This is a genomic window from Brevibacillus sp. FSL K6-2834 (assembly GCF_038592925.1).
Classification (GTDB): Bacteria; Bacillota; Bacilli; order Brevibacillales; family Brevibacillaceae; genus Brevibacillus; species Brevibacillus borstelensis.
In genome coordinates, this window is the sequence record NZ_CP151945.1 from 2,905,277 (window position 1) to 2,960,074 (window position 54,798).

Sequence of the window (54,798 nt, forward strand, 5' to 3'; positions counted from 1 at the left end):
AAACCAGCGTCATTCCCAGCACGCAGCCGGTCAGGTTTACATCCATCACCTTGTTCCAGTTTTCCATCGTAAATTGCTCAATCGTAGCATCTGTACTGATACCCGCATTGTTTACCAGGACGTGAATGTTGCCAAATGCCTCCAGACCTTGTGCGATGACGTTTTTCCATTCGTCCTCGGAAACGACGTTGTGTTTGACCCCGATGGCTTCCCCGCCGTCCGCCTTGATTTCATTCACCACTTCTTGCAGCTTGTCTTCGGACATGTCCGTCGCGATTACTTTCGCGCCTTCCTGGGCAAACAGACGAGCTGTTTGTGCCCCCATACCGCTTGCCGCACCTGTAATGATGGCGACTTTTCCTGTTAGACGACCCATAGTCGTATCCTCCCGCTTTTTCATTTCTGAAAAAGAAATTCAAAAAAATTTTAAACAACTAGTTGTTTTATCGACACTGTGTCGTAAATAATTATATCAATGCCCTTCTTATATGGGCAAACAACACAAAACGCCGAAGTGACGATAAATCAACAGAAGATCAACGTTGTGTGGATCACATAGAAAAAGTTCAACAAGGATGGGAAGAATGTCGATGAAACCGAAGAAGATTGATCCGCGGGTCAGGAGGACACGCCAGCTCATTCAGGACGCGTTTACCTCGCTCATACAGGAAAAAGGGTATGAGGCCATCACCGTACAGGACATTACCGAGCGTGCCACTTTGAATAGGGCCACCTTTTACCTCCACTATCGAGACAAACAGGATTTGATGTGGCAAAGCACAGAAGAAGTCCTCTCGGAGCTGGTGGACAGTCTGCGCGAAACGACCAAACATGCGAAAAAAGCAGACTTGCACGTAGATCAACCGCACCCCGTGTTCGTCTGCCTGTTTGAACAGATTGCACGCCATGCGACCTTTTACAAGGTAATGCTGTCCCATCACCAGGCACCACTCGCTGCTCGCCTGATCGAAGTCATCACCGATTACATCTCCCAAGGCCTGGACGAATTCCAGCCCGATGACACCAAGCTCACGGCACAGCGAGAGATTATTGTCCGCTATACCGCCTCTGCCTTTTTAGGAGTCATCATGTGGTGGCTGGAGGGCGGCATGAGCTATTCTCCCCGCTTCATGGCGCTGCAATTGATGAGGCTTGCGATCAAGGGGCCGTATGAGCTGTCTCCGTTTGCGTGAGCCCTTTCGGGGCGGGAAATAGCAAAAAGCCGGAACGGTACCACTCCGGCTTTTCACATTCAAGAGGTACTCGTCAAAGCGTTCTCTTCGCTTCGACGCTCTTAGCTCTCTGTGGAACAGCAGTCACACTTCTGCTCCTCTAGCAAAGGTACCTCTTTTTCATGCATTGTCTGTTTGGTCGGGTATGCCCCCACCTGCTGCAACTCTACACTGACATCTTTGTCATTGTTTTGTTGTTGGTCCATGGGAAGCCTCCTCACTGAGTGCGACCTGTGCCTAGTATACGCACCCGGGATGTGAAGCTATTCGTTCTTCAGGGATTCGTTCAGCCTTTTGCCCGGTTTGCCTGAAGGATGTGCTCCAGGTCTTTCAGGGCTGCAGCTGCGGCTGCCACCGGGTCGGATTTTCCTCCCACCACCAACAGCTCCCCCATTGTGTCCGTTTCCAGACGAATCGCTTTGGTCGTCCCGCGGACTTGGGCGAACGGGTGAGTCTCGGACAATAGCTGCACGTCCACAGCGGCCTGGAGAGTGTCGTCGACTTTGCGCAGACTGCCTACCAGCTTGGGGACAAGACCGTCTGCTTTCCACTTCTGCACTAGCTCCGGTGTGATGCCTTGGATGCCCTTCCGTGCCACATCCGACAGGCGAATGCCTGCATGAAAAGCTGCATTGGCCATAATTGTCAGCTTGCAGGCCGTGTCCCAGCCTTCGAGATCAAAGCGCGGATCAGGCTCGGCAATCCCCATCTGCTGGGCGCGGATAATCGCCTCCTCCATGGAGATGCCTTCTTCCATCATTGCACTCAGCACAAAATTGGCTGTTCCGGTAAATATTCCTTCGATCAGCGCCACTTCACAACCGGCCAAATTGTACTGGAGCAAATCAACCGTCGGCAAAGCTGCAGCCGTTGCTCCGCTTACTTTGAGCATGGCCCCATGTCGTCTGGCCGCCTCATGGAGCCCCTGGTAATCTGCTATCAGCGCCCCTTTGGAGATCGCGATGACATGCTTGCCGCGGGACAGGGCGGTTCTCATGTAGGAGAGGGCCATGCCGCCAGTGACAATATCAGAAGGACCCGCTTCGATCAGGATGTCAAATGGACATGCTGCCAGGAAGTCGGCTCCCGTTTTCTTTTTATCTCCCATACTTTTCTCTGCGGAAAACGCCTGGACTTGTTCGAGTGCCAGTCCTTCATCCGCGTAGCAGCCAGCGGTCGAACGCATGACGCCGACAAGCCTGACATCGGCATCGTAGACCATCCGGTATCTTTCCTTGCGCTCGTGAAGCAATCTTGCGACTTGTCTGCCTACCGAGCCAAATCCGGAGACGACCACGTCGTATCGTTTCATTGCGAGTTCCTCCTTGCTGTGTACCGTACTAGATTCGCTGTCTGCGGCCGAATCAACGCGGCAAACGACGCCGATGAGCGAGGATGGGATTGGCGTCTGCCGGCTTCAGCTTTTTGCCTTTCCGGTCATCGTACAGCTCATTTACATAGTCGATATAGAGGATGCCATGCAAATGGTCGATTTCATGCTGCACGCACCGGGCCAAAAATCCTTCTGCCTCCAGTACGACCTCTTCTCCCGCACGCGTTAGCGTCTTTACTTTTACATATTGGGCCCGCTTGACTATGCCAACGACACCGGGAATGGACAGGCAGGCTTCGGTTCCTTTTTGCTCACCCCGGCTGTCCACGATTACCGGATTGATCAGTTCGATCAGGCCGGTTCCGCAATCCATGACGACCAGCTGCTTGGGTATCCCGATCTGAATCGCAGAAAGACCTGCTCTTCCCTCGGTCGCGTAGATGGTGTCCGCCATGTCATCCAGAATGTTGCACACATTTTGCGTAATCGGGCTCACCGGCCTGGATCGTTCCCTTAGAATCGGATCCCCCAGCTGCACGATCATCCGTTCAGCCATCTCGCTTCTCCTCCCCGACAACGAGTCAATTTGTATCCAACGTAACAAAGCGGTCCCCTTTCGTCAAACGCTTTGCTGAACGCCTGTTTTTTCATCGACAAATACGCTTATATACGCTATCTTAAATGGTAAACATGAAGTTGATGGAAACGAAGAGGGAGGAAACCATGCATCCACTTGCATCTCAGCTCAACGAGACAATTCAACGTGAAAATCCGCACTTTTTCGACATGCTCTCTGAATTGGGCCGACTGATTTACTTCCCGAAGGAAGGCATCCTCAGTCAATCTGCCGAAGCGAAATCAAAGGCCAAAAAGTACAACGCCACGATCGGGATTGCATTGGAAAACGGCCAGCCGATGCATTTGAAATCGATCCAGGACACGTTGTCCGCTTATGCACCAAAAGACCTTTACGAGTACGCTCCCCCTGCCGGCAAGCCGGAGCTGCGCGCCGCCTGGAGGAAAAAAATGCTGGAGGAGCATCCTTCTCTGGAAAATAAAACCTTCAGCAATCCGATCGTGACGAATGCATTGACCCACGGTCTGAGTGTCGTGGCGGACTTGTACGCTGGACCGGGAGACAGCGTCATTATCCCCGACAAAAACTGGGAGAACTACGAATTGACATTCTCCATTCGCCGCGGTGCTGAAATGGTTTACTATCCGCTTTATAACGATGAAATGACTTTCAACGCTGAAGGTCTCAAGGATGCGATCCTGGCACAAAAAGAGAAGGGCAAAGCGATCGTCGTCCTCAACTTCCCGAACAACCCGACCGGATATACGCCTGGGCAAAAGGAAGCCGAAGAAATTCTCAAAGCGCTGAAGGCTGGTGCCGAGGCGGGAATCAACATCGTCGCAGTAACCGATGACGCCTACTTCAGTCTGTTCTTTGAAGATTCCTTGCAGGAGTCTCTGTTCGGCGCGCTCTGCGACCTGCATCCGCGAATTCTGCCGATCAAGGTGGACGGCGCGACCAAGGAAGAATACGTCTGGGGTTTCCGTGTAGGCTTTATCACCTACGGCGGAAAAAGCGATGCCCTGCTGGCTGCCCTGGAGCAGAAAACGCTCGGAATGATCCGCGCGACGATTTCCAGCGGACCGCACCCGTCCCAAACCTTTATCCTGCACGCATTGAATTCACCGACTTTCAACCAAGAAAAGCAAGAAAAGTTCGAGATCATGAAACGTCGCGCCAACCGGGTCAAGCAGTTGCTTGACAGCGGCAAATTTGATGACGTGTGGACGTACTATCCTTTCAACTCGGGATACTTTATGTGTCTCAAGCTCAAGAATGTAGATGCGGAAACATTGCGTACCCATTTGCTTGAGAAATATGGTGTCGGTACGATCGCTTTGGGCAAGACCGACTTGCGCATTGCCTTCTCTTGTATTGAAGAAGAAGACATCGACGAACTGTTCTCCCTGATTTACCAAGGAGTTCTCGATTTGCAAGGGTAATGGAAACAGAAAAAAGCGTTTTGGATGCTCATCCAAGACGCTTTTTTTCGTGTCGCTCCAGATATGCAGGTTCGAACAGAAATCAAGCTCTTCTGCCATCCTCCAACTGCGAAATAAATCGAGAGTTCTTGCCAAATCACGTCGACTCTCCTGTTACGATACTCTTTCAGCCATTTGCGCGGGCTGCTCAAGCTGATCCATGTCGACAGCAGGCAACAGCCTGCGCTCCCAACGTCGGACTTGGACTGTCCAAAAGCGAAGAGATGCCTGCATCACAGGGCCGACCAGAAATACTGACAAGAATGTGCCGAACGATATCGGTCCACCCGCGATCCAGCCCAAAAAGAGCGCCGTCCCTTCCAAGCAGGTACGGACCAGGCGGACAGATCGGCCGGTGATACGGACGAGCGACAGCGTGATTCCATCCCGCGGACCGGCTCCCAAGCGGGACGCGACATACATCCCCGACCCGATACCCATCAGAACAATCCCGACAACCAATTCGACAAACCGCGCCCACTGCGCTGTCACAACCGGAATGATGCTGCTCGCAAGGAAGATGTTGACAAAAAAGCCGATCAACAAAATGTTGGCGACGCTCCCGATCTGCGGCAAACGCCGATCCAGAATACATGCGATTCCGACCATCAGAATACCAACGATCTGTACCCATAAACCGACTGACAAGCCGGTCAAACCCGACAGGCCGATATGCAGGACATCCCAAGAAGATGCGCCTAATGCCGCTTTCATCATACTGACGGCGCCCATCGACAAAACGACCAAACCGAGTAAAAACAGAACCAGCTTGGCCGCAAACAACGGAAGTTTCCCCTTTGCTGTTTTCTCTCTTTTCAACAGTATATGCTCCTCTCCTGTTAGCAAAAATGTTCTCTATTTATAACGTATTTTACAAATTAATTACCTAGCTAATTATATTTGTGGAGCCTTATTTTGTCAAGGCCGGTGAAACATCGCCCCCAAAAAAGCCTGCGATGCGAAATCGCAGACTTTCCGTAAAAAATTATTTGCAGTGGGTTCTGGACGATTTTGTTTGGAATCTTTCGAAAGCTCTGGTGAGCCTTGCTGGTTGCCTTCTCTGCGCCTCGACTCGACCTTCACAACTCCATCTCCAGGCCGCTGGCGCTACCTTTCCACCCTCACTTTCTGATCCTCGACGCTTCTGGTGCCAGCCACAACTGCCCCGAGTACAAACAGCATGCCCATTCCGTGAGCCCACGTGAACTGTTCACCCAAAAAGAGAACGGACACGAGCGCAGCGCTGACCGGCATAAAGCCGGTGAACAAGCCGGCTGTAGAAGCAGCCACCTTCGCTACGCCTCTGTACCAGAGGACGAAAGAAAGGACGCTTGCGGTGACGGCATAGTAGATCATCAGCAGCCAGATCTGGAACGGTACAGCAGTCAAATCCGTCTTGATCAGATCGGCAATCGCAAATGGGAGGAACAAAATCAGACTGATCACATTGATCGCCGCCGTCATCTGAAAGGGGGTCACACTCTCCGACAGCCTTTTGGCAAAGATCGTAAAGAGGGCCTCCGAGATGACGGCCAAAAATACGAGGAGATTTCCAAACATGGCGCCCCAGCCCACGCTTGCCGCTCCGCCCGTAAAGGTAATGAAGCCGATGCCCACAACCGAAAATAAAATGGAGACCAGTTGATGTGAGCGTATTTTTTCCTTGAGGAGCAGAAAAGAAAACAAAGCGATGCAAGCCGGTACGGTGCTCGTAATGATGCCTGCCGAAGTGGCTGTAGTCCACTGCACCCCGTAAAGCATGCAAATGCTAAATAAAAACACCCCAAAGAAAGACTGCCAGAACAGCGTCTTCCCCTCTTCTTTCCGCCACGAGCTTTTCCACTCTCCACGCATGGACAGCAAAGGAAGGAGAATAATCACGGCAAGGATAAAGCGAAATTCCAAAAACAAGAAAACAGGTACGTGCTCGACGATGGCTTTTCCCACCGAAATATTAATGCCGACAAATGCCATCGATAATGCCAACTGCACATAGGAAGCGATCATCCTGTACGCTCCACCCCTTTATCTATCTTGACATAACATATACCATTTTTGCCCGTTTAACTCCTGCTTTGATTACGAAAATTCGGAACATTTCCGCACAAAAAAAGCTCCCCTTTGATAATCAAGGGAAGCCGTGTTTTTTGCAATTGAAAGCCTTCATATCGCTTGTTTATACTCCTTCGGTGTCGATGGAGCCGAGCTGTTTTTCTTCTTCTCGGCAGCTCCCACAAGCAAAGCGCCAAAAGGCAATTTAGCCAAGCCGTAAGACAACCCGAAGGAAAACGCAGAACAGAGAACAAACGCGATCAGACTGCCCCCGATCCCGCTTGCCGTCCACTCCCAGTGATTGAGCAATTTCATCACATACGTCAGGACGAGCCCGTGGATGAGATAAGCGCCATATGAATAATGCCCAAGCATCGTCAGCCATTTTTTCCATTGCGAACCCGACTTGCCCACCCACACGGCTACGAGGTAGACGACGAGGAGCTGGGCTACGGTATAGAGAAACATCGAAGGCTTCAGCGAGGTTGCCACATTCAAATTGACAATCGGGCCGGCCGAATGTTTGACCAGCTCATACCCGATATAGGCGTAGGTGACACCAAAAGCGGCGAACAGCCACAGCCACCTTTTCTGCAAAAAGACGCGAAACTGCGGCAATGCCAGTGCAGCCAGACCGCCCATGAAAAAATAAAAAGAGTAATACAGAAAGTTGCGATCCCGGTATTTGATCAAGTAAGCATCGAGCCAGGCCAGATCAAACCGAAACGAATGAGCCGGGATATAGCGGACGGAGAACCACATCAGAGCGGCGTAGGCAAGAGCAGCAGCTCCAACGGCAAACGTCCTGCCCGCTCTTCCCCGTACAGCATGTCTTGTCCACTTGAACAGCTTTAGCAGGATCGGGTATAAGAGATAAAACTGGAAAATCATCACGACAAACCACAGATGATAGGAAGCGGTTCCTGTCATCCATTTTTTCAGCACCAGCCACAGCGTCTCCGGATTGAATCCAGTCAGGTCGTGATGCATCGCCATATAGACGATCGACCAGACCGCGTAAGGCACCACGATCTCCGTAAACCTCTTTTGGATAAACCGCGGATACTGCAAGCGGTCGTAATAGTTGTAAAACAGCACGAGTCCCGTGACGAATACGAATGCAGGAACCGCAAATTTCAACAGATGAAACAACATCCCAAAAAGAAACGCCGTCTCTTCCCCAACTCCCGGCTTGCGAATGTATACGCCGATGACATGCTGATACACGACAGCCAAAAAAGCAAATGATCGGACATAATCCAATTCGACGATTCGTTCTTTTCGGGCCATTTTTTAAACGTCATACCTTTCCGCCATAGACATGGAAAACAACACTCACCATCTTACCTGTCAGCTTGGCAAGAGGCAATAGGAATGTTTACGCTAGCGCGATTGCAACCATTTGCACAAGGCCCAATAGCCGGTCGTTAGAATGGAGACGGCAATGATCGCCATCAAAGTATCTGGTCTCATACATTTCCTCCAAAGTCCTTGTCTTCTCACTTTTTTAACTGCTGAACAGACCCGTAAGTCAGGCTTCGCCATACCCATTCCAGCGGTCCGTAACGATAACGCGATAGCCACCATTTGCTCCACGCCACCTGAATCGGGAAAATCAGCAGACACAGCATGAAGCCAACCCAGAGCGGGGTTGAACCGTATAAGTGAAAAAGCTTGACGGTACTTATGCAAAGCACAGTTTGGGCGATGTAATTGGTCAGCGCCATTCGCCCCACAGGTGCCAGGAAGGCAAGCCTTTCGCTGCCTTGTTCTTTTCTCATCATCAGCAAAATCGATGTGAGGTAAAAAACGCACAGAGCCAATCCGCTCCACTGAATCAGCACAAGACGAGTCATTTCCAGCGAACCCGGAATCGGGACGATCCCAAAGTGAACCAAGGGAATCAGCACTGCCAGCGGAAATCCGGTCAAAAGCGAAATCACCCAGTATCGTCTGATTGCCGATTCGTATTGGCCGAGCTGGTGAAACACCCCTTTTTTGGCGACATACAGTCCAAATAAAAAGAGCGGCAATACGGTCAGAATCATCAGCCATTCATTTTGAAAGAGCACCGGGAATTCATAGTTCCAGCGAAAGGAGAGCCACTCCCCCAAGCTCCCGTTTTGATAGGCGTCGACCGCTTGTCTGGCCAGATGCTCCTCTTGGGCGCCTGTTGCGTGTCCGTCATCGGGGATGAGCAGCGCCAGTCCCATCGGTATCTGTAAAAGAGCGAGCAACGCGATCGCCCATCTTTTGATGACAACCTCCCGCCTTTTGTAGAACAAATAGAGCAGGATGCCAGCCAACGCATACGTGTGCAAAATATCCCCGAACCAGAACAACAAGTGTACGATGCCAAACAAAAACAACACGGTCAACCGCCTGAAATACTTGCTGCCAACCGGCACCCCTTTTTGCTCCAGGCGGCTCATGAAGAGGTAGAACCCTGCGCCGAACAAAAAAGAGAAGATCGTGTAAAACTTGGTCTGAACAAGCATGTCCAGCATCATCCGCAGCCACAAATCAACGGCGCCTGCGTGTTCGGGAATGCGCTGCATGCTGAGAAAAAGCTCCGGCTGCATGTATCCCGGCATATTCACCAAAAAAATCCCGAAGAGCGCAAATCCCCTGATGACATCCAGTTCATTGATTCTCTCGGTCAATGGGGTAGGTGTTGTTTGCATGCATCTCAACCTTTCTCTCGTGCACTTCCATAATCCCCCATTGTTTAATACGACTGATCCAAGTAAAAAGTAACGAACTATTTTCTTCCACAATCTCCGTATCTTCTCGTACCGCCTATGCAAGCAAGCAAAAACCCCGCCTCCTCATAAAGGAAACGGGATTATTCAACAAACGGGGCTTATTCAACTAACAATTGCCGATATCTCGGTTCGGTTCCTTGCATCCTCATGTTCCAACCACACCCGTCGTGCCATTATGGCTGTTCATCGATCACTTTCAGATCACAGCATTTTTTGGCATCGTACTTCACTTTGACAAACAGCGTATCCGTATCATTTCCCCGGATAAAGGTCGTTTTCAGCGTCCTTTTCGTATTGCCGCGACTTTCCTCGAAAATATAGGATACAGAGACATCCTTGTACCCCTTTACAGAATAGTATATATACCCTTCCATGTCATACATCTGCACCGCATCGGATGAGCGATCCAAACGCTTCAGCCATTCATTTACTTCTATCCGATGCTGCGGCTCAACCGATTCTTGCCCGACCGAAACTGTAAAAGGCGGCTTCTCCTCGCAGCCGGTGAGAAAAAGCAAAAGCGCTGCAGGGAGGATTGCCTTTTTCCTGTACATCCAATCACTTCCAAATTGAGTCAATATTTTCTCCATCTTAACAAGGAAGGATTGGGAGCACAAGTCATTTTCAATAAGCCCGCTTGCGCAGCAGATCTACTCCGAAACCGAGAATGCTGCCGACAAATGCAGGCACCACCCAACCGGCTCCCTCCGAATACAGGGGAAGGCTGGCCAGCAAGAAGTCCATACTGCGCGGCAAAAGCATCGTATTGACCAGATCGAGAAGCCCGTAGACTACAACGAGTCCGACTGCCGTTACATACAGATGAGATCGCGGAGAAAGCAGCGGCTCGGCAAGCGCGAAGAGGATCAACACGATCGCGACCGGATAGATGGCGCCCAGAATCGGCACTGAAATCTTCAGGATCAGCGTCAACCCCATGTTCGCGATCAGCATGCTCACGATACAGAGCAGGCCAACCCACCCGCGATAGGAAATGCGCGGAAACAGCCCGGAAAAGTACTGGCTGCACGAGGTCACGAGTCCAATGGAAACGCAGAGACAAGCGACCGTAAAGATGACCCCAAGCAGGAGAATGCCGGAGGAGCCGAATAAATGCCCCATCACATTGGTCAGAAGCTGTGCGCCGTTCTCTGCCTTGCCCAAAAATGCGTGAGTAGAGCCGATAGCACCCAGCATCAAATAGATGACGGCCAGCAAAATTCCCGCCCCCGTGCCTGCGGCCATCATGTAACCGGACAGCCGGCCAGGCTCTGTGACTCCCTTGGACCGAAGCGTATTGGATACGACAATGCCGAAGGCAAGCGCCGCCAGTGCGTCCATCGTCAAATATCCGTCGAGAAAGCCTTGCATCACAGGGTGAGCAGCGTACGCCCCTTCCGCTTGCACAAGCCCCCCTTTTGGACCAAAGAGACTTTTTACGAAGATCAACGAGAGCAGAATCAAGAGCGCTGGTGTCATCAGCTTGCCAAACCGGTCAACCAGTTTGGACGGAGACAGACTAAACCAAAAGACCAGCCCGAAAAATACAAGGGTATACAGGGCAAGTCCCACGGGCTGTGTCGCTGCGGTTTGCGGCAAAAAAGGCAGCATGCCCATCTCATAAGCCAGACTTCCCGCCCGCGGAATGGCCAGTCCCGGTCCAATCGAGACGTAAATAAGCAGTGGAAACAAGCTTGCAAAAGCAGGGTGAACCCGTTTGGCCAACTCGTAAAAGCTCCCCGCCTTGGCGATGGCTGCCACGCCCAGAATCGGCAGTCCGACTGCTGACAAAATAAAGCCGGCAAGAGAAAGCCCTACCTGATCACCGGCAGACTGACCCAGAAATGGCGGAAAGATGAGGTTGCCCGCACCAAAAAACATGGAAAACAACATGAGACTTATGAGGACGATTTCTTTTTTGGACAGCGCATTCATCTTTTCGGTTGTTCCCTCCTAGCTGTAATGGAGGGATTGTATCAGCTTTTTCAAAGCGAATCTAGTGACAGGGAGGTATTCGTAATGTTAAATAAAGTATGCTGTTTCACTATATTTTGAACTTTCATAAAGGAAAGGTACCAGGAGCAGATCGCATCTCCATACTCGTCCCTTCCCGTCCAAAGAGGAATCACCAGCTTCCAATTGTATCCAGTTCTGTTATCCTTATAGAAAGCCTTTCGATTGCAGCCCAACATGACGTATCCGGGGTGATATGCTGGAATGTGGCCTATTATCGGATTTTTCTTGCTTGCATGTATTGCGGTGGTCGTTTACATCGTGGTAGAGAGCAGCATTGAGCGTCATGTTGAAAGCATCCTCACTGCCACAATCCTGAAGCTGCTCGTGCTGTTTCTGATCGGCATGGCTATTTACAAGACATTGCCGAATTTGGGGGACACGTTCGCTCCTTAGGCTTTACCCAAAAGACAGTCAGCCTGAGGACTTTGCTTTTGGAGATTTTGAAACAGGGTGGATGTATGGGGAATTGGCGGACCTATTCGTTGTTGCTTTGCGGTATTGGTGTATCTTATTTGGGCAATTGGATTTATTTGGTTGCCTTGAATATTTTCATCTTGGACATGACGGGTTCAGCTGCAGCGGTAGCAGGTATATATATCGTTGGACCGGTGGCAAGGCTGCTGACTCAATTCTGGGCGGGCTCTCTGATTGATCGGGTCAATAGACGGAAGCTCATGATCTATTCGGATGTGGCTCGGGGCGCTCTCGTTCTTTTGATTCCATTGCTGTCCTCTGTTTGGGTTGTTTACGCCATTCTGTTCATTGCGAATGTGGCGGGCTCCTTCTTTGGCCCAAGCTCGACGTATTACGTGACAAAGCTGGTTACACCCGAAGAGCGCAGGCGTTTTAACTCAATCATGAGCATGCTGAATGCCGGCGCCTTCCTCATCGGGCCCGCCATTGCCGGAGTCCTGATTGCTACCACAGGAACGAGTTTGTGCATTTTCATAAACGGCATTACGTTCTTTTTTTGTGCGGCTTTGATTGCCCTTCTGCCTGATGTTTCCGACGAGGCTTTGCAACGACGCCAGCCTCTTTCATGGAACATGATCGTAAATGACTGGCGTATCGTTCAAGCGTTTGTTTTGCATGATCGTTATTTCTTGCGGATTTATCTGCTTTTCCAGATGGCCATGATGATTGCGTTTGCCCTTGATTCTCAGGAGGTCACCTTTCTGAAGCAGCAATTGTCCTTAACCGACAAGCTGTATGGTGTGATCGTGAGCATCGCTGGCGTTGGTTCGATTGCAGGAGCGATAACAGCCACAGCTACAACGAAAAAATTTTCGCTGCAAGCGTACTTAGCCGTCGGCATGCTGCTCACCACGATCGGCTACACCATGTTTTACGGGTCCTTCAGCTTTTTGACTGCCGCGATCAGCTTTTTGATTTTAGGTTTTTTTATGTCTTTTGCAAATGCAGGCTATCAAACGTTTTACCAAAACAACGTTCCGGCAGACATGATGGGACGATTCGGCAGCTTGGCAGGGATGTTTCAAAGCATTGTCCAGATTGTATGCACATTTCTTTTAGGCATCGCCTCCGAAACGTTCGACCTGCAATCGGTGTCCCTGCTCTTTTCTTTTATATCCGTCGTTCTTTCCGTTGTTTTGCTGCTGAATGTGTTCAAGAAATCCAAACAAGCCTATTACGCGGAAAGCAAAACGGAAGAAAGACATTTGCAGGAAGGCTGCTAAGTCTCGAGGCCCATTGCCATGACCGCGATGCCCGATTCTTCCAGAGTCGCACGGATGCGCTTTGCAAATTCCACGGCATGCTGGCCGTCCCCATGTATACAGACGGTTTCCGCAACGATTTCTTTGTCCACGGCTTGTCTCGTGGCTACCTTCCCTTCTTTGATCATCCGGATCACCTGGGAAACCGCCTTTTCTTCATCTGTGATGAGCGCATCCGGCTGCGACCGGGGAGTGAGGGTTCCATCGTGCTGGTACGTCCGGTCGGCAAACACTTCATTTTTTACGCGCAATCCCGCTTGGAGACCTTTTTCGATGAGATGGCTTCCCGCCAGTCCGACCAAAAACAGCTCGGGATTGACCCGGTAGACTGCTTCCGCGATCGCCTCTGCCAGCTCCGGATCGACGGCAGCCATATTGTACAGTGCGCCGTGCGGCTTTACATGCTGCATGCTACCGCCTTCTGCACGGATAAATGCCTCCAGGGCGCCGACTTGATAGACAACGTACTCATAAGCTTCTGCAGGAGTAATGGACATATTCCTTCTGCCAAAGCCGATCAGATCCGGCAAACCGGGATGGGCCCCTACCGCCACCTTTTTGTCCAGCGCTGCTATCACGGTTTTTCGCATGGTTGCCGGATCGCCGGCATGAAAGCCGCAAGCGATATTGGCCGAAGTGATGTAGGGCAAGATCTGCTCATCGTTCCCGATGCTATACGCGCCGAAGCCCTCTCCCATGTCACAGTTCAAGTCAATGCGAAACGTCATTTCCTCCAGCCTCCTACTCATATTTCAGTTGCATGCCCAGCCGCGCCTGGCGGATTAGCTGTTCCCGCTCAATCAAAAGACGCTCGGCCTCCTGATGGTCAACCTCCCGGAAACGGATCGCATCCCCGGGCTTTGTTTGAACGATCAACGGCAGATCGACACTGATAATCTGGGCAATCTTGGGGTAGCCCCCGGTCGTTTGCCTGTCTGCCAACAGAACGATCGGATTGCCTTCAGCCGGAACCTGCACAGTACCGAACGTAACTGCTTCGGAAACGAGCTCTCTGCTCTTGTCAATCCGCTCCAGAAGGGGACCATCCAGGCGATAGCCCATGCGATCCGATTGGGGACTTACGCGATAAGCTTGCTGGAAAAACGCTTCCCGGCTCTCCCTGGTAAACCAGTCGAATTGATTCCCTTTCACGACGCGGACGATAGGCTGCTCGTGGTAGCGGGGCATGAGTTCCGAGGCAATCCCCCAATCCGGCGCATAAAAGGAAGCCACCCGGGCTTGTTTTCGCAAAAAATCGTACAGCTTCTTGGCTTGCGGTCCGGGCTTATCTGCTTTCAGTTCGTCTCCCTTTTGCAATGCCCGCCCTTCATAACCGCCTATTCCTGCTCTGACATACGTAGACCGGCTGTTCATTACGAGCGGGATTTGAAAGCCTCCTGCTATCGCTACATATGTTCTGGCCCCGTGCTGGCTGACGCCAAACTGTATGACCGTCCCAGCCTTGACCCATACAGGCTTCCATCGCGGCAGCGGTTGGCCGTCAGCAATCGCTTTCATGTCTGCTCCGCAAATCGCGAGCAGCGTATCTTCTGTCACTTCCCACGTATCGCCCTTCATCGTCATCTCCAAGGTGGCCTCTGACCCTTCATTGCCAACCAGCAAATTTGCCATCCTGTGTGCAAACGTGTCCATTACGCCCCCGACGATCACGCCATGCTTCTGAAAGCCGACTCTCCCTCCATCCTGCACCGTGGTAAGCAGTCCGGGACGAATCACTCTGAGACTCATGCCTCCCCCTCCTTATACGCTTCGTACTCTTCTGCCGTGATCGGAACAAAGCGCACGCGATCTCCTGCCTTCAAATAACTCGGGGGATTGTGCTCCGGACGGAACAAGCTTATCGGTGTCCGCCCGATTATCTGCCAGCCTCCCGGCGTTTCCAGCGAGTAAACTCCCGTTTGTTCGCCTGCGATGCCGACCGAGCCTTTCGGGATTTTTAGCCGCGGGCTCGTCTTGCGCGGGGTAGCGATTTTTTCCGACAACCCGCCGATATAAGGGAAGCCCGGAGCAAACCCGATCATGAATACATGATAGTCTCCCTCCGAATGAATCCGGATCACTTCTTCCTCGCTCATCTGGTGATAAGCGGCTACCTCGGAAAGATCGGGACCCATTTCACCTCCGTAGAGAACAGGTATCTCCACGGTATTTCCGGCGGCAGGCGGCTGATCCGATAATTGCTTCAAGGCGGCTTCGAGGAACAAACGCAGCTTTTCATACGGTGAAATGATCGGTTCGTTCGCGGAGAAATCCGTTTTTCGCTGTTCGTAAAGCGATACCGGATCGTAAAAGATTGTCACGGTCGTAAAAGCAGGGATGTATTCGACCATTCCCGGAACAGGATGCTGGTCCAGCCATGCGGCAAATTGTCTCACCTTTTCGTGAGTTGTCCGGTCAATCACTGTGCCAAAGCGAATGATGAGGGCTTGATCTCCCATCGGTTCCATTTGAATGTCTTTCATTGCATGGCTCCCCTCCCGCACCTTCTGTCATTCCAGCCCAGCTTCCTTGATATGGCTTGTGCGGCTTCGATTACTTTTTGGGCCAACAGCTGTATCTGTCCTTCCTTGTACCGGCTGGTCGGCCCGACAATACTGATCCCTGCGATCACACTGCCGCTATGGTCGTAAATCGGTGCGGCTACCGCTGACGTATCGTTGTACAGTTCGGAGTGGCTGACAGTATAACCGTTTTGCCTTGACTCAGACAGCACACGGCGAAGCACGTCGATGTCGGTAATCGTACAATCCGCGACCGGCTGCAGCTTTACACGCGACAAGTATTTTTCCTGCTCTTCGTCGGGCAAAAAAGCGAGCAGAACTCGGGGACAGGCCCCTGCGTACAGCGGAGCCCGCCGTCCGATCGCTGTGTATACCCGGATCGGCTCTTTGGTGTCTACCTTTTCCACATAAGTTGCTTCTTCGCCGTCCCGGATAATCAGGTTGACGGCTTCGCCAATTTCTTCGTTTAACCGTACCATGACAGGCAGGGCTTCCCGGCGGATATCCATCCGTTCTGAAACAGCTTGTCCGTATTGCAGAAACCCAAGTCCCAATTCATACGCTCCCACATCCGTCCGCTTCAGCAGGCCTCCCTCTTCCAGAGACATCAGCATCCGGTATACAGAGGTTTTGGGCTGTCCGGACAGATGGACTGCCTCCTGCAGCGTCAACTGTGGGTGATCAAGAAACAATTGAAGCAGCTCTAGTGCTTTCAGAACCGTTTTATTGGTTTCGGACAAAGCGATCTCTCCGTTCCGAATATCGGAATTGCATTCCGTTTTTGTATGTACTCCTCATTATAACCAAGACCTCTTTAAAATGACAATCTTGAATGTTCTGTTTATTTCTTAAATAAAGAGGCCGACCACTTGTCCGTGGCAGTGACAAGTGGTCGGCTTCTACCTGCTGAACTTGACGATTCGTCGATAGGCCCGGAGGTCTGGAAGCTTTCGGAACAGCGACAGCGACGGTCGAAAGTTCGCTTCGATGATCCACGGTTTCCCAGTTGTATCAATCCCCAAGTCGAGCCCAACTTTCCTGAGAGTGGGGTATTTTTTTCCCAAGCATTCGCCAGTCATCTGGGCCACGTATTTGATCTCCTCTAACAAATCCGGGGACACATCGACATTTGATTGGGCGAGAGCGACCGTCAGCGGCAAAACTTTGCCTCTGCTTCGGGCGATGTTTGTGACGATAAATCCCGGGCCTGCCAGCTTGGCGAGAAACCCGGTCACGACCCAGGGCCTTCCTTTGGTTCGTTGGATCATCACCCTTATATCAAAGGGACGTCCGTTGATCCTCCCCAGGCGAAGATACGGCTGGATCAAGTATGGCTTCGGCCTGAACAAGGAACGTACATACTTGACCGTTGCCTCCTCCCCTTTGACAACCCTGCGCCCGTTTCCGGCATGAACCTGGTAACGAGAATCGCCCAGAGATGTAACCTTGATTATCCCAGCTCCACCGCCGCCACCTGAAGGCTTTAATATGACAGATCGATATTTTTCCAAATGCCTCCAAAGGGCCTCCGGTTCAAACAGGACCGTATCTGGGAGGAATTCCCACAGACGCTCATCCTGTCTCATCACCAGGTGTTTGCTCCATTTTCCAACATTCGGCGCTTTTATGTGGCATTCTCTCCATTCGTAATAAGATGATGTTCCTCGATCCTGGTAATGCGATTTTCCGAATCGACAAACACGACACGAGGAATTAGCTGGCTGGCTTCTTCTTCCGTATACATGCCCATGCTCAGTATGATGACAATGTCCCCCGGCTGAAATAAATGGGCAGGCGGACCGTTCAGGCATATTTTCCCGGAGCCTTCAGGTGCAGGGAGTGCGTAGGTTTTCCAGCGGGTAGCGTTGCGTAGGCTCGTGATTTGCACGATCTCGTAAGGCAGGATGTTTGCTTCCTTCATGAGCAAGCTGTCAATCGTAATGCTCCCGACATAATCAAGCTCTGCCTGTGTAACGGTTGCCCTATGAATCTTTCCTTTGCACATATGTCTTTGCATCCGGCATCTCCTTTCCAAACACCACTGACACCAGTCTATGAGGGACCTTTTGTCCTTGTTATTGGATGCGTGCGTCTTCCAGCTCGACACCCCATGTACTGCCAAGCGCCGCAAGCTCACAAACGACTGTGTCGGGGAGCGGAACTCCGCTGACCTGCCTTTCTTTTGCCGTTCGCCACTCCCATTCGCCGGGAATCAGAATCTCCTCTCTTCCTTCCGCCTTGGGCTCCGCTTTGATCTGCTGAATATACTGATCCATCCTTTGTTGAAAGAGGGGCAGCGGCATGAAGCTCTCAATTTGAAGGGCCCAAAAAAAATGCCCTACATTTTGCGGATGCTCATCGTTATCGTACAAGCTGTGCACACCCGGACCATATCCCGCCCCCGCCAAAAGGCCGCATAAAATATCAACGAACATGGCGATGCCATAACCCTTGGCGCCACCGATGGGAAGAAGCGCTCCGCGCAAGGCCTCTGCCGGGTCTGTCGTATCCCGTCCACGTTCATCGATCGCCCAGCCCTTGGGAATGGCTTCGCCCTTTTTCCGCGCCAGAGCAATTTTCCCGCGAGCAGCTACCGTTGTCGCCATATCGAGCAGGAATGGAGGGGCTGAACCCGCCGGAATGCCTGCTGCAATCGGATTGGAGCCAAAAAAAGGGCGAATTCCTCCAGTCGGAGCCATCGTCTGTGGAGCGTTGGACATGACGAAGAGAATCATCCCTTTTTGAATCGCTTGTTCAGCATAGTAAGAACAGGCTCCAAAGTGGTTGGAACACCTGACCCCGACGATGGCCGTTCCATTCTTCCCGGCTATTTCGATAGCTGTCTGCAAAGCGGCCTCTCCGACAACCGCTCCCAAATGGTTCATTCCGTCGACGACAGCCGTGGCCCCCGCTTTTCTCAAAATGACGGGAGCCTTGCTGACATCGATCAATCCGGCTGAAATCCGTTCCACATAAACAGGCATGCGCGCAAGTCCGTGAGAGTGGACACCGCGCAGGTCGGCGTGGACGAGCGAACGGGCGACAGTCTCCGCATCCCGCGTGGAAACTCCCGCCCGAACAAAAATCGCTGTTGCAAACTGCTCTAACCGTTTCCAATCGTATCGATTCGGACACACCACTCCCACGCCCTCTCTTTGCATCGGTTTCATTCTGGCCCTGCCCAGTCTGAATATAGATATGACAACCGAAAGCAGCCCGGCACGGCATAGGCCTATTTGCGAAACAGCAAAAAACCAGCCCATGAACGGGCTGGTTTGGAGCTTATTTGTCCTCATAGGAGGCAAGTGCTGACACGATCCGATCCTGGATCGCCGTCATATACTCGCTCTTGGGTGCGTATCCATTTATCACGATGGAGAAGACGAGCTTTTGTCCGTCCTTCGTTTGGACATAGCCGGACAGACTGCTCACTCCAGTCAGTGTTCCCGTTTTTGCACGGGCATTGTTTTCGGCGGCCGTTCCCTTCATGCGATTTTTCAGCGTACCATCTACGCCGGCTATCGGGAGAGAGTCGAGGTATTCCTGATAGGCAGCATGCTTCGTCATCCCCTCCAGAACATCTGCGATATGGCGGGCGGAGATCAGATTGTAGCGTGTCAAACCGGAGCCGTCAACCATGTCAAAGTTCGTTTCAACCCCCAATGTCGAAAGAGTCTCCTGTACGACCTCCACGCCTGCTGACGAGCTTCCTTCCCCCCGTTTCACCGCTCCCAGTGTCTTCAACAGCATTTCCGCATAAAAGTTGTCGCTCTTCTTGTTCAGATAGGAAACGATCTCCGATAACGGCTCGGAAGTGAACTCGGTCCATTTGACTGCCTGTTGGGGCACTGTTCCGACGCTGACCGTGCTGTTCCCCGAGAAGGAGATTCCCGCGTTTTCGAGTGTCTCTCGAAGCACAGTCCCTGCATACAATGCCGGATCTTCAACAGGAACGCGCTCGTAATCGGGAGCCGTCCCCAAAGGAAAATTGCCCGTCACCCGGATCGTGTTGGTCCCGCGGTCCCTTTCGATGGCAAAGGTGTTTTCCTGACCGGAGTTCACCGTTTTTGCCTCGTTTATCACATTTGCATACTTCGTTTTGGGCAGCAGGTTGATCGGTACCGGGTCACCCGCGCGAACGGCTGGCTGGAATTCGATCATGACTGTTCCGCGGTTCAATGCCAACGCACCCAACAGCGGATTGTAGTAGTAGCTTTCATCGTCCCACGACCAGCCAAGGCCAAGGCGCTCTTGATCAAAGTAGCTCTCGTCGAGAATGAGATTGCCGTTGATCCGTTTGATTCCCTGTTCCTTCAGCCAGGCAGCGATTTCCTCCATCGATACGCCCTCTTGCACCTTCAGATTGTCTTCTGTATGAAGAGTCGGATCGCCGTAGCCCTTGAGGTAGAGATCGCCTTGGTACACCCCGTTTTTCGGAAGCGGAGTGGATCCGTACATTTCTGTTTTGAACTGATAGTCTTTGCCAAGCTGTGCCAGTGCTGTCGCTGTCGTCAGCAGCTTGAGATTGGAAGCCGGGGTCAACAGCGTGTCTGCCTCGTGCTCATACCAGATCGCTTCCCCCTGCTCCTGATCCAAAGCCTTGACGACAATCCCTGCAGTAATCCCGGATGCATCCGCTTCCTCGGCGATCGGGTCAAGCAATGCGGAAAGCTTGTAGGCGTCAGGCACTGCCGGTTTGTACCCGTCAGGAGCCTTGATGTCCGGATAGGAGGCCAGCAGTACCGCTACCTTGTCCTGCAAATCCCGCGCATATTTGGATTTGTAAATCCCGTTGATCAAGATGGAGAAAGCGAGCTTGTTTCCATTTTTCGCAGTGGCGTATCCGGACAAGCTGTTTACGCCGCCCATGGAGCCCGTTTTCGCGATGACCATCTTTTCTGCCGGTGTGCCTTTCAAGCGATTTTTCAAGGTTCCGTCGACACCTGCTATTGGCAGTGACTTCTCCAGTGCATCCCTGTATTCCTGATCCTGCACAAACGTAAGCAATTTCACCATTTGATTTGCCGTGATCCAGTTAAAACGGGAAAGTCCGGAGCCGTCCTTTTGCACATACCCGGCCTCGACACCGGCTCGTTTCAATACGTCCGCGACCACCTCGCTTCCCGCTTCCGCCGATCCCTCCCCCTTTTCTGTTGCTCCAAGTGTCTTGAGGAGCATTTCGGCATAAAAATTGTCGCTGTCCTTGTTTAGCTCCACCAAAATCTCGGAGAAAGGCTTGGACAGATGCGTATACAAAGGAGTGCCAGTGGAAAGCGTCGTTTTCTCCACGCTTGCCTGCGGGTGAAGCTTGATGCCGCTCGCGGTCAAACGCTGCTTCCAAATGTCCGCAACGTACAGGGCAGGGTCCTCCATCGTGACATCCTCTTGATAAGGAGCTGCCTCTACACCAATCGTTCCGCTGAAGATGATCGTGTTTTTGCCGCGCGGACGCTGGACGGAAATATCACTGTCCTTGCCGGCAACCGTCTGCAATTGATTTACGACCTGCACATACTCGGTGGCTGGCTCCATGGTGAGGACCGGCGTGTCTCCCGCTTTTTTCCCTGGCTCCACCGTGATCGTCAGCATGTTTTTATGTACTGCCAAGGCGCTTAGCTGGGCGCTGTACCCATACACCTCATCATCCCACATCCAGCCGTAGCCAAGCCGAGTCGGGTCAAAATAGCTTTCATCCACCAGCAATTTTCCGTTTACCTGCTTGATCCCTTTTTCTTTCAGGGCAGCCGCGATGGCTTGCAGATCTGCGACAGTGAGACTGGGATCACCGAAGCCCTTCAGGATCAAATCTCCGTTTAAAACCCCGCCGCCACTTACCTTACCTGTGGCGTACACCTCTGTTTTCCACTGATAATCCGGTCCCAGCTTGTCTAAACCGGCAATAGTGGTAAACAGCTTCATGTTGGAGGCAGGCACATACGTTCTGTCCGCGTTATGCCCGTACAAGGCTTTTTCATCTGTCAAATCATATACCGCTATTCCCGCGTGCAAGCCGATGCTGTTGGGGTCTTTGTCCAGCTCGGATATCGCCTGCTCGATATTTGCCGCAAGCGCTTCCGAGGTACCTGTCGTGTCCTGAGCCAGGGCGGGAACCGCTGCCAACTGAAAGACGAGCAGCATGAGCATAATCCAGCAGCCAGTGCGTTTGAGCAGTCGTTTCATAATACCCTCCTTGTCCTATTCTGTTGCCATGGTGCCGATTCTAGAAGCAGTCCCCATTATCTTATCACTTTGCATCCATTTTCGGAATATTACCACAATAATATGTATGAAAGAAGCCCCGTTTTTTCTTTTTCTCCAGAATAAGGGCTGGCTTGTCGATCATACTAAAAAGGATTTTTACATAATTTAGGAGGTTTCTTCTATGTGGAAAAAAGGAACCCTGCTCCTGCTGGTCTTCATCTTCATTGCCATGCCTGTGTCGGCAACCCCGGAAATTGCCGACTTGCAGGTAGATCAAACCCGGATGAAAGACTGGAAGGAATTGATCCTGCACTGTGATCTGATCGTGGTTGGACTGACAGATGCCCGCCACCAAAAGTACCCGACAGCGAAGCGCATTTCCGCTGGTCAATTGGTGAATTATGTGCAAGACGTCCAGATTGAACGCACGCTCCACGGTTCCGCATCTCGTCGGGTGAAGCTCCTCAGTACCGGCGTCGAGCCTCTCCCTGATGCCTCTGATCCCGCAAACCTTCAATACCCTGGTCCGCTTGGAGAGGGACAGTACCTTTTGTTTCTGAAAAAAGTGAACCGGACTGACATGTACAGCATTGTGGGGCTGTGGCAGGGAGTCTATCCGCTTTACGATGGCAAGACCGTCAGTTTGCGCGGGCAAGGGTTTCCGGAACTGAATCAGTTATCGATCCGCGATGTAGCGGATAAAATCAGAAGTGTCCGCAGATCATCCGGCAGATGAATTTCCGCCCATTGTTGCTGTAATTATGGACTTGGGGATAGGACACCACCAGACCTCCTCTTGCCAAATAGGCTGTCTCCCCTTCAAAAACGGGTGATATGTCCGTGAGTTGTTCCGTGTGCTCCGAATAGGATATACGGCTGTTATTGATATATCCGAATCGGGGAGGTATGCAGGGCTTGCGCATATTGGTGATCTTGCCAGAGCAGCTGCCTGTACCGCCAATCAAAGGCGGCTCTGTTGAAACCTGCACGTACAACATTTTCAAGCGGATGGCACGTACCGATCAGGTGGTCATGATCAGCCGTGCCCATCCGAGGCTGCCCTCTGTCAGCCGCTACCAGAACGGTCGGCTTACCATTATTCGCATTCCCCACGGGGACAGGCGGCGCTATATACATTCTGCCTTGAAAAAGGTAGCCGGCCAATCGTTTGACATTATCCAAATCGAAAATCGTCCTCGTTTCGTTTCACATGTCCGCCGCCAGTTTCCACGAACTGCAATCATCCTGTCGCTTCATTCACTCACATTCATGTCCAGCCTCTCCCGCAGCCAAGCGGACCGGATTCTTCGCCAAGTAAACGGTGTGACTTCGGTTGTCTCCTTTGTCACAAGGACCATGCAGCACCGTTATCCTCGCCATGCCCGCAAATTTCGAACAGCCATACTGGGGGTGGACACCTCCAAATTTCGCCCATGGTCGGCCTCTGCCAAAATGGAGCTGCGCAGCCGCTGGGAACTTGCCGATACCTACAACATCCTCTTTGTCGGCCGCATTGTCCGTGGAAAAGGATTGCATACGCTTGTCCGTGCCGTTTCCCTCCTGAAAGAACGGATTCCTCACGCCAAGCTCGTCGCTGTAGGGGCTTCCTGGCCGGGAGTCAGCAGCCAAACGCCCTATATGCGCCAGGTTCGGCAATTGTCAGAGCTCCTTGGGGTTCCGATCCGTTTTACCGGTTACATTCCACCCTCGCGCATCCATGAAATGTTTCAGCTTGGCGATGTTTTTGTCTGCCCTACGCTGTTCCGGGAGGGCTTCGCCACGGTCAACTCGGAAGCGATGGCCTCCGGTATACCCGTAGTAGCGTCCAACCGCGGGGGAATTCGGGAAGTAATCAGGGACGGGCATAGCGGTCTTTTGGTGGATCGCTTCCAAAGTCCCGAGGCATTTGCAACCGCGATTGATCTCCTGTACAGCGACCCGGAATTGCGTAAGCGGATCGTTCTCAACGCGCGACGGAGAGTCTCGACCTCTTTTAGCTGGCACCAAACCGTGCAGAAGCTAAAGAAGCATTACCGTCTCGTCCGCCGGTAGCATAAGAGCGGAAAGCAAAAAGCCACTGCGCATGATGCGTTCAGTGGCTTTATTTTCAACAGCGGGGGAAGGGAGCGATCCGCTATTATTTGGTTACAACCAGATACATATAAATCGCTACCGACAGCGTACAAACGAGAACACTGCCAACAAAGACCCAGATGACCAGCTTATTATTCCGATCTTCACGATTGCTCATAAGTCGTCTCCTTAGCCTGAATTCCCTTTCTATTATAAAACCCCTTGTATAAAAACAAAACTCTCCCGAGGAGAGTTTTGGCATTTGTCATTATTTATTCAGATTGATCATGACTTCTTCCGGTTTGACATCTTTTGTGATCAGTTTTTCCTGTTTCATCCAATCGATCAGTGTCTGCCAGGATTCAGCCGTCTGTGTGCCAAACGGTTCACTGCCTGCATCCATCAAAGGCAGCAGGATGTCCAGACTTTTCGTTTCCACATCCTCCTCCAACGGGAACTCCTGTGCTTGCTTGGCCAACAGAGATTTCAACGCCTTCTCCTTGTTTTCCTTTACGTACGCCTGGCCTTTGGCGGCTGCACGGAGGAATGCCGCCAGCGCATCCTTCTTCTTGGCTGCCGTTTCATCGCTGGCAGCCACGACCAGCTCATAATAATCAGGCACTCCAAAGTCACTCGGCTTGATTACGTTAACGGGAACGCCGTGCTTTTCCAAGAGGACTTGCTCGTGATTGATGTAGCCGCCGACTACAGCATCCACCTTTTTCGCGGTCAATGCGGGTATGATGTCAAATCCGATGTCGGTAAAGGACAGGCCGGAGTCATCTGCCCCCGCTTGCTTCACCACTGTACGGACGATCGACTCGTCCAGCGGAACGGAAGGATAGCCGATATTTTTCCCGACAAGCTTTTCCGGTGAATCCAGACCGCTGTCTTTTCGCGTCATGATCACGTTCAGCGGGTGACGGACCAGCGCAGCAATGGAGACGACCTTTATGTCTTCCGAACGGGCTTGCACAACCTGGGGCTGATAGCTGATTGCCATATCGACCTTCCCGGCAGCAGCCATCCGCAGTGGATCATTGGTATCGGAAGGCATTTGCAGATTGACCTTCAGATTTTCTTCCTTGAAATAGCCTTGTTCTTCTGCAGCGTAGAGAAACGAGTGTACAGCGTTGGGGTACCAGTCGAGCGCAATGGTCAACTCTGTCGGCTCAGTGCCCGCAGCCGATTTAGCAGCATCTGGCTTCTCCTGATTTTCGCTCTGTGCGCCACACGCTGCCAGACTCGCAGCCAGAGAAAGCGTCAAAAGCGTTTTCGTCCATTTGTTCATGATTCTCTCCTACCTATCCTATCGTTTTTTATCTTTTCTGTTTCGCGTCTGAGGGGAAGCCCACAGCTCCAGCCTTCCTGCCAGCCAGAAGAGCAGCATACCAAGTATGGATAACAAAAGAACGGAAGCAAACAAGGCTGGCGCCTGGAAGTTTCCCGATGCCCGCCGGCCGAAATAGCCGAGACCTTCGCTCGCCCCAAGCCATTCACCGATGGTGGCACCCGACACGCTGTAGGTAGCCGCCACCTTTAAGCCGCTAAAGAAATGGGGCAGACTGGCCGGGAGCTGAAGCTTGCTGAACAACTGCCATTTGTTCGCTCCCATCGTACGCAGCAAATTCATCATTTCCCGGTCGCAGGCCTTCAGACCATCGTACGTGCTAACGACGATAGGAAAGAAGGTAAACAGGATCGTCACCGCGATTTTTCCCGTCAAATCATAGCCAAACCACAAAATGAAAACGGGTGACAGCGCGATGATGGGTATCGTTTGCGAAATGACAATGTAGGGATACACCAGACGCTCGACTGTTTTGCTGAGCGTCATGACCAGTGCAAGCGAGACCCCGAACAGGATGGAGATGAAAAGTCCCAGTCCTACTTCCCTGAGCGTCGCCCACAGATGCTGTCCTAGCAGCTGTTCCCGCAAATCCCACAGAGAGAGGAGAACCGTGCTCGGCGGCGGCAAAATGAAGGCTGGAACGGCAAGCAGTCGGCAAGCAGCCTCCCAGGCGATGAGAAGCGAGATGACGGAGACGAAAAACCATAGCCCCTTTTTCAAAGACTCCTTCACGCTTCGCTCACCTCCCCATTCGCGGCACCATGGCCTCGCAGCAGCTCCCAGATTTCTCCCCGCAGAGCGTGAAATTCCGGATCATTGCGACTGGCCAACGTTCGCGGACGGGGAACAGAAACCTGCAGCTCTACCGGCTGCCGGATCGGACTGCCCAGGAGAACGACTACCCGGTCCGCCAGCAAAATCGCCTCATCGATATCATGGGTAATAAGGAGCATCGTGCTCCCGGTCTGCTGCCACATCGAGAGCAGCCATTCCTGCATTTCCATCCGCGTAATCCCATCCAGTGCGCTAAACGGCTCGTCCAGGAGCAGCAGGTCCGCTCCGGTCATCAGGGCTCTCAGGAAAGAAACGCGCTGACGCATCCCGCCAGAGAGCTCATCTGGATGGGCGTCCTTCCATTCGGCCAGGCCAAAGCGGGGAAGCTCTTCCGCAATACGCTCGCGTATTTCACTTTTGGAAAATCCTTGTATTTCGAGCGGCAAACCGGCATTTTCAGCTACAGTCCGCCACGGCATCAGCAAATCTCGCTGCGGCATGTAGCCTACACGCCCGAGACGTTCTGCCGTTGATTTTCCATCCAGACGGATCGTCCCTGTGTCTGGCTGCAGCAGTCCCGCCGCCAATTGAAACAAGGTGCTTTTCCCAATCCCGCTCGGCCCGATCAGACTGACCAGCTCGCCCTTGCTTAGCTGCAGATCGAATCCGTCCAGTATCGGCTTTTCCCCATACGAAAAGCCGACGCCCGAAAAGGCTAGTTTTTCTCGCACGGCCACATTTCCTCCGTGTAAGCCATTTCCCAGAACAAATACTCCATGCGGGACGTGTTCAGGAAATGCTCCTCCAGAATCGCCAGCTCTTTCTCTGATTTTCCTTCAGCGAGCTCATCCATCAGGTCGATCAGCCACTGCGCCAGCTGTCCAAACTCGTCGGAGCTGTACGTACGCACCCACTCCCCGTACCATTCATGCTCAAGCGCTCCCTCTACCTCGGCGAGCCGCTTGCCGATTTCCCAGTAGCTCCAGGCGCACGGCAGTACCGCGCTGACCAGCTCGGCTAGCGAGCCCTGATGAGCTACCTTCAGCATATAGCTCGTGTAGGCAAGCATCACAAACGACGGTTTGGTCTGCTCCAGCTCCTCGCGCGTGATGCCAAAGCGTTCGGCATACTGACGATGCAAGGCCATTTCGAAATTGAGCGTCGCTTCCTGCAGCGAAGCAAACCGCGCGCTCGTCGCCAGATCATGGGCTTTTGTACTGGCGATGGCAAACATTTTGGCGTATTCGATCAAATAGACGTAGTCCTGCTTCATGTAAAAACGGAAGGACTCCACAGGCAGACTTCCATCTCCCAAGCCGGTGACAAACGGGTGACGATGGGTCCGCTCCCAGATCGGAGCAACCTTTTCCCGCAAACGATGCGTAAATGTCGACAAGTCCACTCACTCCCTTTTCGTGTTGCACCAGTCCACGAGGAACCGGGCAACTGTTTGTGCAAAGACAACCAACTGCTTCGGATCAACGGATTCATTCACAGCATGAGCATGACTCAGCTCACCCGGGCCAAAGATGACGGCTGGTATGCCGGCGTGGGCAAACCATCCTGCATCCGTGACCGAAGGAGACATGTTTACCACCGCCGGGCGTCCCGTTTGCTTTTCAAATGCAGCCTGCAGCTTGAGCAGGGCCGGATGCTCCTTGTCCAGCTCCAATGACGGAAAGATCTCTCCCCGCTCCTCGATCATGGAGCGGCCTCCCCAGCGAAAAACGGGCGGATGATCCCGCAGCCACGGATCAGCGGCGGCGGCTCTGCGGACATGGTCCTCTACTTCCCGTATGATATCCTCATGCGTCTCGTCCGGATAAAAGTGAACGGTAATCCAGAGGGCGCAGCGATCCGCGAGAAAAGCCGCATGGCGTCCGCCTTCGATGACCGCAGGATTGATCGTGCTCATCCCTGGCGGAAAACCGGGGTATGATTTCATCACGGCCCAGTGCCGTTCCAAATCCTGCAGCGAGGCAATCACCTTCATCATTTTCTCAATCGCAGATGCCCCGTGGACTTTACCGCCTGCGTGTATGATCCTGCTGCGCATCCCGTCATGGAGCGTAACCGGGCTTTCAATCGTAATCCAGCCAGTGATCACTCCGCCCTGGCCTTGCATCTGCAGATCGCTTGTGTCTACGACAAGCGCATAATCGGCCGAGTAGCCGCGCTCAATCGCAGCAAGCGTGCCGGCTTCCCCAGCTTCTTCACCGATCACGGACTGAAAGGCGAGATCGCCCTTCAGCTCTATGCCGTGCTCATGCAGCATCTGGATCGCAAACAGGCTGGCAGCGAGCGCCCCTTTCATATCGGCGACGCCGCGCCCGTACCATCTGCCGTCCCCGCCTTTGGTCAAGGCAAAAGGCGGATACGTCCAGCCGCTGTCGTCTCCGACCTCAGCTACGTCGATATGGCCGTTGATGATCAAGCTTTTGTAGTTTCTAAAGTCCGTTCCCTTCTTTACCCCCACGACGTTGTCATCGCCTGGAAAAACGGTCCAGCGGTCGACCTCGAAGCCGAGCGCTTGCAGCTTCTCTGCCACCAGCGTCTGCGCCTTGTCGCTGTTTCGGGCGGGAGGGCTTACCGTCGGCTGGGCGATCAGCTCGGAGAGAAGCGAAAACAGCTCCTCTCTACGCTCCTCAATCGCTGCTAGTACGTGCTCCACCTACTCGATCATCCCTTCAGTCGGACTGCTCGCCGATGCATACCGTTTTTTCGCGATCCGTCCGGCAAGGAAGCCTTTCCTTCCCGCTTCCACGCCCAGCTTCATCGCCTCCGCCATCAACACCGGATTGTCCGCCAGCGCGACCGCTGTATTGAGCAGGACACCGTCCGCTCCCAGCTCCATCGCCTTCGCACAGTCAGCGGGAGAACCGATGCCGGCGTCAACAATGACCGGTACTTTGGCGTCTTCGATGATGAACCGCAGATTGTTTTCGTTGATGATGCCCTGGCCTGATCCGATCGGAGAAGCTCCCGGCATGACAGCGTGAACGCCGGCCTCCTGCAGATGTTTGGCCAAAATCGGGTCGTCATTGGTATAAGTAAGCACGATAAAGCCTTCCTCTACCAAAATACGGGAGGCTTCCAGCGTGCCGATCGGGTCTGGCAGCAGCGTTTTCGGATCGCCGATGACTTCCACCTTGATCATGTCGCACAAGCCGGATGCTTTCGCCAGGCGGGCAATTCGCACAGCCTCCTCAGCCGTATAGGCACCCGCCGTATTCGGAAGCAGCGTAAACTTTTTCAGATCCAATTGCTCCAGAAAATTCGGTTCATGCGGGTTTTCCAGATTTAGGCGGCGAATGGCAAAAGTCAGAATTTCTGCCTCTGATGCTGCCACCGCTTTGTCTTGTATGTCCAGATCAGGGAATTTTCCCGTCCCCAGAAGCAGCCGCGAACGAAATTCATACGGTCCGATTTTCAAAGTGTCCATCTTATTCATCCTCCACCGACAAAATGTACAATTTCAATCCGGTCGCCATCCGCAACCGGTGTCTCTTCATAACGGGTGCGATCCACAATCTCTCCGTTACGCTCCACGATCACGATCTTCTCCTGCAGCTGGTAGGACTGCAGCAGTTCACGGACAGTCGTAATTTCAGCAGCCAGCTCTACATTCTTGCCATTCAACTGTACCAGCATGTTCCCCCTCCTTCTTCGGCGCAGCATGTTCTGGCCGGTCCCAGAAAAAAACGGCTTCTTTTCGCCTGTGCCATGTAGAAAACAGACGGAAGAAGCCGTTTGAATACGGTACATCAGGGGCAGACAGTAAAAAAACCATCCGCCTCGGATGGTTGTGGTTGTGCTTATCTGCATATGCCTAAATGTCGTTCCAAACCATTTGGAAACAGCATCGGCGTTCACGCTGATGAGCTGATACCTCTTCCTCCGCTGGCATGACCCAGGTCAGGTTCAACGGTCAGTAACGCATTCGTTACAATCTCAGCCGATTTTGCTCGACCCCCGTTTGGTATTGCGCGTGGTTATTCAATTCGATTATTACAGTATCACTCTATTTCGGGTTTGTAAAGCTTTCCTTGTACAGAATCTCCAGTTCGACCAGGCAGCGCTCCGCCCATTTTGACGTTTTGCGCAGCTTTTCCATTTCCCTCTCCAAAGCGGCTTTGAGCGATTCCTTGTAGTCGGGCAAAGTCCCGTTGAACCGGATCACGCTCGCAGCCGGAACCATGATTTTTTCCAGGTAGGAGAGAGCCGGTCTTTGGTGAAACAAGGGAACGTCCACCTCAAGCGGATTGTGCAAATCGCCCTGCGTCGGGTATTTCGTAACAGCCATAATTTTGACCAGCAATTTATCGCCGTGATTTTCTACAACCTCTGTCAGATATTCTCCCGTCTTGTACCCGACCCGGACCAGATCTCCCGGATTCCATGCATTCATCTGACTCTCCTCCTTCGTTTCCCTAAGGGCGGTCGCAGCCTGATTGGACAGACTGACTGCGACTGCCACGGGTCATGTTTTACACCTCAAGCAAACCGCGCGCATGATCCAGCACGGCGTCCGCAGCCACCGTCGGAGCCCCTCCGCCCTGGGCCATCGCCGGGTTGCCGCCGCCCTTTCCATCGATCAACGGCAGCGTCTCCTTCAGCAGCTGGTTCATCGGAGCCGCCACCTGTGCGCCCCGGGCAAAAACGAGCTGCAGCTTGTCCGTTGTTGTCGCCAAAAGCGCGATGACATGCTCATCCTGCGAGGTGAGCGTACGGGCAAGCTGCTGCAATTCCTGCATGCTTCTGCCCGTGAAAGAGGCCTGGACGACACGGGCGTTCCCCAGCTCGGCTGCTTCTTTCAAATACCTGGCTGCTTCATATGTCAATAGCTCTGTTTCTTTTTGCTGAAGCGAATCCTTCAAGGCCTCTTTTTCAGCCAGCAGACGCTGCAGCATATCGGCGATTTCCGCTTCGCTCGTCGTCATCATCCGGGTGAGGTCCTGCAGCAAGTGCTGCTTGCGCGTGTAGTCCGCGAGTGCCCGCCAGCCGCACAGAAATTGAATGCGTATATTGCCTCTGTGGCGTTCCCAACCGATGATTTTGATCGGACCGACTTCTCCCGTAGTTTTCGGGTGTGTCCCACCGCATGGATTGTAGTCGTAATCCGGGATGATGACGACCCGGATATTCTCGGATACCGTAGGCTGCTTGGTGAGCGGCAGCTGTTCCAGCTCTTCGGCCGTAACAAAACGAGCGTCGATCGGACGATTTTCCAGTACCACCTGGTTTGCCTGACGCTCCGCTTTTTCAATCAGCTCTGGCGTAAGCTCGCTCAGCGCAACATCAATCGTCACGTGATCGCGTCCGAGGTGGAAGGCTACTGTCTGGGCATCTGCGAGCTTGATGAACGTCGCGGAGAGAATATGCTGTCCCGTATGCTGCTGCATATGGTCAAAACGCCGATCCCAATCGATCCTGCCCGTTACCCGCTGCGTATGTTCCGGAAGCGGCGCTTCGAGGCGATGCCTGATCTCCCCGTCGACTTCCTCTACGTCCGTGACGGCAACCCCTTCAATGGTTCCCGTATCACAAGGCTGTCCTCCGCCTGTCGGATAAAACGCCGTCTGGTTCAACACTACGTATGCTGTTCCGTCCGCTTCCACGCCGCGTTTGATCACATCTGCCTCAAACGTCTGCAAATCAACATCTTGATAGTACAACCTGTCGTTCATAGGTACCCCTTTCCAATCACCTGCAATAAACAGCCGATCCATCCATTTCCTCCCTGACTGGTTCCCTGTATAATGGGTCCTGGAGGTGTTACACTTGGCTAAAAAATTGTTCACGGTCGAACAGGCGAATCAACTGCTGCCATATGTACGCGACGAGCTCTCCTTTTTGCAAGAAACGAAGCGCCTCTTTTATCAAACCTACCAAGAACTGCAGCAGGCCAAAAAGCGGCAGCCTCCCGATGAGCAAGAAGTCTTTACGCTGGAATGCCGCCTGGAGTTTATGGAGCTGGAGGCGCAGATGCATATCAACCAGCTCATGGAGAAAGGCATAGAGGTAAAGGACATCGACATCGGGCTGTTCGATTTCCCCGCTGTCATCGACGGAAAAGAAGTTCTCCTCTGCTGGAAGCAGGGAGAGCCAAGCATTGCGTATTATCACGGCATCACAGAAGGGTTTGCCGGTCGCAAACCAATCGAATAGGCTGCTTGCGATTCCCTTTTTTTGCTATTCCCTTACCAGCTTTGCCATTTTTTCCTCACGTTGAATACGCTCTTCGGGCGTCGCCAAATCGTATTTCTTTAAAAGGTGAAACAGCTCGTTCAAGGTTTCCTGAGAAAGCGTCTCCGTCAAAAGCCCGTTCAGCTGCGCGGCCAGTGCCGGCGGCAAAAAAGGCGTTTGCTCGGCCAGCTTGTTGCGGACGTCTTCTGTACTATGATCCAGTCTGCACTCTCCCATGATCTCCCTCCTCGTTCTTTTTGCTTCATCATACCATGTTTGGCGAGCAGAAAAAAAGCGTACAGGCTTACCGGACTGTACGCTTTCCTATGGTTATCGACGCTTTCTGACGCGGAAGTTCTCCTCGATCAGCAGCCAGTTTTGCGGGAAAGGCAGTCCCAGTCTCCAATAGCTGACGCCTCGCAGACCGAGCTCCTTGACCAGGTTGAACTTGGCCTGAATCGAACGGGCATCTTCAAACCAGACGCGATGACGCCTTCCTTGGTCATCTGTGTACTCAAAAAACGGCGCCTGCGCTCTGCTGTCGTATTGGATCGGCACCTGCTCCCGCTGGGCGAGCGCGACAGCAGCTTGCGGACTCAGGGCACGAGCAGTCGTTCCGGGCTCATAAGGCAATGTCCAGTCGTACCCGTAAAGATTTTGCCCCATCATAATTTTGCTGGCAGGCATCTCTGTGATCGCGTATTCGAGCACTCGCCGGACTGGGCCGATCGGCGATACAGCCATCGGAGGACCGCCGCTGTATCCCCATTCATACGTCATGATAACCACGAAGTCAGCAATTTCCCCGATCGCCCGGTAGTCGTGAGCCGCATACCATTTGCCTTGCTGTTCGGCGCTTGTCTTGGGCGCTACCGCGACTGACATCATCAGGCCGTTTCTTCTTGCCCGCTCACGGGCACGGCGGAGAAAACGCGCATATGCTTCTCTGTCGGCTGCGGGCAACGCCTCCATGTCAAAATGGATATCGCCAAACCCGAGGTCAGTGGCAGTTGTGATAATGTTGTCCAACAGGCGATTTTGGACGTTCATATCGTTTAACACCAGGCTTCCCAGCTCGGAGCTGAACTGACCTCTCTCCAGGTTGGTAATCACCATCATGAGGACGACCTCATTTTCCTGGGCGATCTGACGCAAATCACCCAGAGGGGGCGGTGTCAAAGTGCCGTCCCGATTTATCCTGAAGCTGAAGGGCGCCAGATACGTCAAATGGGGGGCAGCTGTCCGTATATCTGCCTCCAGGGCCGGAGTCACCGTTCTTCTCGGCTCTGCATAGGCGTTAAAATCGGCCGCACGCCGAGGCCGCGGAGGGATGTACAAGCGGAGCCCCACTTCTATCGGGCGGTACAGGGAAATCCGGTTTATACGCGCCAGTTGGGCTGCACTGATTCCAAAACGCTGCCCGATCGTATACAGTGTATCCCCCGGCCGTACCCAGTAGTAACTGCCCACAATGGGGATGACCAGCGCCTGTCCGACGACCAGCCGATCCGGCTCGGGTATTTGATTGGCACTGGCAATGGCTTGCGCAGTCGAATCATACCTCTCCGCGATCGCATTCAAGGTTTGTCCCCGCTCTACTACATGGATCTGCATGCTTCTCCTCCTTCACGTTTTGTCTCTCTCTTTCATGTATTCAACGTGAAGGAAATAGGTGTATGTCTAGAAGAACCTTTTCAGGGTCCGATATAAAAAATCGACAGATTGAAAGGCGAAATGCTTCTCAACAATACGTCCGTGGCGAAAAATGAGGAGCCCCGGGACACTGGCAATCTCCCACTTTTGCGCAAACTGGGGCCCGGTATTTATGTTAAAGCGATAGATCAGCAATCCGGGAATCGTCTGCTCGACAATTTCAAGCATTTTCTCCCCCAGCTTGCACGTTCCGCAAAAAGGGGTGTAGATGAAAACCACTGCCGGATTGCCCTTGCCGGGGTCTTCCAAATCCGCGATGTCGTTTACTGTCAGCTCTTGCACATGCTCTTCCCCGTTTCTTCTTCATTCGGTAGTACTATCCTAGAATTTGGGCGAGAGCGATGTCAAGTGCTGAGAATGGAATCCAGGGGACCGAACGGCTCAAAACTTCCCTTGAATCCGGAAAATGATTTCGGCAAAAAGCGTGGCGAACAGAAATGTTCCTGTGTACACCACGAGGGAGATGACGACGATTCGCCAGCTCAGCCGCATCTATCCGCCGCTTAGCTTCGGGGAAGCCAAAAAAGCGGTCCGGTATTTGCAGAACCGGAACCGCCATGGAGTCGTTCGCTATGGGGATTTGGGCGTAAACCAGCTGCTGATTCACCAGTCGCCGGAGGACCAGGAAGCTTCTGTCCGCAGTGTCTTTCAACCATTGTGGGAGAAAAAGGAAAAATATAGTGATCTTGAGAAAACCTTGCTCGTCTATGTCCATTGCCATCAGTCCGCCCATCTCACGGCCAAGCAGCTCCATATCCATATCAATACGCTGTATCAGCGGCTGAGAAAAATTGAAGAGCTGCTTGCCATTGATCTCAAGCAGCCCGAAGATAAACTAAAGATTCAGCTTGCCTGTCATCTGCGGTCGGAGTAGAAGCTTCCCACCAGTTAGGACAGCCTCAGCAGCAGCCACTCCAGCAAGATGCGCGAGACTCCTGCCACAAATACGGACTGGCCCATTCCACTGAGTAATCCGGTGACCACTCGCAGAACATTGTTGCTCTCCCGCCACTTCCAATACTGTGTACAGCCGTCGATCAGCATTGGCACCTGCAGCAGGACGCCTGCGAACCAAGGAATTGTCAAAGGAAGGAGCAATAACAGCGGCAATGCTGAATACCCAGTCAATATGGCGCTGCAGCGGGCACATAGCGGAAGCCGCTTCCCTCTGACAACCAGCGACCGGGAAGGCATCCGATGGCATGGAATAAAGGACAGGGATCTGATCCTGGCGAACAACCCTTCCTTCATGGCGTCCCCGCTCCGCAGCCGCAGTCCGGCAAACAGTCACAATCCGGTATGGAGCCCGCCCCGCAGTCGACAAAGCCGCAATCCCAGGACGAACACTTTTTGCGTTTGGCCGGATAGGCCACCAGCAGAAAAACGATCAGTCCAATCCCGGCAACGATGAAAACGACTCCCCACGCGACAACATGATTTACGAGCAGCCCGACACCCGTAATCAGGCAGATTAAGGCGGCCATTACTCCTATAAAAAACAACCCGACCCCTCCTTGCTGCACCCATTTTATCACAAAGGAGGGAAAACCACCCACATCTCCAGACGGTTCTTTTATCGGTCATTGGCGGTCGTTGGCAGTCGTAACTTCCGCGGCGCTATTTTAAGAAAAACAAAGGCCCTGCCATACCACGACAGGGCCAACATTCACTTATTTCAGCGAAAACACTTTTGTGATCTGCGGCAGTGTTTCGATCGCCGCTGCTACTTCCGAGGAGATCTCTTCATCGGTTATGGAAACGAGCAGAGCATTTTTCCCCTTTTGTTCCCGTGAGACGTTCAGCTTCGAGATGTTGATTTGATTATCGGCCAAAATCCGCGAAACGTCGTAGATGACTCCCGGGTAGTCGATATGGTACACCAGCAGGCCGTGGGAGCCGGGAGGTATCCGGCAGGGACAATAATTGATCTCGCTGATGTACACCTCTCGCCAATCTTGGGCAATCGTATACTTATTGGCGCCCATTCGGATAATCGCCAGGTGATTTGCGTATTCCCCAGAGCTTGTCTGGACAGCAGCCGAGCCTCCCAATCCTTCTGTGAGGGCCCCCGCGATCTCGTCCCTGTTTTCGTGGGACAAAATGGAGATAGACGCATTCTCCGTCTCTGCTTCCAGTCTGCGTATCAGGCGGGCTAATTCAAGCAAGTCTTCTCTGTTCGACATGGTCCTTATCACGTCCTACTCTCATCATTACTCAGGAAAAATCCACTCTTCTTTCTCTTTTATTATAGAGGATTGATTGTCGGAGCGGTACCATGCCGTTTGGGTCTTCCCCTCTATTTCAAAATCAATTTTGTAAATGGTATTCCCCTTGCCGCTCTCCGTAAAAGGACTTTCATCCTTGGGAACGACCGTAATGTGCTGCACCTTTCCGCCTTTTGCCTCGATGACATCATTGATGACAGCGACATGCTCCTTGCCCAGGGAGTACATGCCGAAATAGGCGAGCAAGGCCAGCAAAACTGCTCCTCCCAAAAAAATCAAGATCATGACTTTTGATTTCTTTGTCGCTTCCACGTCCGATTCCCCAATCCCTCAATTATTTCCCTGTGTCCAGCGGAGTGACCTTGTCGATTGTCCCTCCACCCAAACATTCTTCTCCGTTGTAAAAGACCACAGCTTGTCCGGGAGTAACCGCTTTTTGCGGCTTGTCAAACACAACTTCTACTGTATGATCATCGCGGATGTGCACCGTAACCTGCTGATCAGGCTGTCTGTAACGGAATTTTGCCGTACAGGTGAATGTCGAGATCGGCTTCCGATCGCTGATCCAGTTCACATCCGTAGAAACAAGACTGGTCGAGAACATTCTCGGATGGTCTGCCCCTTCTGCAACGATCAGCACATTCCGCTCCAAATCTTTATCCACCACAAACCACGGTTCTCCTGTCTTGCCATGGCCGCCGCCAATCCCAAGACCTTGCCGTTGTCCGAGGGTATAGTACATCAACCCGTCATGGCGCCCGACAACATCGCCGTCAACCGATTCGATATTGCCTGGCTTTGCCGGCAGGTAGTTTTGCAGAAATTCCCGGAAGTTGCGCTCGCCGATAAAGCAGATACCGGTGCTGTCTTTTTTCTTTGCTGTCGCAAGGCCAGCCTTCACGGCGATTTCCCGAACCTCGGGCTTGCTCATATGGCCGATCGGAAACATCGTTTTGGAAAGCTGCTTCTGATTGAGCGCATTGAGAAAGTACGTCTGGTCTTTATTGGTGTCCTTTCCGCGGATCAGCTTGTATTCGCCGTCCTGGAATTTGACCTGGGCGTAATGCCCGGTCGCAATGTAATCTGCCCCCAAGTCCATAACCTTGGTCAACAGCTCGCCGAATTTGATTTCCCTGTTGCACATGACATCCGGATTGGGTGTCCGCCCGCGGCGGTATTCATCGAGAAAATACTGGAAGACTTTTTCCATATACTCTTTTTCGAAATTGACCGTATAGTACGGAATTCCGATCTGGTCGCAAACGCGTCGCACGTCCTGAAAGTCTTCTTCCGCTGTGCAGTGGCCGAATTCATCGGTATCGTCCCAGTTTTTCATGAAGATGCCGATCACATCATACCCCTGTTGCTTTAACAGGTATGCTGTCACGGAAGAATCGACCCCTCCAGACATGCCGACGACGACACGTGTATCTTCTGGTCTTTTCATGGTCGTTCTCCTCACTGTGAATTTGTTCCTCTACAGATTATCATGTTTCACAAAACAATTCATGTATTCTTGCGCGAAAACGCCTGCCGAAGTGTCCGGCAGGCGCAAGTTTTTTATTCCATTTGCGAAGCCTCGTCTTTTATTTCGGAGCGGAAGTCTTCAATGCTCTCTTCCCTGCGTTCGTTTTTTTGCTGCAGGTTCGCTTTTTCCTCCGCGGAAATCTCATCGCCGTGCGCGTTGAGATAATCGCGTGTCTCGCGCATGTTCTCCATGCTGTTTTGAATCATTTCTTGCAGCTTTTCAACATTATCCGAGCGGTTGTCTGGTTTGGCCATGCGGCACACTCCTTTGCAGGTATGATTCCATGTCCTTACCATTTTGCGCCCGGACGGGACACTTTATGTACAGATACATGTGTCCCTTTCCATGCAGTCTCCTGACTATTCAGCGGGCCTCGGTCCAGCGTCCATGCCGGATTCCGAAACAGTCATCAACGGCTTCACCGCAGCATCTGCCGAAACACTTATCCAACCACCCCCGCTACTCCCCAGTTCCCGTCTGTCCTTTTCATTTCGCGAATTTCCAGGATCGCGTCCTTGTTCAGAGGGCCGTATATATGCGGATACAACAGACCGTCCTTCGCTTGTTCATACTTGACCGGCGAGGCAATCTTTTGCTCCTGTATGACCAATACGTACAGCTTATCCGTAAAATCCTTGTATACGCGATTGGCGACTTTACCCAGGAGCTCCTCACTCTTGGTCGCATGGATAAAGCCTTCCTGCTCATAATCACGCGGGAGGTATGTCTCCTTTCCCTCCCATGTTTCCCAATAGGATTTAGGTACCAGACAATAGATGATATCCACTTGCATATTCCCCTTTCTGTTTGCACGATAGGCAGCGTGTCCCGACGATTCTCTATGGGAACCTTCTGTATACGCAAGCGCCAGAAGGCCCCCCGTCGGCCATCAGCCCCGAAGCGCCTTGTCAATGTGACGAATTGCCTTTAGATAGGCCATCTCATCGAGCCTGTTTTGATCATGTCGCCATTGAATATAATTTCGCAATGAATGCAGATCAACCCATGCATCCCTGGCTTGCGGGTTGTTCCCGGGAACTTCTCCCGTTATTTCTCCTTCCCGTACCAGCTTGGCCATCTCGGCCGGATGCATTCCGATTTGATACGCGATATGATACAGAGCGGTTTTCATTGAGCCTCCCGGTGTGTACATGTGGCGTTTCTTTTTTCTCGTATCTATTCTGCCAATCTTTTTTCCGCTTGCCAAGGCAGTGTTTGTTTTACTGCTTTTCACACTTCCCATTTGAGCATTTCGTATGATCTACTATTGGAAACAGAGGAAAAACTTTCTATAATACTTCTATTCGCTGATTTGCTCGAAAGCATGCAAGCAGCCTATCTAACAGATTCGCTTGGGGGAAAATCCATCATGTCCGATCTCTTGTCCTATACGATTCAAGGCGAGCCCTTTATGCTGTTTTCGGTCTCCCACCTTGTTGCACTTGCTCTATTCGTGCTTTCCGTACTTGCTCTCTATTTGCTTCGCGATCGATTGCGGACATCTGATACAGAAAAACGGGTCCGGTATTCTCTGGCAGGGCTGCTGCTCTTCACCGAAGTAACCTTTCAGCTGTGGCACGTCTATACAGGGAGTTGGTCTGCCGCTTATACGCTGCCTTTGCAGCTCTGCAGCATTTCCTTGTTGTTTTCCATCGCGATGCTGATGTTCCGGAGCTACCGGATTTATGAGTTCACCTATTTCCTCGGTCTCGGAGGAGCCCTTCAGGCGATGCTGACGCCTGAGCTGTTCTACCCGTTTCCACATTTTCGTTTTTTTCACTTTTTTCTGGCTCACGCAGCCATCATACTTGCTTGCCTGTACATGACGTGGGTGGCGGATTATCGTCCCACCATTCGCTCTTATTGGAAGGCTCTCGGTGTTTTGAATCTCCTTTTGCCCATCGTACTGCTTGCTAACAGCGTGACCGGAGGCAATTACATGTTCGTCTCGCAAAAGCCTGCCAATCCGAGCCTCCTGGATTACCTCGGTCCCTATCCCTGGTATATCCTTTCGCTTGAAGGTGTGGCTGCCTTGCTCTTTTTTCTGCTTTACCTGCCGTTTTATGCTCAGAGCAAAAGGGACCGGAAGCCGTCGCAGTCAGGGGTTTCTGTGTAGTCCCTTTTTTTTGTGTCATCTGCGTTGTCCCTGCTGTTCTTGGTAAAGGTTCGCCAGACGCTTCGGCGCGGTCCGCAGGTAGCCTTCTTGGATCAAGCCTTCTATTTCCTCCCAGTCTGGAGTGGTAGACCCGCTTACCGATACCCATCCGTGCTGCCCGATATACGGTGTCTTGGTGTAGCCGCCCTTATGCAGCAGCAGCTCCTGTGTGTGAGGAGTTGTCTTGAGCGAAAAAGTAGTCTCTAGCCCGCGCTCAGCGATCATGACAAAAGGCTTGTCCCCCACACGGAAGGTTGTATGTCCAAAGGAGTCTACTTTTTCCTGCACCTCGGGAAATTGCGTGCAAATCGTTCGTAGACGCTCCAAAAGCGCAAGTCCCGCTGGCGTTTCCACCTGTTTATGCTTGTCCATGCCATCTTCTTCTCCTTTCACGAGTACGCTTTTTTTGGTTCATTCGACAACCGCCAACGAGGGGCTACCATGTCCGATCCTGTTTTGTGGTAAAATGAACCACAAGGAGGTGTTTTCATTTGAAGAATGAAAAACGACCAGCCGATTATCCTCCTCAACGGGAAAATGAGCCCTTCAACAGCGTTGTCGACCACTACCGAAACATTGTCGGAACACCTTCGAAACCTATCGACATGGAAAGCATGCCGAAGCCGCTTAAATGGTTTGGCTATATTGTCTTTGGCATTCTCTTGACAGGCAGCCTGCTTCTCCTCATCGCCTTTCTGATTACGTGAGACTCCCATGAAAGGAAAACGATCAAAAGCGCTTCGATCATCTTGACTCGCCTCTGCCCCCAGCCTTGACCGTTTAACAAGATGAGCTTAGCCTACAGGTTTTGGGGAGAATCTTCAATCACCTTTCAATTCCCTTCTTGTGTATGACACTCAGTTTTTCAGGAAGCCTTGATGTACTGCATACAAAACAAGCACTATCCGTCCGACGATTCCACAGATTTCCGAAATGGGCAAACTGCGATTTTGCGAAGTTTGGAGCAGTCTTTTCTATGAATCGTAGAGGTCCAAAAGATTGCTGTCAACGGGCTTTTAGAACGGAGGTATGAGAAGTGATTGGGAAGCTCTTTCTGGGGGCCTTGCTATTGGTTTGGACATTTGCGGAATTTTTCTTTACGCCATGTGCATCGAAGAAAAGAGAACGCTTGTTGTTTTTCCTCGTCCTGTTGGCGATCAGCGGGGGGATATACTTCCTGTTCTTGTAGGTACTCAATTGTTTGAAGAATCGTTCGTCCGCTACCGAAAACGGCGCACGGAAAAACATGATTTCAAATACGAAAACCTGCTTCTTTGAATCGACAGCAGCTATCCAACTCCGCTTTTATACCGGAATCCGGTAATCAAACGAAACATGGGATCAGGTGATGAACTGTGGCCTCCAACTGGAAGGATACCATCTCTTACGCTAGCTACGGGGAAGGAAAACCGCTTGTCGTCTTGCATGCTCTCGGAACAGACCACCGGGCCATGCAGGCATGGATGGAGCCCCTTTTTGCCAATCGGCCAGGCTGGCAGCGCATCTATATCGATCTGCCGGCGCACGGACACAGCCATGTAAAAGAATGGGTAACGACCTCAGAGGATATTCTCCATGTCATTCTGGGCTTTTTGGACGACTTCATACCCGAGAAGCGTTTTACCCTGGCAGGCAAGTCCTACGGCGGTTATATCGCCCAAGGCATTTATGCAAAAAGAAAAGAGCTTCTGGACGGTTTTTTCCTCCTCGCACCCGCTCTTCACTTACAGAAACGCACCCTGCCTGACAAGACAATTCTACGACAAGATGAGGAGATGCTCCATGATCTCCATCCGGATATACGAACAGCATTCGAAACGCTGATGGTTGTCCAAACCAGGGAGAATCTCACTCGATTCCTGGAAGAGGTGCAGCCGGGCCGTCTGCTGGCAGACCGAGACTTTCTCACATCCGAATGGCGTACCAAAGGCTATTTTTTCTCACTTGATCCCATAGACAGCACGAGTCTCTTCACCGCTCCTACCTTGTTTCTTCTCGGACGGCAGGATGCCATTTGCGGCTACAGCGATCATTGGTCAATGCTCGAACATTTTCCGCATGCCACTTTTTCGATTCTTGACAGCGTTGGTCATATGCTGGAGATTGAAAAGCGGCAATTGGTTCAAACGCTTTGCGGCGACTGGCTTGATCGTGTAGAGCATTTCGTTCAAAAAAACTCGCTTGGTTGATTTCTTGTATTTCCCCCATCATTCTGATAATGGAGTGATCGAAGTGAAATACTGCATGCATTGCGAGAAGACTGATGGTAAATCGGGGAGGGGCACGTTCGTGTGCATAGACGCACTTCCCCCTCCCGCCGCTTTACTCATCCTCAGATGACTCCACATGCTGCCGGATAAACGCCTCCGCTGATTCATCCAACATGTACTCCCTCTTCGGGTCTTCATTTACATCGGAATCAACTTCCTGCTCGGTAATATATGGAGTATCCATGTTTTGCTTGGTGATCAACAGATTGATTTGCGGCTGTTGGTCATTACGTTCATCCTTGGGCATTCCCATTCTCCTCTTCTATGTAGGCTACGAAGCGCTGGGCTTCGCCCGATTTCAAACGATTGCACTCTGTTACTATGTGCCGCTTCTGGTCAAAATATCCGGGATTCTGTTGCCAATGCCGGCATGTTCCAACTATCATGAACAGAGTATCACCTTGTTTACCCATTTTCTCGAAAGCTGAGGGATCCCTATGAATATGCTGGAGCTGAGACAATACTGTCTTGACAAAAAAGGAGCAGCAGAGGATTTTCCGTTTGGTGAGGATATACACGTCATGAAGGTCGGGGGAAAAATGTTTGCCTTGCTTGCAACTGGAGAAAACGGACTGCAGATAAGCTTGAAGTGCGAACCGGATCTTGCCGAGACTTTGCGTTTCCAGTATCAAGCAATCAAACCGGGATACCATCTCAATAAACGTCACTGGAATACAGTTGAAGTGGATGGCACCGTCCCGGAGCAAGAACTGTTGAGCCAAATTGACCTTTCGTATCATTTGGTTTTCAAAGGTCTTCCCAAAGCGAAACAGCAGCTGATCCACTCGTAACAAAGGACAAGCATTGCAGTTCGTTATGTACGGCCTTCTCTTCTCATCATGTCTGCTCTGTTACATAAAACGGAAATAACCGCAATGATTTACATGACAATGAAACATTTCCCTCTCCGTCCTCCGCCCGCAGGCGATAAGCCGATGGATTTCAGCCTGTTTCCCCTGCCTTCAGGTCATCTGTCTATCCACAATTACGTGCACCAGAATATACAGGTATGGTAATCCAAGAAAAAACGGAGAGGATGAAGTTCATGTATTCTTATCCTGGGCGAGGGTCAGGTCAAAGTTCTCAATGGTCACCACAAAGTCCGCAACGGTCCTCACAGAGCCCGTATTGGTCAGCACAAAGTCCACAATGGCCAACTCAACGGGATCAATATCGTCCCCCATCCAGACGCAGATATTGCCCCGATCACTGTCGTTGGTGTCCACCTGAATGCTGCCGCCGTCGTCGAGACAGAGATAGAAGATACTGAGCCTCTTCAACAATCCGGCCAAATAGTCGTGCAAGATCGCTTTCATACTCGTGAATCGTTTTTACGTTAGCTACTACATTTGCATTTGGAGCCACCCAACCGGGATTGGCTCTTTTTTTACGAAAAAAAGAACTTGACCCGTCTATCCTCGGCAAATATTTGAAAGCTTTTCGTCTATACGGGCTGTCTCATCCAGACATAGTATATGTCAGCGCTGCCCACATTGTTTGTAGGGAGGGAAACTAAACAGATTGAGACAAGAACGATCGAAAAAAAATGGCTTCCCAAAAAGAACAGCGACAAAGATCAATTCGCCGCAGAAAGATAAGGGCAGGACATCGCAGAAAAAAGTGGTCAAATCGCTTCGGGTTCGTTCCATCCGGTCTGGAGCTGTCAAAAAGTCGAGCAGAAACGGAAACGTCATCATCGCTGTAACTGGCAAAACGGGTGAAGCGCCCATCAAAGAAATGCCCGCACCCATTCTCAAGAAACGCCGGAGAGTCTATGCATCAGGCAAACACGTGCTGACAAGCAATGCCCGTATCCGTACACGCCAGAAACAGCCGCAATACCGCAGAGCTATTGTTGTTTTGGATAGGTTAGCAAAAAGAGATATTCGTCAAGGGTTCCAAAACATTGTGGACGCGCTCAAGGCGATCGCAGCCAGTCACACATCCGGATATGCTCCACATGAGATCCAGGCCGGTTTGTCCCAGCGGCGGCCGGGAGTATCTCACGTCCAAAACGATATTCGCGTCATAGAGGGTACCTCCATCGCACGCCCTTCGGCTGTAAAAGCCGCTCTCGACATTCTGGTCCAGAATGAAAAAGGAACCAACATCGCGGTATTCGGCACTATGCAGGGAAAATACACACGAAAAGAATATGCACGGATCGGCCGATATGTGGCAATGAAGAAAGTGGATTACCTCTACACGCTCGGTCCGTACGCCAGGTGCATCTCCCGGGCAGCCACTCGCTCCGGTTTTCCCCAAAAACGCGCACGCCACTTTACAAGCAGGATAAAGCTGCACCGCGCTTTAAAAAAGAGGCTCTTGCCCGGCACGACCATTCTCGTAATAGGTTCAAACAAAGCAAAAATAAGCAGGACTTGTGCCTATTTGCGCAGATTGGCCAAAAGCAAAGCAAACGTGTCGGTTGAAGTGCGGCCAAAGAAAAGAAAGATCGCCATGCGAAGCGACAATGATCTTCTAAAGGAAAAAGATCGTGTAAGGGAGGATTCTCTACTGGAAGAAGACTCCGAACAGGAAACAGCAGGATCGGAGGTTGAATCAGCGTTCGAAATGGACTCACAGGTTGAAGAAGGTGACGACCATTCACAATTTGAACCGGATGAGGAGCAGGATACTGAACCTGAAAAGACGGATGAGGTTGAGGATGATGCCGGAGACGGTGACCACGTCGAGGACGATGACAATAACCATTCGATAACCTACGACAGGCGTAAACGAGCGGTCCATAAGAAGAATCAACCGGTTGCAACGAACGACTTGTCAACTGATGGGCTTCTCGTCACAAATGACCTCACGGCGAGCACTGAATCGTATTTTGGCTCTCTTCCGGAAGGATTTGATGCTCGGTCAGAAGATTTTGCTTCTATCCCGGAAGGCATTGATGCTCGGTCAGAAGATTTTGCTTCTATCCCGGAAGGCATTGATGCTCAGTCGGAAGATTCTCTCGCGGAAGGCGTTGATGCTCAGTCGGAAGATTCTCTCGCGGAAGACATCGATTCTGTCCCGGATGATTTTCCTCTGACGGCCCAATCCGTTGATCCAGATGATGCTTTATAACAGGGGCACGGCCTACTCTCCTGCGGCTAAAATTGCTCTTCTTGGTGCAAGAAGGGCTTTTTGGTTACATAGATGCAAGAAACTGATGTTTTTATCAAAAACGCATCTTTGGTAATATGAAGAAGAGGAGCGTGATAGCTATGGACAAAGCCTTTTATTACACGGTGGATCACAATCAACTGGAAGAATACAAAAAAATTCTCGATCTGATGAAAATCCCGTATTTCGTCGAGGTACCGGTTGCTCTTTTGCGAAATGGTGCAGATCAGTACGCAATCGTTTTTCCCCATATGTCTGGAAGGCTCTATGAGATGGTGCGAAAGCTTTTTCGCGGGGATGGAACGGCTTATCCGCAGTAATCCACCCCCTATTGCGAAACGACAGAAAAGCCCTTCAGCAATTCTTACGCCAAAGGGCACTGGTTTTGACACTACTTGTTGTCAACGTTAATAAAAGGAGTGGCTCCCCCTGTAACATTTGGCAATTTCCCGTCCCAGCGGCGAATCGCTTCCAGTTGGGCTTCGATTTGCCTCAATTGAATCAACTCAGGTGTAACTTCCTGTTTTTGCAGGCGGAGCGCTTCGGCCTGTGCCTGAGCCTTCGTAATTTCCTGCTCCTTCTCGATTTTGATCCGTTCCAAATCAAGCTTTGACTTGAGCGCTTGCTGCTCGGCGACTTGCTTTGCTTCAATCGCACGGTCAAATTCTTCACTGAATTTAAACTCGCGGATGTTGATTTCGTCCAGGACGATGTAATAAGAAGCAAGCTTCTCCTTCAGCACTTCTTTTACTTTTGCACTTACTTCAGAGCGCTTGGAGATCAATTCTTCTGCCGTATATTGTGCTGTTACCGCTTTCAACGCTTCGGCGATTGCAGGATCGACTATCCTGGCAGCGTAATCCATCCCCACCTCCTGATAAAGCCTGTTGACATTATTGCCATCCAGATGATGGTTGACAGCGATGGTTGTTGCCACGGTCTGCAAATCCCGGGAGGCCGAAGTTTGACTGGTCTCTGATTTTTGGACCCGTACCTCCATCGGAATGACCGTTTGAATAAAGGGAATACGGAAATGAAGACCCTCGTCAAAAACTTGCGGTTGAACGGCTCCCAACTGCAATACAACGCCACGATGCCCCGCCTGGATTATCGTTACCGATTGAAAAATGAGGAAACCGATAATGAGAGCGACAATGATGGTCACAATCGTCTTAGGGGCGCCCAATTTGGGATTGAGCTGTGTCACTTTCTGATTTTCCATTCGCATCTCCTTTATGACTGGCTTTATGCTATGTAATACGACAACAGATTTCATAAGTTTCAAAAATTTCACCCTACTCACTATTCGTCGAATGTTTGGTTTGCGGCTCTCGATACAATAGCTCGGCGGTTTTCCTGATCACGGGCAAACAAATAGCCGCCAGTTCTCGCTGAGAAACCTGACGGCAAAAGAGAGATAGACGTGAATAAAAGAGGTACCCTTTTTGACAGCCATATGCTTGTCCAAGGTTGCGTTTGCAAAAGAAATCAGGAAGATATAACTACAGTGAAAAAAATTTGCATAGAGCATTTCTTCTATCAAGCGGAACATCATTGTGACTTTCGACTCTGACATGGGTTTTCAAACGAAATCGCCAAGACTGCTTTTTACTTTTTGTACCAAAACACCCTCAAATAAGCTGGAGGAATAAGTAGCGCTTTCACGCAATAACAGCTCTGAGTCCTGTGGTTCGACAATTCGGCTGCCTGATCGCCATGACAGGTACTGTCAGGATCACACGACTTGGTGAATATACCGTGTACCTCGTTGATCATCCTACAGGTATGGAAAAAATAACACCGCTCATCCCCCCGGAAATCAAACAACGAATTGAAGAGGAAATCAACGGTCTCACTTTTACGAAAAACTTTCGCTCTGCAACAGCGGAAGAGTGGTATGTATTTCTGCCTGGCTTTAAAGACCCGTTGACGGAAGGTGCCGCAGGCAAAGTGATCATCCACTACGATCTGTACGGTAACAGGGATGTCTTTATAAACACAACCATCATTTACGATGATCCGTCACTCCATCAGCCGGAGCTCCATCCTCTGGTCTACCAAATATCCGAAGAATTGGTCAATCGTCTGGTTGGCTACGCCGACACATTGCTTTCCGTTCACGCAGGGGCCAATTCCTATCAGGCAGAATATATAGAGCGCACATGAATCATCGCACATTACTCGCCGCCGCCCCCTGCTTTCTCCGTCTGTGTCTAGAGATTCTGCCTTTGAAGCATTGCGTATGAATGGCCGCTCTTTGGCCATATGACGAACTTGCAGTTCAAGACGAGTAGTCCGCTCCGCTTCTTCCTCGCGATGCATCCAATCAACCAGCCGTTTCCCCCATATGATGATAAAAAACACGCAAACGTGGTGAATCCGTATGGGAATGTACAGGGACAGGAAATCAAGAAAGTTTCCTTGTTTTTACGGAAACTGGTGCGGCCCCGGATGCAGTGGCCCTGAACCGCCGATTGATGACGTGGATGCCTGCTGCAGGAAGCATGACTTGTGCTACAAGAAACGAGGATATTTTGCCTGCAGCTGTGACCAAAAAATGCTGAAATGTCTAAAACACAAAAGGAATGCGGACACCGCAGCGGGCAGAAAAGCAATGATGATGTACTTGTATTATCAAAATAGCTTCTGCGACCCAAACAGATAGCCTATGGATGCCAAAAGCTTGACCGCAGCCCTGCCTCTGCCCTCCCCTTTTCGTCCCCTCAAAGCATGGGGGTATTTCATTGATAATTCTTCCTTGATGGACGAATAACACTGCCGCCAGAAAGAAATAATATTCCCAATGATATTTTGAATGGAGTGGATGGCATTGTATCGCTTTATAGTCAAGCTGGTAATAAATGGTATCATCTTGGTCCCTTTTATTTACTGGTTTACGGAAGCAACCATATGGGCCAGCATTGTCACATCGGTAGGTTTATCGGTCATCGCCTACCTGATCGGCGACCAGCTTATCTTGCGCGCTTCGAATAACCTGATCGCAACTGTTTCCGATGCAATCCTGGCAGCTGTCTACTTATGGGCTGTTTCCGCCTTCATGAATTGGAACTTCAGTTTTGGTGAAATGCTTTTTACGGTAGTAGTGCTTGGTGTTGCCGAGTTTTTTTACCACCGCTTTCTGGGAAGAGTCGACGAGCAGGAAAAACAAGGTACGTAAGCTTCGCTTCAGACACAGTATTATTTCGGCAGTGAATCAACAGCCATTTGGCCAAAAGATCCGGGTGAACAAACGAACCCCTGATCTTTTGGCTTTTTTGTTCCCCTCCATAAAGTTCTGTGTATGATGTGCGGCAAATGACTCGCTCTCCCAGCTTCTTCCGGTTACAATGACAACAGGAGGTGTCGTATAGAATGAAACAGACAACGGAGGTAGTAGCGGTCAGCATTTGATGAATTAAAGGGGGCCGGGTTTACTGTCTCTGCCGGGCAGTTGGGAGAGAATATCACAACACGCGGCATTAACCTGCTTGGGCTGCCAGTAGGTACCAGGCTCCGGCTGGGCGAAACGGCGCTTGTAGAGATTACCGGATTACGCAATCCTTGTGCTCAGTTGGACCGCTTCCTGCCAGGTCTGATGGCAGCACTTTTGGATCACGACGAGCATGGCAACCTGATCCGCAAGGCGGGAATCATGGGAATCGTGCTGGCGGACGGAGAAGTTAAGCCTGGCGATCCAATCTGCGTAGAGCTCCCGCCGGAACCGTACCGACCGCTTGATCGCGTCTGAAAAGTCAGGCACCTACACTACAATGAGAAATAGAATGGGAGAGAAATGAAAATGAATCCACTGCTGCTTGATTTCCCGAGTGAATTTTGCACGGATCGGCTGTTAATCCGAATGCCAAAACCAGGAGACGGCAAAGCTGTTTTCCAAGCGATCACCGCTTCTCTCGAAGAGCTAAAGCCTGTGATGCCTTTCGCCCATCATGAACAGACAGAACAGGATGTAGAAATCAGCATCCGTAAATCTCATTTGGATTTTTTGAAACGGGAGGACTTGCGACTTCTGGTATTTCATAAAGAGTCCGGCGATTTTATCGCCTCATCTGGACTCCATCGCATCAATTGGGCCATCCCCAAGTTTGAGATCGGCTACTGGATCGACACCCGCTTTAGCGGAAACGGATACATGACAGAAGCTGTCCAAGGAATTACCGCCTTTGCCTTTGAGGAATTAAAAGCACGGCGTGTGGAAATTCGGTGTGATCCCCAGAACGTGAAAAGTCGTGCCATTCCGGAAAGATTAGGATTTGTACTGGAAGGGATTTTACGCAACGACTTGCTTTCTGTAGACGGAAAGGAATTGAGGGATACCTGTGTGTTTGCCAAAGTAAAATGATGAAAAAGTTCAGTTCCTGGCAGCAGGCTTATGACAGCCTGTTGTTTTTTTGTATATAAAAAGAGCAGTAATGACATCAAGTGGACGTCAAGCAAAGGTACCAAAAAAAGTTGGTACTTTTTTCATTCATGTTCTCTTCGGTTTAATGTTTATAGAAAGCATCCCGAATCGGAGTGAACAGATATGCGTCAATCAAGACTATTCGTTTATTACTATATCGTTCTTTCGGCTGTCTTTTGGTTCGGAAGGTTGTATATCATCGAGGCCTATCATATGAAACAGGGTCCTGTTCCGCAAGAAGCTTTTCACACATTAATCGAATGGGTCAGCCTGTTCGCCTTTTTGTATATCGTCCCGCTGTTGGTAGCTGGATTTGTTGGACTGATCCGCTTTGCGAAAAGTAAAGAGCTTCCCCTGTTTCTCGGCGTACTTCTGAGCCTCTTATATATTCCGCTTGCGATTGGAGCCGGTTTTGTTTTGAATTTCATTTTTATCTTGCTGTTTTATGGATTTGCACCTTGATCGTCGAATTTGATTGGGTAATGACTTATGTGGTAATATTTGCTAAACTAAAAGTAACCTGATTAAGGGGTGATGCCAGTGCTGTATGTTTTCGGCGGATTACTTGTTTTGGTTGGTTTAGCATGGTGTCTAAGCGGATCAATTAGTATGAAAAAGCGGGATGAATACGCTCAAAAGCACTCGATGGACGATTCAATCGCTCACCAGACACTAAGTCAGATGCACAACAATCATCACCATTTCTAATGTCTGCGCGCTCTCTCGGGCGCGTTTTTTGTATGCATCTCTCTGATATGTATGCGGGATAGAAATGGGCCCCCTTTCCATGACACTCAAGTGTCCCTGTATAACGTCCAAACTTCCTGAAGAGACTAGCTTTTTGAGGGGGTGACTTGGATGGCAGACCGCGTTGAAAAAGGCAAACAGGAAGCAAACCAAACTGAAACAAACACCGTAACCTCTACCCTGGATGAAAGTGAAATCGTCAGACGTCATCAATACCAGATGTTCCCGACACCAGACGAAGATGAAGCAACGCCAGCAGCTAGGGGAATAACAAAAGTAGATCTCTAACTCTGCAACATGATTCGCGCCTTCACCTAATGCTGTGAAGGTGTTTTTTATGCCGTTCAAAGCAAAGGCCCCTCCTTGGTCACAGCCATAAACTCACCGCCGGAGGGCCTGTTTTTGTTTTTCGCTATTCATGTGTTAACTTAGCAGCACGCTAGGCTACTTCATTTACCTTTTCACCCTGTTTTTCGGGCTCTACAGTTCCTTTGCCTGCGTTTGCAGCCAGACTATGCTCCTTTTTTGTCAGGGAATAGCCATGCATATTGCTACCGTCATGTCCCATCTCCTGCTGCTGACTTTTGTCTTCATTGCCTAGAGACATTTCCTTCACCTCCCCTCGCCTTATTGTCTCCAATTGCAAAAAGCTGACCCCATCTGCATGCCTGTCACTGGTTTATACGCCGTGACGAGTCTGAGCAAGACTTTTGGGAAACAGTAAGAAGACCATAGCTTTCATTTCCAGGCAAATATGTTATGGTAAGAACCAGGAAAGTTGTTCCATATGAAAGAGATGGTTGCCTTCGCTTTCCATTTTTGTTTTTGCATCCACAAGGTATGTACCTTCATCACCATATACGTTATAGGAAGTGGTTCATGATGAAAGCAGTTATCGTCAAAAAGCCAGGCGGTCCCGATCAACTTGAGATTGCCAATTTGCCAATCCCCGAACCAAAGCAAGGAGAATTGCTTGTACGCGTACATGCAGCGGCAGTAAATCGAACCGATATCATTACACGCGAAGGAAAGGCAGGGTATGCCGCAAACCCTGTTTTAGGTGTTGAAATAGCCGGTACAGTTGTAGAAACGAACGGATACAGCTCCCTTTCCGCAGGTGACAGAGTGATGGGATTGGTCAATGGCGGCGGCTATGCCGAGTTTGCCATCATGCCAGCCGATCGGGCAATGAAAATCCCCGAGTCTTTATCGTTTGAAGAAGCGGCATCCATTCCCGAAGTGTTCCTCACTGCCTATCAAACGTTATTTTGGATCGGCAAGCTGCAAAAAAATGAAACCGTCTTAATCCATGCTGGTGCCAGCGGAGTTGGGACAGCCGCCATTCAGTTGGCAAAAAAACTGTGTAACGCAAAAGTAATCGTGACTGCCGGTTCCCAGAGAAAACTGGATTTCTGCCGGGAGTTGGGAGCCGACGTCACGATCAATTACAAAGAGCAGGCATTTGAAGAAGAGGTTCTGAAGTCTACAAACGGGCGCGGTGCCGATTTGATTCTGGACTTTATTGGCGCTGCGTATTGGGAGAAAAACCTGGCGAGTATAAAAAAGGAAGGGCGCTGGGTCCTCATCGGCATTTTAGGCGGAAGTGAAGTGGAAAGCGTACATTTGTTTTCCTTGATGGCGAAATGCGTCCAATTGACAGGGACATTGCTGACGCCAAGAAGCGACGAATACAAAGCTCTTTTAACGAAAGAATTCATGGAAAATGTTGGGGCATATCTGGAAAGAAAAGAAGTACATCCTGTCATCGACACCGTATTTCCGATTGAAATGGTAGATAAAGCTCATGTGTATATGGAAGAGAACCGCAATATCGGGAAGATCATCCTTCAATTCATGGAGTAGTTTTTGAAATGCATAACCGTATTGCAAATGCTTCAACAGAAAAAACCTCACCTGTTTGGGTGAGGTTTCTTTGGTAAGGGTGCCCTGTTCACTATTTCGGTTCAATGCCTTCGGCTATTCGTACGTTTCATCTGTCACAACCTTTATCCCGAGAATGAAAGCTGGCTTATCCGGTTTTCCATGAATCACGTCCGCGTAATAGAAATCCCTCAAAATAAAGCGTGTATAATTCGATTCTTCCGCAATTTTCTTAAGGAAATCGTCTTTCACGATCCCTATCAGTTCCAACGCTTTCATCTCGTCGCCCGAATCATGCAATGGTTCCGCAAATTCTACGTTTATATGGGCAATATTGCCGTCAATGTACATAACAGATACCGTTCCTACGGCATGTTCATAATAATGCCTGATAAACGGGGTCTTTGCTCCCGAACCATATAACGTCCATTCACCTTGCTCTGTTTTGAGCGGTTTTCCGAGCAGTTCCTCTACTCCGCCCGCTTGATCAGGAAGCCCTCGGGTTGATTGTACCAATTTGTTTATGTCCAAGAGAGCAGCGGGCATATCTTCCTCCGTTGGAGCCAGTACAGCCTTTTGTTCTGAGTAAGATGCATCCAACGGCTGGATTTCCTGCTCCTTATCAGTGCTGCAGCCCGTTAAAACAATGATCATTAGCAAAACGTAGGCAATCAGCTTCATGACACCCCTCCCACCATCCAGATTATACCAAATCCTTCAGGGCAATTATACTGGATGCAGTTTAAGCTGGTTCTCCGCCGTCTTTTCGTGAAAGAGCCGAAGCTGCGCCGTTACAACCTTTTTTATTAGGAGCGGAACCGCTCAAAGCTGTAATCGGTTCATTGATCGTTGCAATCATTGTCCGCAATCGGATCGCATCTCTCGACTTCTCCCCTTCTCCTTCTGTATGAGCGCTTGGCTCGGGCCTTTGACGGGCATCGATATCGCGGCATTATCGGACTTTTGTGAATGCTAATCTAATAATTGACCACCTAGTGGTACATCGCTCATAAAAAAGTTGACCACCTGAGCACCTCTTTCCTGTATCTTGTAGTTGTCTAGACAACAAGATATAGGAGGAAAGGAAATGCTTCAGATGGCTAATTATGAGTTTATCAGGAAACAACACTTTCTGCTAGGGAAGTCGATTCGTCAAATTTCTCGCGAAACTGGCTACTCGCGTCAAGTGATACGAAAAGCCTTGACATCAACGGAAATCCCTGTATACCAGCTTTCAAAACCGAAGCCGAAGCCAGTCATTGATTTTGTCAAGCCCATCATCTTGGAATGGCTGCGTCAAGATGAACAGGCTCCCCCGAAGCAGCGTCATACTGCCAAACGTATTTACCAGAGACTCGTTGACGAACATGGATTCACCGGCGGTGAATCTACTGTACGACGCTACGTCAGAGAGTTGCGGGTTTCTCCTCCTAAAGCATTTGTCCCTCTTGATTTCCCGCCAGGGCGATTTGCCCAATTTGACTGGGGTGAGGTTACGGTTCATTTACAAGGGAAACAAGTGAAGGTTCAAGTCTTTTGTATGCGTTGCACATACAGCAGAAAGATTTTCATCAAGACATTTGCTCATCAGAAGCAAGAGGCTCTTCTCCAAGGTCATGTAGATGCTTTTGAATTTTTCGGTGCTGTTCCCCAAGTCATCACATACGACAACCTGACAACAGCCGTTAAGAAGGTATTGGAAGGCAAAAATCGCGAGGAACAAGAGCGATTTATTCAGCTACGTGCCCACTACCTGTTTGAAAGCTATTTCTGTGATCCGGGAAAAGGGCATCAAAAAGGCCAAGTGGAAAACCTCGTACAGTTTGCCCAGAGGCAATTTTTTGCACCTGTTCCTAGTGTTTCTTCTCTGGAGGAGCTAAATCAAATCCTCCTCGAAAAATGTATCTCTTACGAGAATACAACCGTTCCCCGGTCTTCCCTAACGGTTGGAGAAGCATTTGTTCAAGAGTTGCCCATCATGCTTCCATTGCCTCCACGGCCATTGGATTGTTTCCGTGTTGTACCCGTGAAAAGCAATACGCTATCCATGATCCACATTGAAAAAAATGCCTATTCCGTCCCGGTTTCCTATGCATCGACCCAACTTATTTGCCGAGTATTTGCTGAAAAAATTGAGGTGTATCACGGAAAAAGCCTGATTGCGACGCATGAGCGGTGCTTGGAAAAAGGAAAGGAGATTTTGCAATACGATCATTATCTGGATTTACTTCTTATTCGCCCAGGAGCAGTTCTTTATGCTAGACCATTGCATCAGGCAGGATTACCCGCCATTTACCAAAAGTTCTTGGACAAGTGCCGTAACCGACCAGGAGGGATGAAGGAGTTCGTTCGACTCTTGCTTTTGCACCGTGAATTCGATACTTCTCTCGTCGAAGAAGCACTGGGGGAGGCCTGCCAAAAAGGGATGTTCCAGTATGAT

Annotated in this window: 66 protein-coding genes, 1 pseudogene and 1 riboswitch (2 of these 68 only partly in view); of the genes and pseudogenes, 23 read left to right on the forward strand and 44 right to left on the reverse strand. The window is 50.9% G+C overall.

Going from position 1 to position 54,798, the window contains the following annotated elements:
* Positions 1–376, reverse strand: partial view of a glucose 1-dehydrogenase gene (locus NST96_RS14355; RefSeq protein ID WP_003390460.1) — the 5' portion only. Its footprint begins 374 nt before the window's first position; the window shows 376 of its 750 coding nt (coding positions 1–376); it begins with the start codon at positions 374–376; the stop codon falls past the left edge of the window.
* 214 nt (positions 377–590) lie between these two features.
* Here NST96_RS14355 and NST96_RS14360 point away from each other — a divergent pair, with 214 nt between their 5' ends.
* A complete protein-coding gene (locus tag NST96_RS14360; RefSeq protein WP_243014185.1) occupies positions 591–1,193 on the forward strand; it encodes a TetR/AcrR family transcriptional regulator in 603 nt (200 codons plus the stop codon).
* A gap of 101 nt (positions 1,194–1,294) precedes the next feature.
* Here NST96_RS14360 and NST96_RS14365 read toward each other — a convergent pair whose 3' ends face one another.
* From NST96_RS14365 to def, 3 genes are all read right to left on the reverse strand, one after another.
* Positions 1,295–1,438 carry a hypothetical protein gene (locus NST96_RS14365; RefSeq protein WP_170208386.1) on the reverse strand — a complete coding sequence of 48 codons (144 nt, stop codon included), beginning with the start codon at positions 1,436–1,438 and terminating at the stop codon, positions 1,295–1,297.
* A gap of 80 nt (positions 1,439–1,518) precedes the next feature.
* Positions 1,519–2,544: a homoserine dehydrogenase gene (locus NST96_RS14370; RefSeq protein ID WP_024983617.1), complete on the reverse strand. Its 1,026-nt coding sequence runs from the start codon at positions 2,542–2,544 to the stop codon at positions 1,519–1,521.
* Between the two features lie 52 nt (positions 2,545–2,596).
* Complete coding sequence (gene def / locus NST96_RS14375) at positions 2,597–3,121, reverse strand: peptide deformylase (RefSeq protein WP_024983618.1); 525 nt, start codon at positions 3,119–3,121, stop codon at positions 2,597–2,599.
* A gap of 167 nt (positions 3,122–3,288) precedes the next feature.
* On the opposite strand from def, the gene NST96_RS14380 reads away from it, so the two are divergent.
* Positions 3,289–4,584, forward strand: a complete 1,296-nt coding sequence (locus tag NST96_RS14380; RefSeq protein ID WP_003390464.1) for an aminotransferase class I/II-fold pyridoxal phosphate-dependent enzyme — start codon at positions 3,289–3,291, stop codon at positions 4,582–4,584.
* Between the two features lie 153 nt (positions 4,585–4,737).
* On the opposite strand, the gene NST96_RS14385 is transcribed toward NST96_RS14380, so the two are convergent.
* The 6 genes from NST96_RS14385 to brnQ all read right to left on the reverse strand — a co-directional run bounded on the left by NST96_RS14385 (position 4,738) and on the right by brnQ (position 11,375).
* On the reverse strand, positions 4,738–5,442 hold the full coding sequence (locus NST96_RS14385) for a membrane protein (protein ID WP_003390465.1): 705 nt from the start codon (positions 5,440–5,442) through the stop codon (positions 4,738–4,740).
* A 288-nt stretch (positions 5,443–5,730) separates the two neighbouring features.
* Complete coding sequence (locus tag NST96_RS14390) at positions 5,731–6,630, reverse strand: DMT family transporter (RefSeq protein ID WP_311068431.1); 900 nt, start codon at positions 6,628–6,630, stop codon at positions 5,731–5,733.
* Between the two features lie 156 nt (positions 6,631–6,786).
* Complete coding sequence (locus tag NST96_RS14395; protein WP_251237730.1) at positions 6,787–7,965, reverse strand: acyltransferase; 1,179 nt, start codon at positions 7,963–7,965, stop codon at positions 6,787–6,789.
* A gap of 209 nt (positions 7,966–8,174) precedes the next feature.
* Positions 8,175–9,359, reverse strand: a complete 1,185-nt coding sequence (locus NST96_RS14400) for a DUF418 domain-containing protein (protein WP_122959040.1) — start codon at positions 9,357–9,359, stop codon at positions 8,175–8,177.
* A 254-nt stretch (positions 9,360–9,613) separates the two neighbouring features.
* A complete protein-coding gene (locus NST96_RS14405) occupies positions 9,614–9,994 on the reverse strand; it encodes a hypothetical protein (RefSeq protein ID WP_024983621.1) in 381 nt (126 codons plus the stop codon).
* 70 nt (positions 9,995–10,064) lie between these two features.
* Positions 10,065–11,375 (reverse strand): branched-chain amino acid transport system II carrier protein, encoded by a 1,311-nt coding sequence (gene brnQ, locus NST96_RS14410; RefSeq protein WP_338460895.1) that lies wholly within the window; start codon positions 11,373–11,375, stop codon positions 10,065–10,067.
* Positions 11,376–11,657: 282 nt separating this feature from the next.
* Between brnQ and NST96_RS14415 the strand changes: the two genes are divergently transcribed.
* Positions 11,658–11,849 carry a hypothetical protein gene (locus NST96_RS14415; protein ID WP_031933067.1) on the forward strand — a complete coding sequence of 64 codons (192 nt, stop codon included), beginning with the start codon at positions 11,658–11,660 and terminating at the stop codon, positions 11,847–11,849.
* Between the two features lie 65 nt (positions 11,850–11,914).
* Positions 11,915–13,153, forward strand: coding sequence for an MFS transporter (locus NST96_RS14420; protein WP_342404146.1), 1,239 nt, complete (start codon positions 11,915–11,917; stop codon positions 13,151–13,153).
* Here the strand turns inward: NST96_RS14420 and NST96_RS14425 are convergent.
* The 8 genes from NST96_RS14425 to dacB form a co-directional block, all read right to left on the reverse strand.
* Positions 13,150–13,920 (reverse strand): 5-oxoprolinase subunit PxpA, encoded by a 771-nt coding sequence (locus tag NST96_RS14425; protein ID WP_003390477.1) that lies wholly within the window; start codon positions 13,918–13,920, stop codon positions 13,150–13,152. The genes NST96_RS14420 and NST96_RS14425 overlap by 4 nt on opposite strands.
* A gap of 13 nt (positions 13,921–13,933) precedes the next feature.
* Positions 13,934–14,941 (reverse strand): biotin-dependent carboxyltransferase family protein, encoded by a 1,008-nt coding sequence (locus NST96_RS14430; protein ID WP_031933066.1) that lies wholly within the window; start codon positions 14,939–14,941, stop codon positions 13,934–13,936.
* A complete protein-coding gene (gene pxpB, locus NST96_RS14435; protein ID WP_003390479.1) occupies positions 14,938–15,675 on the reverse strand; it encodes a 5-oxoprolinase subunit PxpB in 738 nt (245 codons plus the stop codon). The genes NST96_RS14430 and pxpB overlap by 4 nt, the downstream gene beginning before the upstream one ends.
* Positions 15,672–16,454, reverse strand: coding sequence for an IclR family transcriptional regulator (locus NST96_RS14440; protein WP_003390480.1), 783 nt, complete (start codon positions 16,452–16,454; stop codon positions 15,672–15,674). Before NST96_RS14440 ends, pxpB begins: the two co-directional genes overlap by 4 nt.
* 159 nt (positions 16,455–16,613) lie before the next feature.
* Positions 16,614–17,342, reverse strand: a complete 729-nt coding sequence (locus NST96_RS14445) for a YheC/YheD family protein (protein ID WP_227277719.1) — start codon at positions 17,340–17,342, stop codon at positions 16,614–16,616.
* A complete protein-coding gene (gene panD / locus NST96_RS14450; protein WP_003390483.1) occupies positions 17,339–17,731 on the reverse strand; it encodes an aspartate 1-decarboxylase in 393 nt (130 codons plus the stop codon). Before panD ends, NST96_RS14445 begins: the two co-directional genes overlap by 4 nt.
* Positions 17,732–17,789: 58 nt before the next feature.
* Complete coding sequence (locus NST96_RS14455) at positions 17,790–18,884, reverse strand: Ldh family oxidoreductase (RefSeq protein WP_231504285.1); 1,095 nt, start codon at positions 18,882–18,884, stop codon at positions 17,790–17,792.
* A 112-nt stretch (positions 18,885–18,996) separates the two neighbouring features.
* Complete coding sequence (gene dacB, locus NST96_RS14460) at positions 18,997–21,894, reverse strand: D-alanyl-D-alanine carboxypeptidase/D-alanyl-D-alanine-endopeptidase (RefSeq protein ID WP_342404147.1); 2,898 nt, start codon at positions 21,892–21,894, stop codon at positions 18,997–18,999.
* A 202-nt stretch (positions 21,895–22,096) separates the two neighbouring features.
* Between dacB and NST96_RS14465 the strand changes: the two genes are divergently transcribed.
* A complete protein-coding gene (locus NST96_RS14465) occupies positions 22,097–22,651 on the forward strand; it encodes a hypothetical protein (protein WP_003390487.1) in 555 nt (184 codons plus the stop codon).
* 170 nt (positions 22,652–22,821) lie between these two features.
* Positions 22,822–23,967 carry a glycosyltransferase family 4 protein gene (locus NST96_RS14470; RefSeq protein WP_024983628.1) on the forward strand — a complete coding sequence of 382 codons (1,146 nt, stop codon included), beginning with the start codon at positions 22,822–22,824 and terminating at the stop codon, positions 23,965–23,967.
* A gap of 289 nt (positions 23,968–24,256) precedes the next feature.
* On the opposite strand, the gene NST96_RS14475 is transcribed toward NST96_RS14470, so the two are convergent.
* The 9 genes from NST96_RS14475 to NST96_RS14515 all read right to left on the reverse strand — a co-directional run bounded on the left by NST96_RS14475 (position 24,257) and on the right by NST96_RS14515 (position 31,842).
* A complete protein-coding gene (locus NST96_RS14475; protein WP_122959034.1) occupies positions 24,257–25,279 on the reverse strand; it encodes an ABC transporter substrate-binding protein in 1,023 nt (340 codons plus the stop codon).
* A gap of 18 nt (positions 25,280–25,297) precedes the next feature.
* A complete protein-coding gene (locus NST96_RS14480; RefSeq protein ID WP_024983630.1) occupies positions 25,298–26,059 on the reverse strand; it encodes an ABC transporter permease in 762 nt (253 codons plus the stop codon).
* An 8-nt stretch (positions 26,060–26,067) separates the two neighbouring features.
* The gene (locus NST96_RS14485) at positions 26,068–26,844 is read right to left on the reverse strand and encodes an ABC transporter ATP-binding protein (RefSeq protein WP_024983631.1); all 777 of its coding nucleotides are present in this window, start codon (positions 26,842–26,844) and stop codon (positions 26,068–26,070) included.
* Positions 26,829–27,509 carry a thiaminase II gene (gene tenA / locus NST96_RS14490; RefSeq protein ID WP_003390492.1) on the reverse strand — a complete coding sequence of 227 codons (681 nt, stop codon included), beginning with the start codon at positions 27,507–27,509 and terminating at the stop codon, positions 26,829–26,831. Before tenA ends, NST96_RS14485 begins: the two co-directional genes overlap by 16 nt.
* Positions 27,510–27,515: 6 nt before the next feature.
* Positions 27,516–28,784 (reverse strand): acetylornithine deacetylase, encoded by a 1,269-nt coding sequence (locus NST96_RS14495; RefSeq protein WP_003390493.1) that lies wholly within the window; start codon positions 28,782–28,784, stop codon positions 27,516–27,518.
* Entirely contained in the window at positions 28,785–29,555 is a 771-nt protein-coding gene (locus tag NST96_RS14500) for a thiazole synthase (protein ID WP_342404148.1), read from the reverse strand.
* A gap of 5 nt (positions 29,556–29,560) precedes the next feature.
* Positions 29,561–29,764: a sulfur carrier protein ThiS gene (gene thiS / locus NST96_RS14505; protein ID WP_003390495.1), complete on the reverse strand. Its 204-nt coding sequence runs from the start codon at positions 29,762–29,764 to the stop codon at positions 29,561–29,563.
* A gap of 224 nt (positions 29,765–29,988) precedes the next feature.
* A riboswitch (TPP riboswitch) is annotated at positions 29,989–30,099 on the reverse strand.
* Between the two features lie 35 nt (positions 30,100–30,134).
* Positions 30,135–30,521 (reverse strand): kinase-associated lipoprotein B, encoded by a 387-nt coding sequence (locus NST96_RS14510; protein ID WP_003390497.1) that lies wholly within the window; start codon positions 30,519–30,521, stop codon positions 30,135–30,137.
* Between the two features lie 79 nt (positions 30,522–30,600).
* Positions 30,601–31,842: a DHHA1 domain-containing protein gene (locus NST96_RS14515; protein ID WP_342404149.1), complete on the reverse strand. Its 1,242-nt coding sequence runs from the start codon at positions 31,840–31,842 to the stop codon at positions 30,601–30,603.
* A gap of 43 nt (positions 31,843–31,885) precedes the next feature.
* Here NST96_RS14515 and NST96_RS14520 point away from each other — a divergent pair, with 43 nt between their 5' ends.
* Positions 31,886–32,281, forward strand: a complete 396-nt coding sequence (locus NST96_RS14520) for a DUF2203 domain-containing protein (protein WP_255320345.1) — start codon at positions 31,886–31,888, stop codon at positions 32,279–32,281.
* A gap of 24 nt (positions 32,282–32,305) precedes the next feature.
* Here NST96_RS14520 and NST96_RS14525 read toward each other — a convergent pair whose 3' ends face one another.
* The 3 genes from NST96_RS14525 to NST96_RS14535 form a co-directional block, all read right to left on the reverse strand.
* On the reverse strand, positions 32,306–32,536 hold the full coding sequence (locus tag NST96_RS14525) for a hypothetical protein (protein WP_003390501.1): 231 nt from the start codon (positions 32,534–32,536) through the stop codon (positions 32,306–32,308).
* A gap of 93 nt (positions 32,537–32,629) precedes the next feature.
* Positions 32,630–33,913, reverse strand: coding sequence for a glycoside hydrolase family 18 protein (locus NST96_RS14530; protein ID WP_024983636.1), 1,284 nt, complete (start codon positions 33,911–33,913; stop codon positions 32,630–32,632).
* Positions 33,914–33,979: 66 nt separating this feature from the next.
* Complete coding sequence (locus NST96_RS14535) at positions 33,980–34,294, reverse strand: thioredoxin family protein (protein WP_003390503.1); 315 nt, start codon at positions 34,292–34,294, stop codon at positions 33,980–33,982.
* 163 nt (positions 34,295–34,457) lie between these two features.
* Here NST96_RS14535 and NST96_RS14540 point away from each other — a divergent pair, with 163 nt between their 5' ends.
* On the forward strand, positions 34,458–34,886 hold the full coding sequence (locus NST96_RS14540; RefSeq protein ID WP_342404150.1) for a helix-turn-helix domain-containing protein: 429 nt from the start codon (positions 34,458–34,460) through the stop codon (positions 34,884–34,886).
* A 14-nt stretch (positions 34,887–34,900) separates the two neighbouring features.
* Here NST96_RS14540 and NST96_RS14545 read toward each other — a convergent pair whose 3' ends face one another.
* From NST96_RS14545 to NST96_RS14580, 8 genes are all read right to left on the reverse strand, one after another.
* Positions 34,901–35,263: a DUF2085 domain-containing protein gene (locus NST96_RS14545; RefSeq protein ID WP_003390505.1), complete on the reverse strand. Its 363-nt coding sequence runs from the start codon at positions 35,261–35,263 to the stop codon at positions 34,901–34,903.
* The gene (locus tag NST96_RS14550) at positions 35,260–35,514 is read right to left on the reverse strand and encodes a hypothetical protein (protein WP_003390507.1); all 255 of its coding nucleotides are present in this window, start codon (positions 35,512–35,514) and stop codon (positions 35,260–35,262) included. Before NST96_RS14550 ends, NST96_RS14545 begins: the two co-directional genes overlap by 4 nt.
* Before the next feature lie 168 nt (positions 35,515–35,682).
* Positions 35,683–36,195 carry an ACT domain-containing protein gene (locus tag NST96_RS14555; protein WP_003390508.1) on the reverse strand — a complete coding sequence of 171 codons (513 nt, stop codon included), beginning with the start codon at positions 36,193–36,195 and terminating at the stop codon, positions 35,683–35,685.
* A 27-nt stretch (positions 36,196–36,222) separates the two neighbouring features.
* On the reverse strand, positions 36,223–36,549 hold the full coding sequence (locus NST96_RS14560; protein ID WP_003390509.1) for a hypothetical protein: 327 nt from the start codon (positions 36,547–36,549) through the stop codon (positions 36,223–36,225).
* A gap of 22 nt (positions 36,550–36,571) precedes the next feature.
* Positions 36,572–37,684, reverse strand: a complete 1,113-nt coding sequence (gene mnmA / locus NST96_RS14565; RefSeq protein ID WP_003390510.1) for a tRNA 2-thiouridine(34) synthase MnmA — start codon at positions 37,682–37,684, stop codon at positions 36,572–36,574.
* A gap of 113 nt (positions 37,685–37,797) precedes the next feature.
* Positions 37,798–38,019 (reverse strand): small acid-soluble spore protein Tlp, encoded by a 222-nt coding sequence (gene tlp / locus NST96_RS14570; RefSeq protein ID WP_003390511.1) that lies wholly within the window; start codon positions 38,017–38,019, stop codon positions 37,798–37,800.
* A 188-nt stretch (positions 38,020–38,207) separates the two neighbouring features.
* Positions 38,208–38,558: a DUF952 domain-containing protein gene (locus NST96_RS14575; RefSeq protein WP_039070319.1), complete on the reverse strand. Its 351-nt coding sequence runs from the start codon at positions 38,556–38,558 to the stop codon at positions 38,208–38,210.
* A 96-nt stretch (positions 38,559–38,654) separates the two neighbouring features.
* A complete protein-coding gene (locus NST96_RS14580; RefSeq protein WP_003390513.1) occupies positions 38,655–38,897 on the reverse strand; it encodes a hypothetical protein in 243 nt (80 codons plus the stop codon).
* Between the two features lie 237 nt (positions 38,898–39,134).
* Here NST96_RS14580 and NST96_RS14585 point away from each other — a divergent pair, with 237 nt between their 5' ends.
* The gene (locus NST96_RS14585) at positions 39,135–39,881 is read left to right on the forward strand and encodes a TIGR02206 family membrane protein (protein ID WP_327956626.1); all 747 of its coding nucleotides are present in this window, start codon (positions 39,135–39,137) and stop codon (positions 39,879–39,881) included.
* Positions 39,882–39,896: 15 nt separating this feature from the next.
* On the opposite strand, the gene NST96_RS14590 is transcribed toward NST96_RS14585, so the two are convergent.
* Positions 39,897–40,292 carry an MmcQ/YjbR family DNA-binding protein gene (locus NST96_RS14590; RefSeq protein ID WP_243014172.1) on the reverse strand — a complete coding sequence of 132 codons (396 nt, stop codon included), beginning with the start codon at positions 40,290–40,292 and terminating at the stop codon, positions 39,897–39,899.
* A gap of 119 nt (positions 40,293–40,411) precedes the next feature.
* Here NST96_RS14590 and NST96_RS14595 point away from each other — a divergent pair, with 119 nt between their 5' ends.
* From NST96_RS14595 to NST96_RS14605, 3 genes are all read left to right on the forward strand, one after another.
* Positions 40,412–40,627, forward strand: coding sequence for a hypothetical protein (locus tag NST96_RS14595; protein ID WP_003390517.1), 216 nt, complete (start codon positions 40,412–40,414; stop codon positions 40,625–40,627).
* Between the two features lie 329 nt (positions 40,628–40,956).
* Positions 40,957–41,109: a hypothetical protein gene (locus tag NST96_RS14600; protein WP_171506364.1), complete on the forward strand. Its 153-nt coding sequence runs from the start codon at positions 40,957–40,959 to the stop codon at positions 41,107–41,109.
* 166 nt (positions 41,110–41,275) lie between these two features.
* The gene (locus tag NST96_RS14605; protein ID WP_003390519.1) at positions 41,276–42,109 is read left to right on the forward strand and encodes an alpha/beta hydrolase; all 834 of its coding nucleotides are present in this window, start codon (positions 41,276–41,278) and stop codon (positions 42,107–42,109) included.
* A 133-nt stretch (positions 42,110–42,242) separates the two neighbouring features.
* Here the strand turns inward: NST96_RS14605 and NST96_RS14610 are convergent, their stop codons facing one another.
* Entirely contained in the window at positions 42,243–42,437 is a 195-nt protein-coding gene (locus NST96_RS14610) for a hypothetical protein (protein ID WP_003390520.1), read from the reverse strand.
* Between the two features lie 196 nt (positions 42,438–42,633).
* On the opposite strand from NST96_RS14610, the gene NST96_RS14615 reads away from it, so the two are divergent.
* A complete protein-coding gene (locus tag NST96_RS14615) occupies positions 42,634–42,981 on the forward strand; it encodes an MmcQ/YjbR family DNA-binding protein (protein ID WP_003390521.1) in 348 nt (115 codons plus the stop codon).
* 252 nt (positions 42,982–43,233) lie between these two features.
* On the opposite strand, the gene NST96_RS14620 is transcribed toward NST96_RS14615, so the two are convergent.
* A complete protein-coding gene (locus tag NST96_RS14620; RefSeq protein WP_342404151.1) occupies positions 43,234–43,506 on the reverse strand; it encodes a hypothetical protein in 273 nt (90 codons plus the stop codon).
* A 205-nt stretch (positions 43,507–43,711) separates the two neighbouring features.
* On the opposite strand from NST96_RS14620, the gene NST96_RS14625 reads away from it, so the two are divergent.
* Together NST96_RS14625 and NST96_RS14630 are read left to right on the forward strand one after the other, a co-directional pair.
* Positions 43,712–45,271 carry a hypothetical protein gene (locus tag NST96_RS14625; RefSeq protein WP_342404152.1) on the forward strand — a complete coding sequence of 520 codons (1,560 nt, stop codon included), beginning with the start codon at positions 43,712–43,714 and terminating at the stop codon, positions 45,269–45,271.
* A gap of 140 nt (positions 45,272–45,411) precedes the next feature.
* Positions 45,412–45,630 (forward strand): hypothetical protein, encoded by a 219-nt coding sequence (locus tag NST96_RS14630; protein WP_003390524.1) that lies wholly within the window; start codon positions 45,412–45,414, stop codon positions 45,628–45,630.
* Between the two features lie 71 nt (positions 45,631–45,701).
* Here the strand turns inward: NST96_RS14630 and NST96_RS14635 are convergent, their stop codons facing one another.
* A complete protein-coding gene (locus NST96_RS14635) occupies positions 45,702–46,532 on the reverse strand; it encodes a prohibitin family protein (protein ID WP_024983643.1) in 831 nt (276 codons plus the stop codon).
* Between the two features lie 563 nt (positions 46,533–47,095).
* Here NST96_RS14635 and NST96_RS14640 point away from each other — a divergent pair.
* The 6 genes and pseudogenes from NST96_RS14640 to NST96_RS14665 all read left to right on the forward strand — a co-directional run bounded on the left by NST96_RS14640 (position 47,096) and on the right by NST96_RS14665 (position 50,765).
* Positions 47,096–47,476, forward strand: coding sequence for a hypothetical protein (locus NST96_RS14640; RefSeq protein WP_024983645.1), 381 nt, complete (start codon positions 47,096–47,098; stop codon positions 47,474–47,476).
* A 658-nt stretch (positions 47,477–48,134) separates the two neighbouring features.
* Positions 48,135–48,488: a DUF2512 family protein gene (locus NST96_RS14645; protein WP_342406540.1), complete on the forward strand. Its 354-nt coding sequence runs from the start codon at positions 48,135–48,137 to the stop codon at positions 48,486–48,488.
* Between the two features lie 246 nt (positions 48,489–48,734).
* Positions 48,735–49,058 (forward strand): annotated as a pseudogene (locus tag NST96_RS14650) (MOSC domain-containing protein); the annotation flags it as partial.
* Positions 49,059–49,109: 51 nt separating this feature from the next.
* Positions 49,110–49,670, forward strand: coding sequence for a GNAT family N-acetyltransferase (locus tag NST96_RS14655; protein WP_003390532.1), 561 nt, complete (start codon positions 49,110–49,112; stop codon positions 49,668–49,670).
* A 183-nt stretch (positions 49,671–49,853) separates the two neighbouring features.
* Positions 49,854–50,192, forward strand: coding sequence for a hypothetical protein (locus NST96_RS14660; RefSeq protein WP_003390533.1), 339 nt, complete (start codon positions 49,854–49,856; stop codon positions 50,190–50,192).
* A 396-nt stretch (positions 50,193–50,588) separates the two neighbouring features.
* The gene (locus NST96_RS14665) at positions 50,589–50,765 is read left to right on the forward strand and encodes a hypothetical protein (RefSeq protein ID WP_170208387.1); all 177 of its coding nucleotides are present in this window, start codon (positions 50,589–50,591) and stop codon (positions 50,763–50,765) included.
* A 151-nt stretch (positions 50,766–50,916) separates the two neighbouring features.
* Here the strand turns inward: NST96_RS14665 and NST96_RS14670 are convergent, their stop codons facing one another.
* Positions 50,917–51,084, reverse strand: coding sequence for a hypothetical protein (locus NST96_RS14670; protein ID WP_339166082.1), 168 nt, complete (start codon positions 51,082–51,084; stop codon positions 50,917–50,919).
* Positions 51,085–51,359: 275 nt separating this feature from the next.
* On the opposite strand from NST96_RS14670, the gene NST96_RS14675 reads away from it, so the two are divergent.
* The gene (locus NST96_RS14675) at positions 51,360–52,340 is read left to right on the forward strand and encodes an NAD(P)H-quinone oxidoreductase (protein ID WP_003390534.1); all 981 of its coding nucleotides are present in this window, start codon (positions 51,360–51,362) and stop codon (positions 52,338–52,340) included.
* A gap of 114 nt (positions 52,341–52,454) precedes the next feature.
* On the opposite strand, the gene NST96_RS14680 is transcribed toward NST96_RS14675, so the two are convergent.
* A complete protein-coding gene (locus NST96_RS14680; protein WP_024983650.1) occupies positions 52,455–53,039 on the reverse strand; it encodes a hypothetical protein in 585 nt (194 codons plus the stop codon).
* 406 nt (positions 53,040–53,445) lie between these two features.
* On the opposite strand from NST96_RS14680, the gene istA reads away from it, so the two are divergent.
* Positions 53,446–54,798: the 5' portion of an IS21 family transposase gene (istA, locus tag NST96_RS14685; protein ID WP_251256056.1), read on the forward strand. It continues 156 nt past the right edge of the window; 1,353 of the gene's 1,509 nt are visible here — the first part of the coding sequence; its start codon is at positions 53,446–53,448; the stop codon falls past the right edge of the window.

Bases quoted from the DNA above. Each gene is read 5' to 3' on its own strand.
- NST96_RS14360 (WP_243014185.1), top strand. From the start codon at position 591: ATGAAACCGAAGAAGATTGATCCGCGGGTCAGGAGGACACGCCAGCTC.
- NST96_RS14365 (WP_170208386.1), bottom strand. From the start codon at position 1,438: ATGGACCAACAACAAAACAATGACAAAGATGTCAGTGTAGAGTTGCAG.
- NST96_RS14370 (WP_024983617.1), bottom strand. From the start codon at position 2,544: ATGAAACGATACGACGTGGTCGTCTCCGGATTTGGCTCGGTAGGCAGA.
- def (WP_024983618.1), bottom strand. From the start codon at position 3,121: ATGGCTGAACGGATGATCGTGCAGCTGGGGGATCCGATTCTAAGGGAA.
- NST96_RS14380 (WP_003390464.1), top strand. From the start codon at position 3,289: ATGCATCCACTTGCATCTCAGCTCAACGAGACAATTCAACGTGAAAAT.
- NST96_RS14390 (WP_311068431.1), bottom strand. From the start codon at position 6,630: ATGATCGCTTCCTATGTGCAGTTGGCATTATCGATGGCATTTGTCGGC.
- NST96_RS14395 (WP_251237730.1), bottom strand. From the start codon at position 7,965: ATGGCCCGAAAAGAACGAATCGTCGAATTGGATTATGTCCGATCATTT.
- NST96_RS14400 (WP_122959040.1), bottom strand. From the start codon at position 9,359: ATGCAAACAACACCTACCCCATTGACCGAGAGAATCAATGAACTGGAT.
- NST96_RS14405 (WP_024983621.1), bottom strand. From the start codon at position 9,994: ATGTACAGGAAAAAGGCAATCCTCCCTGCAGCGCTTTTGCTTTTTCTC.
- brnQ (WP_338460895.1), bottom strand. From the start codon at position 11,375: ATGAATGCGCTGTCCAAAAAAGAAATCGTCCTCATAAGTCTCATGTTG.
- NST96_RS14415 (WP_031933067.1), top strand. From the start codon at position 11,658: ATGTGGCCTATTATCGGATTTTTCTTGCTTGCATGTATTGCGGTGGTC.
- NST96_RS14420 (WP_342404146.1), top strand. From the start codon at position 11,915: ATGGGGAATTGGCGGACCTATTCGTTGTTGCTTTGCGGTATTGGTGTA.
- NST96_RS14425 (WP_003390477.1), bottom strand. From the start codon at position 13,920: ATGACGTTTCGCATTGACTTGAACTGTGACATGGGAGAGGGCTTCGGC.
- NST96_RS14430 (WP_031933066.1), bottom strand. From the start codon at position 14,941: ATGAGTCTCAGAGTGATTCGTCCCGGACTGCTTACCACGGTGCAGGAT.
- pxpB (WP_003390479.1), bottom strand. From the start codon at position 15,675: ATGAAAGACATTCAAATGGAACCGATGGGAGATCAAGCCCTCATCATT.
- panD (WP_003390483.1), bottom strand. From the start codon at position 17,731: ATGCAAAGACATATGTGCAAAGGAAAGATTCATAGGGCAACCGTTACA.
- NST96_RS14455 (WP_231504285.1), bottom strand. From the start codon at position 18,884: ATGAAACCGATGCAAAGAGAGGGCGTGGGAGTGGTGTGTCCGAATCGA.
- dacB (WP_342404147.1), bottom strand. From the start codon at position 21,894: ATGAAACGACTGCTCAAACGCACTGGCTGCTGGATTATGCTCATGCTG.
- NST96_RS14465 (WP_003390487.1), top strand. From the start codon at position 22,097: ATGTGGAAAAAAGGAACCCTGCTCCTGCTGGTCTTCATCTTCATTGCC.
- NST96_RS14470 (WP_024983628.1), top strand. From the start codon at position 22,822: ATGCAGGGCTTGCGCATATTGGTGATCTTGCCAGAGCAGCTGCCTGTA.
- NST96_RS14475 (WP_122959034.1), bottom strand. From the start codon at position 25,279: ATGAACAAATGGACGAAAACGCTTTTGACGCTTTCTCTGGCTGCGAGT.
- NST96_RS14500 (WP_342404148.1), bottom strand. From the start codon at position 29,555: ATGGACACTTTGAAAATCGGACCGTATGAATTTCGTTCGCGGCTGCTT.
- thiS (WP_003390495.1), bottom strand. From the start codon at position 29,764: ATGCTGGTACAGTTGAATGGCAAGAATGTAGAGCTGGCTGCTGAAATT.
- NST96_RS14510 (WP_003390497.1), bottom strand. From the start codon at position 30,521: ATGAATGCATGGAATCCGGGAGATCTGGTCCGGGTCGGGTACAAGACG.
- NST96_RS14515 (WP_342404149.1), bottom strand. From the start codon at position 31,842: ATGGATCGGCTGTTTATTGCAGGTGATTGGAAAGGGGTACCTATGAAC.
- NST96_RS14525 (WP_003390501.1), bottom strand. From the start codon at position 32,536: ATGGGAGAGTGCAGACTGGATCATAGTACAGAAGACGTCCGCAACAAG.
- NST96_RS14530 (WP_024983636.1), bottom strand. From the start codon at position 33,913: ATGCAGATCCATGTAGTAGAGCGGGGACAAACCTTGAATGCGATCGCG.
- NST96_RS14545 (WP_003390505.1), bottom strand. From the start codon at position 35,263: ATGAAGGAAGGGTTGTTCGCCAGGATCAGATCCCTGTCCTTTATTCCA.
- NST96_RS14555 (WP_003390508.1), bottom strand. From the start codon at position 36,195: ATGTCGAACAGAGAAGACTTGCTTGAATTAGCCCGCCTGATACGCAGA.
- mnmA (WP_003390510.1), bottom strand. From the start codon at position 37,684: ATGAAAAGACCAGAAGATACACGTGTCGTCGTCGGCATGTCTGGAGGG.
- tlp (WP_003390511.1), bottom strand. From the start codon at position 38,019: ATGGCCAAACCAGACAACCGCTCGGATAATGTTGAAAAGCTGCAAGAA.
- NST96_RS14575 (WP_039070319.1), bottom strand. From the start codon at position 38,558: ATGCAAGTGGATATCATCTATTGTCTGGTACCTAAATCCTATTGGGAA.
- NST96_RS14580 (WP_003390513.1), bottom strand. From the start codon at position 38,897: ATGAAAACCGCTCTGTATCATATCGCGTATCAAATCGGAATGCATCCG.
- NST96_RS14585 (WP_327956626.1), top strand. From the start codon at position 39,135: ATGTCCGATCTCTTGTCCTATACGATTCAAGGCGAGCCCTTTATGCTG.
- NST96_RS14590 (WP_243014172.1), bottom strand. From the start codon at position 40,292: ATGGACAAGCATAAACAGGTGGAAACGCCAGCGGGACTTGCGCTTTTG.
- NST96_RS14610 (WP_003390520.1), bottom strand. From the start codon at position 42,437: ATGCCCAAGGATGAACGTAATGACCAACAGCCGCAAATCAATCTGTTG.
- NST96_RS14615 (WP_003390521.1), top strand. From the start codon at position 42,634: ATGCTGGAGCTGAGACAATACTGTCTTGACAAAAAAGGAGCAGCAGAG.
- NST96_RS14620 (WP_342404151.1), bottom strand. From the start codon at position 43,506: ATGAAAGCGATCTTGCACGACTATTTGGCCGGATTGTTGAAGAGGCTC.
- NST96_RS14630 (WP_003390524.1), top strand. From the start codon at position 45,412: ATGGACAAAGCCTTTTATTACACGGTGGATCACAATCAACTGGAAGAA.
- NST96_RS14635 (WP_024983643.1), bottom strand. From the start codon at position 46,532: ATGGAAAATCAGAAAGTGACACAGCTCAATCCCAAATTGGGCGCCCCT.
- NST96_RS14640 (WP_024983645.1), top strand. From the start codon at position 47,096: ATGGAAAAAATAACACCGCTCATCCCCCCGGAAATCAAACAACGAATT.
- NST96_RS14645 (WP_342406540.1), top strand. From the start codon at position 48,135: ATGGCATTGTATCGCTTTATAGTCAAGCTGGTAATAAATGGTATCATC.
- NST96_RS14655 (WP_003390532.1), top strand. From the start codon at position 49,110: ATGAATCCACTGCTGCTTGATTTCCCGAGTGAATTTTGCACGGATCGG.
- NST96_RS14660 (WP_003390533.1), top strand. From the start codon at position 49,854: ATGCGTCAATCAAGACTATTCGTTTATTACTATATCGTTCTTTCGGCT.
- NST96_RS14665 (WP_170208387.1), top strand. From the start codon at position 50,589: ATGGCAGACCGCGTTGAAAAAGGCAAACAGGAAGCAAACCAAACTGAA.
- NST96_RS14670 (WP_339166082.1), bottom strand. From the start codon at position 51,084: ATGTCTCTAGGCAATGAAGACAAAAGTCAGCAGCAGGAGATGGGACAT.
- NST96_RS14675 (WP_003390534.1), top strand. From the start codon at position 51,360: ATGAAAGCAGTTATCGTCAAAAAGCCAGGCGGTCCCGATCAACTTGAG.
- NST96_RS14680 (WP_024983650.1), bottom strand. From the start codon at position 53,039: ATGAAGCTGATTGCCTACGTTTTGCTAATGATCATTGTTTTAACGGGC.